The organism is Pseudomonas sp. MMS21 TM103 (assembly GCF_022132145.1).
GTDB lineage: Bacteria > Pseudomonadota > Gammaproteobacteria > Pseudomonadales > Pseudomonadaceae > Aquipseudomonas.
Map to the genome: position 1 here is coordinate 1485483 of NZ_JAJISP010000001.1, position 56805 is coordinate 1542287.

Here is a 56805-nt window from a genome sequence, read left to right on the forward strand (position 1 = left end):
CGATCATGAAGCGCAACAGCTGCGGCAAGTCGCTGGACATCGCCCGCCTGGCCCGCGACATGCTCGGCGGCAATGGCATTAGTGACGAGTTCGGCGTGGCCCGCCACCTGGTCAACCTGGAAGTGGTGAACACCTATGAAGGGACCCACGACGTCCACGCGCTGATCCTTGGCCGGGCACAGACCGGGATTCAGGCCTTCTTCTGAAGCCAGTAGCGACGACGGACGGGGAGCCTGGCTACCCGTCCGTTGTCGTTTCTGCCCGCTGGACAATTTGAACTCTGACTCCGTTTGAGGAAGGCCATGACGCCGGAAACGCTCATCCACACCGTGACCAACGGCGCGGCCAGTCCGGCGCCAGGGCGCACGGTGGTGGACGGGCAGCCGTCGTTTGCGCCCTGCCATATTTTCCCCAGTGCCGATGGCGCCTTCTTCCTGGCGGTCAGCAACGATTACCAGTTTTCCGAACTGAGCGCGTTGGCCGGCCAGCCGCAATGGGCAATGGATCCGCGTTTCGCCAGCCAGAAAGCGCGGCGTCAGCACCATGCCGAATTGGTCGCCCTGCTGCGTCAGCAGACCGTGGCCCACCTGACCGAAGAGTGGTTGGCCGCCTTGAGCTGGGTCGGCCTGCCCTGCGTCGCGCTCGCGCCCAGCCAGACCGGCGGCTGACGGCAACCGCCCGGACACCCATTACGCGCATCCCGTGGATTGCGCTTTGCGTCTAGTTCCCGAGGTTTTACTCCCATGCATCCCGAACTTTCCACCGCCAGCGAGGCCCTGGCCTGGCTGCAGGCCAACGACATTCGCCGGGTCGAACTGGTGTTCGCCGACCTGACCAGCGTGGCGCGCGGCAAGACCCTCAGTCGCGCCAGCTTCGCCGAGACCCTGGGGGCGAAGATGCCCTCGTTGCTGCTCGGCCTGACCGTCACCGGCGGCGAGCCGAAGGCGGTGTTCAACAGCATCTTCCCGCCGACCTTCCCGGACATGGCCATGCGCCCGGACTGGCGCACCCTGGTGCGCGACCCGCTGGCCGCGGTGCCGACCGCGACGGTGATCTGCGATATCGAGGCGAGCTTTATTGCCGCCGACGGTCATTGCCGGTACGAAGTGGCCGAGTTGTCGCCGCGCCAGTTGCTCAAGCGTGTGCTGGATCGTCTCAAGGCGGCCGGTTACACCGCCAGGGTCGCACCGGAGCTGGAGTTTTTCCTGGTCCATCCGCAGCGCAATGCCGAAGGCGGCCTGCAGGTGGCGCATGGCATGTCGGCGCAGGTGCCGCATATTGAAAGCTCCCACGACCTGGCCTCGGCGGAAACCGCCAGCAGCTTCGCGCCCTTCTTCGATGAGCTGTGGGCGGCCTGTGAGGCCCAAGGCATCCCGATTACCGGATACGGTCATGAGTCGGCGCTGGGCCAGTACGAGGTCAACTTCGCCCCCGGTGAGCCGCTGGCCCAGGCCGATGCGGTGTTCCGTTTCAAGCGCCTGGCCCGGGAGATTGCCCGCCGTCATGGTTGCCTGGCGACCTTTATGGCCAAGCCCTATCTGACCGAACCGGGCACCGGCCTGCATTGGCACATCAGCCTGGCCGACGAATCCGGCGCCAACCCCTTTACCGCCGCCGACAATTCGCCGCATCCACGTATCAAGCACTTCATCGGTGGCTGGCAGGCTTCAGCCCGTGCCGCCATGGCGATCCTCGCGCCCTACGCCCATTCCTATGTGCGCCTGCATCGCCCGGATGCCTCGCCGGCCAGCATCGAGTGGGGGTATGACAACCGCACCGCGGCTTTCCGCGTACCGCATTCCGACCCGGCCAACCGCCGGGTCGAACACCGCCTGCCGGGTGGCGACGCCAATCCCTACCTGAGCCTGGCGCTGATGCTCGGCGCCGGCCTGGCGGGGATGCAGCAAGAAATCGAACCAGGGCCGGAAGTCAGCGATCGCCCGGCGGTGTCCGAGCACGGCGCGTTGCCGGCGGATCTGAGCGAGGCGCTGGCGGAATTGCAGCGTTGCCCGATCATGACCGAGGTCTTCGGCGCGCCGTTCATCGAGTTGTACACCCTGATCAAGCAGCATGAATTGAACGAGCAGGCCGCCGACGCGGACTTCGCCATCAACCACCTGCTGGCCAGAAGTTAATTTGCCGGCAATCTGGCCGGTCGCTGCACTGCCACGACATCGGAGGCGCTATGAGCACTACCCACAAGAACCCGCAAACCCTGAAATGGCAGGCCATGAGCCGCGACCATCACCTGGCCCCGTTCAGCGATTTTCAGCAGCTGATCGACACCGGCCCACGCATCATCGTCAAGGGTGATGGCGTTTACGTGTGGGACAGCGAAGGCAACAAGATCCTCGACGGCATGGCCGGCCTATGGTGCGCCGCCGTCGGCTACGGCCGTCATGAGCTGGCCGATGCCGCCAGCGCGCAGATGAAGGAACTGCCGTTCTACAACACCTTCTTCATGACCGCGCACCCGCCGGTGCTGGAGCTGGCCAAGGTGATCGCCGAGATCGCGCCGCAAGGCATGAACCACCTGTTCTTCACGGGTTCTGGCTCGGAAGGCAACGACACCATGCTGCGCATGGTTCGCCACTACTGGGCGGTCAAGGGCATGCCTGCGAAGAAGGTCATCATCAGCCGCATCAACGGTTACCACGGCTCCACCGTGGCCGGTGCCGCCCTGGGCGGCATGGCCGGCATGCACGCCCAGGGCGGCACCATCCCGGGTATCGAGCACATTGCCCAGCCGTACTGGTTCGGCGAAGGCGGCGACATGAGCCCGGACGAGTTCGGCATCTGGGCTGCCGAGCAGCTGGAAGCGAAGATCCTCGAAGTCGGCGAAAACAACGTCGCCGCCTTTATCGCCGAGCCGATCCAGGGCGCCGGCGGGGTGATAGTACCGCCGGACAGCTACTGGCCGAAGATCCGCGAGATTCTCGCCAAGTACGACATTCTGTTTGTGGCCGACGAAGTGATCTGCGGCTTCGGCCGCACCGGCGAATGGTTCGGCAGCGACTTCTACGGCCTGCAACCGGACCTGATGACCATCGCCAAGGGCCTGACCAGCGGTTACATCCCGATGGGTGGCCTGATCGTCAGCGACAAGGTGTTCGACGTGCTCAAGCAGGGCGGTGATTTCAACCACGGGTTCACCTATTCCGGTCACCCGGTGGCCGCCGCCGTGGCGCTGGAAAATATCCGCATCCTGCGCGACGAGAAGATCCTCGAGACGGTCCGCGAAGAGACCGCGCCGTACCTGCAACAGCGCCTGCGCGAACTGCTCGACCATCCGCTGGTCGGTGAAGTTCGTGGTGTCGGCATGCTCGGCGCCATCGAGCTGGTCAAGGACAAGGCCAGCCGCGCCCGTTATGAAGGCCAGGGCGCCGGCATGATTTGCCGTGGCCATTGCTTCAACAACGGCCTGATCATGCGCGCCGTGGGCGACACCATGATCATTTCGCCGCCGCTGGTGATCAGCAAAGCCGAGATCGACGAGCTGGTGAGCAAGGCGCGTCTGTGCCTGGACCTGACCCTGCAGGACCTGCAGGGCTGATCCCATGGCTTCGCGCAGCGGCGCCCAGTCGCTGCGCGAGCCCCTTGGCTGACAGTTGCCTCAGCCGACTCCAAGCCTGTTTTCCCTCCATTCCTCGCGTCAGGAATCCGTTAATGGCATTGAGCATTTGCATCCTCGAAACCGACCACATCCGTCCCGAGCTGGTCGAGCAGTACCGCGGTTATGGCTGGATGTTCCAACAGCTGTTCGCCCAGCAACCGATCGCCGCCGAGTTTGAGGTCTTCAATGTGATCCAGGGGCAGTACCCGGACGCCGGGCGGCGTTATGACGCCTACCTGATCACCGGCAGCAAGTACGACTCGTTCGGCGACGACCCCTGGCTCCAGGTCCTGCGCGGCTATGTGCTGGCGCGTTATGCCGCCGGCGACAAGCTGCTCGGCATCTGCTTCGGCCACCAGTTGTTGGCCCTGCTGCTCGGCGGCAAGACCGAGCGCGCCGAGCAGGGCTGGGGTCTCGGCGTGCAGCAGTACCAGGTGCTGCAACAGCGGCCCTGGATGCAGCCGCGCGTCGAGGCGCTGTCGCTGCTGATCATCCATCAGGACCAGGTCACCCAGGCGCCGGCCAACGCCACCGTGCTGGCGGCCAATGCCTTCTGCCCGATCGCCGCCTACCAGATCGGCGACCAGGTGCTGTGCTGGCAGGGCCATCCGGAGCTGGTGGCGGACTATTCGCGGGCGATCCTCGACATTCGCAAGGAGCACTGGGGCGAGCAGGTCTGCCAGCAGGCCTTGGACAGCTTGGGACAGGCGCACCAGGGGGCTTTGGTGGCCGAGTGGATGATGCGTTTCGTCGCCCAGGATCAGGTCCCGGTCAGCTGAGGGTAGTCCGGCAGCGGCCCACTGCGGGGGCCGCTGCCGCATGCTGTGGCGTTACTGGCGCAGCCAGCGGCTGGTGTCGTCCAGGGCGCGGGCGAAGCGCTCGATGACCAGGCCGATCTCCTGCGCGCTGCTGATCAGCGGCGGGCAGAAGGCAATCGCATCGCCCATGGCCCGGGTGATCATGCCGTGGTCCTGGGCGCGGCCGGCCAGGTAGCGACCGAGGGTCCCGGGCGCGTTATGGGGCGCCTTGGTCTGGCGATCGCCGACCAGTTCGACCGCGGCGATCAGCCCGCAACCGCGCACTTCTCCCACCAGCGGGTGATCGGCGAAGTCGCGCAGCCCGGCCTGGAGCAGCTCGCCCATGGCGGCGGCGTGCTCCACCAGGCGGTCTTCCTCGATGATCCTGAGGTTTTCCAGGGCCACGGCGGTGGCCACCGGGTGGGCGCTGCCGGTGAAGCCGTGGCCGAGGGTGCCGAGGCTGTTGCTCTGCTCGGCGATGCCCTGGTACAGCGCGTCGTTGAGCAGCAGCGCGGCGATTGGCTGATAGGACGAGGACAACTGCTTGGACAGCACCATCACGTCCGGCTGGATGCCGAAGGTCTGGCTGCCGAACAGCTGCCCGGTGCGGCCGAAACCGCAGATCACCTCGTCGGCGATCACCAGCACGTCGTGGCGCCGGCACACCGCCTGGATCTTCTGCCAATAGCTGCGCGGCGGCACTATCACGCCGCCGGCGCCCATCAGCGGTTCGCCGATGAAGGCGGCCACGGTATCGGCGCCCTCGCTGAGGATGCGCTGCTCCAGTTCGGCGGCCAGGCGATCGGCGAACTGTTCCTCGCTCTCGCCGGGCAGGGCATGGCGGTAGTGGTGCGGGCAGCCGACGTGCAGGAAGCCCGGCAGCGGCACGTCGAAGCCGCGCTGGTTGGCCGCCAGGCCGGTGAGGCTGGCGGCCGCCACGGTGATGCCGTGGTAGGCGTTCTGCCGGCTGATGAACTTCTTCTTCGCCGTTTTGCCGCGGGCGTTGTTGTAGTACCAGACCAGCTTGACCGCGGTGTCGTTGGCTTCCGAGCCGGAGTTGGTGAAGAACACCTTGCTCATCGGCACCGGCGCCATCTCGATCAGCTTCTCGGCCAGCTCGATGGCCGGCCGGTGCGCCTTGTGGCCGAACACGTGATAGAAGGGCAGGGTGCGCAGCTGGTGCTCGGCGGCGGCGATCAGGCGCTGGTTGCTGAAACCGAGGGCGGCGCTCCACAGGCCGGACATGGCCTCCAGGTATTGCTTGCCCTGCTCGTCGTAGACGTAGACGCCCTCGCCGCGTTCGATCAGCAGCGGGCCGAGCTGCTCGTGCAGGCGGGCGTTGGTGTAGGGGTGCAGGTGGTACTGGCGGTCTTTGTCGGCCAGGCTGACGGTGTTCATCGGTGGTTCTCTCAGGCGGCGGGGCGGGCGGGTTTGGCTTTGGCGAAACTCGGCAGGGCGAGCAGCTGGCTGCTGAGCTGGTCGACGATATGGGCGCCGATCGGCAGCGCCGAGGTGGCGGCCGGCGAGGGCGCGTTGCACACGTGCAGGCTGCGCCGGCTGTGGCGGAAGAGGAAATCGTCGATCAGCCGGCCGTCGTCGGATACCGCCTGGGCGCGCACCCCGGCCGGGTAGGGCTCGAGGTCGCCGAGCTGGACGCTCGGGCAGTACTTGCGCACCTGCTGCAGGTAGCCGCGCTTGAACAGCGAGTTCTTCAGCTCGCCCAGGCCCGGGCGCAGGTTGGCCCGCAGCACCTTGCGGATGCCCGGGTTGGCGAGCATCTGCCAGCTGTCGGCGAGCGAGATGTCGCGCCGGCGGTAGCCTTCGCGCTTGAATGCCAGCACCGCGTTGGGGCCGACGGTGACGCTGCCGTCGATCATCCGCGTCAGGTGCACGCCGAGAAACGGCATGCTCGGGTCGGGGATCGGGTAGATCAGGTGGTTGACGATCTGGTTGTGCCGGGCCGGCAGGCGGAAGTATTCGCCGCGGAACGGACAGATGCTGAAGCCGGGGTCGATCCCCAGCATGCGCACCACCCGATCGGCCATCAGGCCGGCGCAGGTGACCAGGAAGCGCCCGGCAAACTCGCCGGCGCTGGTCTGCACCCGCACTTCCTGGGGATTTTCCTGCAATCCCTCGACCTGGGCGCCGTAGCGGATCTCGCCGCCGCTGCGGACGAACTCGCCGGCCATGGCCGCGGCGACCGCAGCGTAGTCGACGATGCCGCTGGACGGCACCAGGATCGCGCCGAGGCCTCGGATGTTCGGCTCGCGCTCGCGCAGCTGCGCGGCGTTCAGCCATTCACGCTCGATGCCGTTGGCCGCAGTGCGCTGCCACAGCGCCTGCATGCGCTGCATTTCCACTTCGTTGGTGGCCACCAGCAGCTTGCCGGGTACCTGGTAGGCGATGCCCTGCTGGTCGCAGAAGGCCTTGGTCGCCTGGTTGCCGGCCAGGCAGAAGCGGGCCTTGAGGCTGCCCGGGGTGTAGTACACGCCGGCATGGATCACCCCGCTGTTATGCCCGGTCTGGTGACGGGCCGGGGCGGATTCCTTTTCCAGCAGCAGCATGCGGCTGTCGGGGTAGGCGCGCTGCAGTTGCATGGCGGTGGACATGCCGAGAATGCCGCCACCGATAATGATGAAGTCGTACACCGGGTTACCTCTGGGTAAGGGAGTCTGTGCCGTCAATGCGGGAGCGGCTGCTGTTATCGCGACTGAGGCCGCCCCGCCGTCATGGGTCACTGGCGCGGCTGGCGCAGCACCTTGGCGTGGGTGAAGTAGCCGCGCTGGCGCATCAGCTCGCGGCGCAGGTCCGGGTGGGCGGTGAAGCGGTCGCGGCCGTGCAGCCAGAAATGGTTGTTGATCAGCAGGAAGCTGCCCACCGGCACCGGAATCGACAGCTTGTGCGGGCTGCCTTCCAGCGACTGGCTGAGGTCGGTCAGCCAGTTGCCTTCCTCGAAGTCCTTCGGCTGCACGAACTGGTCGATGTAGCTGATGATCGGCTGGCCCTCGACGTCGTTGTCGAATACCGGGTGGTACAGGTCGCGGTCGACCCGCTTGCTCGGCGGCGCGCACCAGCGCAACTGGCGGCGGGCCAGCGGGTGGCTGTTGAAGCGCTCCAAGTCCTCCCAGTCGTCCAGGTGCAGCAGCAGCGAATTGCCGCCCTGCATGTGCTGCTCGTCGATCTTCATCATCAGCACGTAGTCGGTGTCCTGCTCGACGAAGGTGCCATCGGTGTGCAGTTCCATTACCCGGTGCGGCTGGCGCAGGTAGCTGTCAGACGCATCGACGTTCTGCACCACGAAGCGCGCGTAGTACTGGCCGCTCATGGCGTCAAAGTTGGAGCGGCCGAACAGATGGGCAACGGCGGTGGCCAGCTTGACCATGTCGTCGGCCTGCTCCACCCGGTCCAGGCCCTCGGCACTGATCAGCAGGCCGCCACTGGCGCGGTCCATCAGGGTGTTGATCAGCAGCGGCTGCAGGCTGCCGGCGCACAGCTCATCGAGAATCCGGGCCAGGCGAAAGCGCAGGAAGGACTTGTATTCCAGCGCCTGTACCGGCCACTCGGCGGTGGCGGCGAGGAAGGCCTGCAGGGTTTCCCGGCTGAAGCTCAGTTGCAGCAGGCGTGGTGACTGGCTGCTGGCGGCCAGGCTGAAGCCGCTGGGGCTGTGCGGGGCTGGAACGACGAGGTGCTTGGGGGTGACGAAGGTGTTCATGAGGGGGCTCCAGGGTGGACGGCGGTGTTGGGGTGCCACTAGTGTCGACGTAATTGAAAAATATCGACATTATTTGAAAGTGTCAAAAGTAATTCTCGGTAGTGCCGCGCGGCATCGCCCGGGTGTTTCGGTATGATTGGCGCGGACCTGTGCAAGGACGGTGTAATGGAAGCTCCCAGCTCCCGAGAGAATCTGGCGATTCGTGGCTACGAATCGCTCAAGCGCGACATCATTCGCGGCGTCTTCGCGCCTGGCGAAAAGCTCCTGATGAGCGCGCTGAAGACGCGCTACGGGCTGGGCGTCGGGCCGCTGCGCGAGGCCCTGTCGCAGCTGGTGGCCGAGCGCCTGGTGGTGGCCATCAGTCAGCGCGGCTTCCGCGTCGCACCGATGTCGCTGAGCGAGCTGGCCGATATCTACGATGCCCGCGCGCACCTGGAAGCGATGATCGTCGGCCTGGCGATTGCCCGTGGCGACGATGCCTGGGAGGCGCAGGTCATCGCCCGCGCCCATACCCTGGCCAAGGTCGCCCAGGTCAAGGATGCCGAGGAGATGCTCAGCGTCTGGGACACCCGGCATCAGGCCTTCCACGCCGCGATCGCCGCCGGTTGCGGCTCGCAGCACCTGCTCCAGGTGCGCGCGGCGCTGTTCGACCAGGCCGAGCGCTATCGGCATCTGTGGTTGCAGCAGACGGTGTTTTCGGCGGCGGCGCTGGAGGCCAAGCGCCAGGAGCACGCCCAGTTGCTGGAGGCGATCCTGCAGCGCGACGGCGTGCGTGCCAGCGCGATGATGCGTGACCATCTGCTCGGCCCGGTCAGCATCATCGGCGAGCTGTTACAGGCCCGCCAGGCCAGCGTCGAGTAGGCGCATTACGCACAGCAAGTGGGGGAAACCCCCGCACATTGGCTAGTTGCCTCGCTATGGAGTGAGGGTTTGGCACAGTTGCGTGCGAAATCCTCGTTTGCCGGGGCAGCGCCAGGCTCCTAGGATGAACGCACGCGTGTTGCTGCACGCGGCCATTTCCTGGAGTTGAAGCTATGCCTGGCGCCCTGTCCCATATCCGCGTGCTCGACCTCTCCCGCGTACTCGCCGGGCCCTGGGCCGGGCAGATCCTCGCCGACCTCGGCGCCGAAGTGATCAAGATCGAACGCCCAGGCACGGGCGATGACACCCGCCACTGGGGCCCGCCGTTCCTGCGCGACGCCGCGGGCGAGAACACCAGCGAGGCCGCCTATTACCTGTCGGCCAATCGCAACAAGCAGTCGGTCACCGTCGATTTCACCCAGCCCGAAGGCCAGCGCCTGGTGCGCGAGATGGTGGCCAAGGCCGACATCCTGATCGAGAACTTCAAGGTCGGCGGCCTGGCCGCCTACGGCCTCGATTACGCCGCGCTGCAGGCGCTGAACCCGAAACTGATCTACTGCTCGATCACCGGCTTCGGCCAGGACGGCCCCTACGCCAAGCGCGCCGGTTACGACTTCATGATCCAGGGCCTGGGCGGTTTGATGAGCCTGACCGGGCGGGCCGACGACGAGGAGGGCGCCGGGCCGGTCAAGGTCGGCGTGGCCCTGACCGACATCCTTACCGGCCTGTATTCGACCGCGGCAATTCTGGCCGCCCTGGCCAGCCGCGACCAGACCGGCAATGGCCAGCACATCGACATGGCCCTGCTTGACGTGCAGGTCGCCTGCCTGGCCAACCAGGCGATGAATTACCTGACCACCGGCGTGGCGCCGCGTCGGCTGGGCAATGCCCACCCGAACATCGTGCCCTACCAGGACTTTCCCACGGCCGACGGCGACATCATCCTCACGGTCGGCAACGATGGACAGTTCCGCAAGTTTTGCGAGGTCGCCGGCCTTGCGGCTTTGGCCGCCGACCCGCGTTTTTCCACCAATCAGGCCCGCGTCGCCCATCGTGCCGAACTGATTCCACTGATCCGCCAGGCCACCGTGTTCAAGACCACCGCCGAATGGCTGGCGGCCCTGGAACAGGCCGGCGTGCCCTGCGGACCGATCAATGACCTGCAGCAGGTCTTCGCCGACCCGCAGGTGCAGGCCCGTGGCCTGCGCGTCGAATTGCCCCACCCGCTGGCCGGCAGTGTGCCGCAGGTGGCCAGCCCGATTCGCCTGTCGGCGACCCCGGTGCAATACCGCAATGCACCACCGCTGCTCGGCGAACACACCGAGCAGGTGCTACAGCAATGGCTGGGTTTGAGCCTGGAGCAGATAGACCAACTGCGGCAGGCTGGCGTGCTCTAGCCGCGGTGTCATGTTCGAGCCTTGGCGTGTGCGCGGCGCCCCCGCGACGTTCGCTCGGCGTCAGGCCGCGCAGTAGCAGGCCGTGGCGCCGCCGGCTGGCGCCGGCTTGTCGGCGAGCAGGCGCATCACGTAGCCGATTTTCAACAGCGCCGGACCGAGGATCGTCAGGCTGTGTGCGCCTACCAACGTACCCAGGCTGAGGTGTTCGGCCCAACCGTAGGCACCGAGCACGCCCAGCAGCAGGGCGGCGCCACCGCTCGACAGCAGCTGGTTGGACAGGCGACGCAGGCGTTGCGGGCAATCGAACAGACTCATGACAAGTGCTCCTGTTGCTGAAACCACCCGGCGCGACCGCGCCGGACGGGTCAAGCTCTCTCAGGCCTCCAGCGCACTGGCCGGGCCGAAGAACTCGTAGTGGCTCTGCTGCTCCGGCACGCCGAGTTCGCGCAGGTGCTTTTTCACCTGAGCCATGAAGGGCTTGGGGCCGAGGAAGTAGGCGTCCAGGTCGCGTTCCTCCGGCAGCCACTCGGCCAGTTGCGCGCGGGTCAGGAAGCCCTCGGCATGGCCCTGGTCTTCGCTGCGCGGTTCGCTGTAGCAGACGAAATGCTGCACCTGCGGGTGGGCCTGGGTCTGGGCGTCGACCCAGTCGCGGAAGGCATGCACGCCGGCATGCCGGGCGCAGTGGATGAAATGGATCGGCCGGCCATGCCCGCGTGCCGCTTCGAGCATGCTCAGCGCCGGGGTGATGCCGACGCCGGCGCTGATCAGCACCAGCGGCTTGTTCGACTCACGCAGGACGAAGTCGCCGGCGGGCGGGAACAGCTCCAGGCGGTCGCCGACCTGGACCCGGTCGTGCAGGTAGTTGGAGGCCTTGCCGCCGGGCTCACGCTTGACGCTGATGCGGTATTCGCGGCCATTGCCACAGGCCGACAGCGAGTAGTTACGGCGCACTTCCTCGCCATCCAGTTGCAGGCGCAGGCCGATGTACTGACCCGGCTGGAAGTCGAGCAGCGCGCCGCCGTCTTCCGGCACCAGATGCAGGGAGACGATTTCCTCGCTTTCGACGATCTTTTGCGCCACGCGGAAGTCGCGGGCGCCGCGCCAGCCGCCCTTGGCTTCGGCGTTGGCGGCATAGGCGCCCTCTTCGGCATCGATCAGGATCTGCGCCAATTGGCCATAAGCGGCGCCCCAGGCGTCGATCACCTCGTCGGTGGCGATCTGCTCGCCGAGCACCTCGCGAATCGCCCGCAACAGGCAGCTGCCGACAATCGGGTAATGCTCGGGCAGGATCTGCAACGACACATGCTTGCTGACGATCTGCCCGACCAGCGGGCCGAGGGCCTCCAGGCGATCAATATTGCGGGCGTACATCAGCACGCCGTTGGCCAGTGCGCGTTGCTGTTCGCCGCTGGCCTGATGCGCCTGGTTGAACAGGGGGCGTACCTGCGGATATTCACCGAGCATCAATTGGTAGAAGTGGCGAGTCAGGGCTTCGCCGCCGGTTTCCAGCAGCGGCACTGTGGCCTTGATCAGGGTACGTTGTTGGGCAGTGAGCATTGCGTGGTTCCTGGGTGGGCTATGCCGCCTGAGGTACGCCGGGCATTCATCGAGAAGCCTTCGGTCTGCGCGCTCAGGCGTGCTAAGTTCATGGTGCTTAGGCTATTACACAACCCGTGCCACTTTTATAGTTCAATAAATTCAATGACTTGCATGCGTTGCTGTCTTTATGACTGCAGACAGATTAGAGTCCAAATGACACTCGGTAGTCTTTATGACAGCAAATCCACTGCTCACGGCATTGATCCCCCTGGTCGCCGACCTCTCCCGCGAGTTGCCCGAGGCCGAGCGCTATCGCCGGCTGTTGCTGGCCCTGCGCCAGTTGCTGCCGTGCGATGCGGTGGCCTTGCTCAGGCTCGAGGGCGAGGTGCTGGTGCCGCTAGCGGTCGACGGCCTGAGCACCGACACCCTGGGCCGGCGCTTCAAGCTTGGTGAGCATCCGCGCCTGCAGGCGTTGCTGGCGCAGCGCGGCCCGACCCGCTTCGCGACGGACTGTGGCCTGCCGGATCCGTATGACGGTCTGGTCGAGGGCCATCGCGGCCACCTCGAAGTGCATGACTGCCTGGGCTGTCCGCTGTACCTGCAGGATCAGCTGTGGGGCCTGCTGACCCTCGATTCGCTGGACCCGGCCAGCTTCGGCAGGCTCGATCTGGACACCCTGGCGGCGTTCGCCAGCCTGGCCGCCGCCACCGTGATGGCCAACGAACGCATCGCCCAGTTGCTGCGCCGGGTCGAGGACGAGCATCAGTTGGCCGAGGTCTACAAGCAGGCGGCCGACCAGCATCAGCCACGCGAGTTGATCGGCCAGAGCCCGCTGCATAAACGCCTGCAGGAGGAAATCGCCCTGGTCGGCGACAGCGAGCTGACGGTGCTGATCAGCGGGGAAACCGGGGTCGGCAAGGAACTGGTGGCCGAGGCCATCCATGCCGCGTCGGCGCGGGCCAAGCGTCCGCTGATCAGCCTCAACTGCGCGGCCCTGCCCGAGACCCTGGTCGAGAGCGAGTTGTTCGGCCACGTGCGGGGCGCCTTCTCCGGTGCGGTCAACGAGCGCAGCGGCAAGTTCGAGCTGGCCGACGGCGGCACCCTGTTTCTCGACGAGGTCGGCGAGCTGCCCGTGGTGGTGCAGGCCAAGCTGCTGCGGGTGCTGCAGAGCGGCCAGCTGCAGCGTGTCGGCTCGGATCGCGAGCACCGGGTCAATGTGCGGGTGCTGGCGGCGAGCAACCGCGACCTCGCCGAAGAGGTGCGTGCCGGGCGCTTTCGCGCCGACCTCTACCACCGCCTGAGCGTGTACCCGCTGAAAGTCCCGGCGCTGCGCGAGCGCGGCCGCGACGTCCTGCTGCTGGCCGGCTATTTCCTCGAGGAGAATCGCCCGCGCCTGGGGCTGCGCAGCCTGCGCCTGACGGCCGATGCACAGAAGGCCCTGCTGGCCCACGACTGGCCGGGCAACGTGCGCGAACTCGAGCACCTGATCGGCCGCGCCGCGCTCAAGGCCCTGTCGGCCTGCACCGAGCGCCCGCGCATCCTCAGCATCGACAGCCAGGCATTGGACCTGCCACAGCAGCACAGCCATGCCGCACCGACGCCGCTGGCGCTGCCCGAGACCGGCGGCGGCGTGCCGCTGCGCGAGGCCCTGGATGCCTACCAGAAGCAGCTGATCGGCGCGGCCTTGCAGCGTCACCAGCACAAGTGGGCCGACTGCGCCCGCGAACTGGGGGTGGATCGCGCCAACCTGATCCGTCTGGCCCGGCGCCTGGGCCTGAAGTAATCCGCTCGCGAACCAGGCGCCGGCCTGGGCGTCCGGCACATCCGCAACAGGCCTTGATTTAGGTCAATACCGTTTGCCTGCACGGCCTCTAGCTTGGAACAAGACCCCGCAGCCGGGGATGCCTGAAGCCGTTAGCGCATGGCGAATGCCCTCAGCTGCGCCCGCAATCTGTATGCGCAAGAGCTGCGCAGGCCGCGACGGCTGGTGCGCAGTCCGGATTTGCCCCATGCGGCGGGCAGGTTCGAAGCAAGGCCCGCGAGAGGCCGCCTGATCAAACCGTCCGCATGGCGAGAGGGACATCATGAGCAGCAAGCAGAGCCTGCGTCTGCCAATCGATCTGGCCAAGCGCCTGAATGCTTACCTGCGTGCGGCCAGTGCGCAGGCTGCCCGAGGCCGACTCGACCCGGCGCCCAGCGATCGGCAGCGCCGCCGTGAGGCGTTCGAGCGCCTGCTGGCGTTGATTGAGCCGAACGCCGAGACCTGGCCGCTCGAAGACTCGCCCCCTGAGCGCGACGAAGATTCCCGCAGGGCACCGACTCCGGCGCAAGAGCCACAGCGCGACAACTGCCGCTGCAGGTGACGGTGGCTTTGCTTTACTGAGAGAGGCGTCGCCCTTGTCCGGCCGGGTTGCGGGGAGGTACTGGCGGCACTAACCCCCGCGCTCAGGTGGCAGACAGATGCTGAAAGTCCAGGGCTTGTGCAAGAGCTATGCGACGCCCCAGGGGGCGCTGGCGGTGTTGCGCGGCATCGACCTGGAGCTGGCGGCGGGCGAGAGCCTGGCCCTGATGGGCGAGTCCGGCAGCGGCAAGAGCACCCTGCTGCACCTGTTGGCCGGGCTGGATCGGGCCGACGCCGGGCGTATCGAGGTCGACGGCCGCGTGCTGGACGACCTCCGTGAGGGGCAACTGGCGGCCTGGCGGCGCAGCGGTATCGGCCTGGTGTTCCAGCAATTCAACCTGATCGCCTGCCTGCGCGTCGCCGACAACCTAGCCTTCCAGGCGCGCCTGGCCGGCCGCCATGACCCGCACTGGCAGGCCGAACTGGTCGAGCGTCTCGGTCTGGCGGCCCTGCTTGGACGCTACCCCGAACAGCTCTCGGTCGGCCAGCAGCAGCGGGTCGCGCTGGGCCGGGCGCTGGCGGTCAGGCCGCCGCTGCTGCTGGCCGACGAGCCCACCGGCAGCCTGGATGAACGCAGCGCCGACGAGGTGCTGACGCTGCTGCTGGAGCTGCTCGCCGGCAGCCCGACCAGCCTGCTGATGGTCACCCACAGCGCCAGCCTGGCGGCGCGCCTGCAAGGTTGCCGGTGCCTGAAGGGCGGGCGCCTGCTGGAGACGGCCTGAGATGCGCCGCCTGTATTGGACCCTGAGTGCGCTGCTCAGCCACTGGCGGCGCCATCCGCTGCAGTTGTTCAGCGTGCTGGCCGGCCTGTGGCTGGCCACCAGTCTGTGGGCCGGGGTGCAGGCGCTGAACAGCCAGGCCCGCGACAGCTATGCCCGCGCCAGTCAGCTGCTCGGCGGCGCCGAGCGCTACAGCCTGGTCGCCCGCGATGGCGGCTGGATTGCCCAGCAGCATTTCGTCGAATTGCGCCGCGCCGGCTGGCCGGTTTCGCCTCTGCTGCAAGGGCGCCTGCGCCTGCAGGGGCCGCCCGAACAGCGCCTGCAACTGATCGGTATCGAGCCTTTGACCCTGCCGGCCGGTAGCGCGCTGGCCGGGCAATCGCCCGAGCGCCTGGACCTGGCGGCTTTTCTCGGGCGGCCCGGGCGCAGCTGGATTGCCGCCGACACCCTGGCCGAGCTTGGCCTGCCCGCCGATGCGCAGCCGCTCAGCGCATCCGGCCAGCGCCTGCCGCCGCTGGCGGTGTGGCCGCAGTTGGCGCCCGGCGTGCTGCTGGTGGACATCGGCGTGGCCCAGCGCCTGCTCGACGCCCGCGGCCAGCTCTCGCGGTTGTTGCTGCCGGCCGCGTTCGCCCGCGCCGCGCCGCCGCTGCCGCCAGCGCTGGCCGCGCAGCTGGTGGTGCAGCGCGGTGACGAGGGGGCCGATCTGGGCCAGCTCACCGACAGCTTCCACCTCAACCTCAGCGCCCTCGGCCTGCTGGCCTTCGTCGTCGGCCTGTTCATCGTCCACGCCGCCATCGGTCTGGCCTTGGAGCAGCGCCGGGTGGTGCTGCGCAACCTGCGCACCTGCGGGGTAAGTCTGCGTGGCCTGCTGGTCGCCCTGGTCGTGGAACTCGGCGTGCTGGCGCTGCTCGGCGCGGTTGCCGGCTTGCTCAGTGGCTATGCCGTGGCGGCCTGGCTGTTGCCGGATGTCGCCGCCAGCCTGCGCAGCCTGTATGGCGCCGAGGTGGCCGGGCGGCTCAGCCTGGCACCGCAGTGGTGGCTGGGCGGCCTGCTCGTTTGCCTGCTCGGGGCGTTGCTGGCGGGCGCCGGCAGCCTGCTGCGCGCCGCGCGTCTGCCGCTGCTGGCCCTGGCGCAGCCCGAAGCCTGGCAGCAGGCCCAGGCGCACTGGCTGCGCCGTCAGGGCTGGCTGGCGGCGCTGCTTGGCGGCGTGGCGCTGCTCGCACTGCTGTTCGGCGACAGCCTGACGGCCGGCTTCGTCCTGCTCGCCGCCTTGCTGCTGGGCGCGGCCCTGGCGTTGCCGGTGGGCCTGAGCCGTTTGCTCGAGGCCTGGCTGCGACACTGCCATGGGCCGCTGAGCCAGTGGTTCATCGCCGACAGCCGCCAGCAGCTGCCGAGCCTGGCGCTGGCCTTGATGGCCCTGTTGCTGGCGCTGGCGGCCAGCATCGGCGTCGGCAGCATGACCGCGGGCTTCCGGCAGACCTTCAGTGGCTGGCTCGACCAGCGCCTGGCCGCCGAGCTCTACCTGAGTCCGGTCGACGCCAGCCAGGCCTCGGCCATCGAGGCCTGGTTGCGCGAACAGCCGCAGGTGCGGGCGCTGCTGCCGAGCTGGCGGGTGGAGTTGCCCCTGCAGGGCTGGCCGGTTCAACTGACCGGCATCCGCACGCAGGCGTACTACCGCGAGCACTGGCCGCTGCTCAGCGCCAGCGCCGGGGCCTGGGAGCGCCTGGAGCGGCAGCAGGGCCTGATGCTCAGCGAACAACTGGCGCGGCGCCTGGATCTGCACCTGGGCGAGCGCCTGCGCCTGCCCACCCCGAGTGGCGCCTGGGAGCTGGAGGTGCTCGGCATCTATGCCGACTACGGCAATCCCAGGGGGCATCTGCTGGTCGATGCGACGGGCCTGCTACGCCACTGGCCGGGCCTGGCCCCGCGCAGTTTCAGCCTGCGTCTGCCGGCCGCGGAGGTGCCCGCAATGATCCAGGCGCTGCAGACGCGCTTTGCCCTGGACGACAGCCGCCTGATCGACCAGGCCGCGCTCAAGGCCTGGTCGAGCCGGGTATTCGAGCGCACCTTCGCCGCCACCGCCGCGCTCAACAGCCTGACCCTGGGCGTGGCCGGGCTGGCGCTGCTGATCAGTTTGCTGACCCTCGGCCAGACCCGCCTGAGCCAGCTGGCGCCGCTCTGGGCGCTGGGCGTCGGCCGTACGCGCCTGGCCTGGCTGAGCCTCGCCCAGACCCTGTTGCTGGCCGTGCTCACCCTGCTCCTGGCGCTGCCGCTGGGCCTGTTGCTGGCCTGGTGCCTGGTCGCGGTGATCAACGTGCAGGCCTTCGGTTGGCGCCTGCCGCTGCAGGTATTCCCCGGCCAGCTTGTGCACCTGTTCGGCCTGGCGCTGCTCGCCACCCTGCTGGCCAGCGCCTGGCCGCTCTGGCAACTCGGCCGCAGCACCCCGGCGGCCCTGTTGCGCAGCTTCGCCGGGGAGCGCTAGCGGGCCGGCGGACAGGGGTTTGGCTGATGGCCCCGACAAAGCAATCGCAGCCGAGGAGATGATGATCAACAGATTATTCGCCAGCATCCGCCTGGCCCTGTTCGTCGCCGGGCTGCTACTCGCCGCCTGCGACACCGAAACGCCGCCACCGACCAAGGGCTTCGCCGGGCTGGGCGGCACGGCGCAGGGCTTTGCCCGGGTCGAACCGGGGCGGGTGCTGGCGTTCCCGGCCGACCACGGCGCGCACCCGGACCACCGCATCGAGTGGTGGTACCTCACCGCCAACCTGGAGGACGCTCAGGGCCGCACCTGGGGCGTGCAGTGGACGTTGTTTCGCACCGCCCTGCAGCCCGGTTCGCACGAGACGGACTGGCGTAATCAGAACCTGTGGATGGGCCATGCCGCGCTGACGGGTGTGGATGGCCATCGCCATGCCGAGACCTTCGCCCGCGGCGGCATCGGTCAGGCCGGGGTGGTGGCCGCACCCTTGCACGCCTGGATCGACGACTGGCAGCTGCGTAGCCGCAGCCCGGCCAATGGCGGTCTGGGCGAGCTGCAGTTTCAGGCCCGCGGCGAGGGCTTCAGCTATCGCCTGCGCCTGACCAGCACACGTCCGCCGGTGCTGCAGGGCGCGCAGGGTTTCAGCCAGAAGTCCGACCGGGGTCAGGCCTCCTATTACTACAGCCAGCCGTTCTTTGAGGCCGAAGGCAGCCTGCTGGTGGACGGCCAGCGCCATGCGGTCAAGGGCCAGGCCTGGTTCGACCACGAATGGAGCAGCCAGCCGCTGGCGCCCGAGCAGCAGGGCTGGGACTGGTTCTCCCTGCATCTGCAGACGGGCGAGAAGCTGATGCTGTTCCAGTTGCGCCAGGCCGGCGGCGCGCATTACCGCGCCGGCACCTGGATCGGTGCGGACGGCCAGGCCCAGCCGCTGAGCCAGGCGGACATCGAGATGGTGCCCGTGCGCTTCAGCCGCGTTGCCGGCCGGCGCCTGCCGACCGCCTGGCGCCTGCGCATCGCGGCCAAGGCGTTCGCCATCGACACCACGGCGCTGCAGGAGCAGGCCTGGATGGCCACCCGGTTTCCCTACTGGGAGGGACCGATCCGATTCAGCGGCAGCCACCAGGGCGTTGGCTACCTGGAGATGACCGGCTATTGAGGGGCGCCCGTCTTCAGCTGCGCTGCGGAGTGTGGCGCACCGGTGCGCTGCCCGCCACGTAGTAGGGCGCAGTGCTGCGAGGCAGCGGCGTGCGGCCACGGATTTTGTCGGCGATCTTCTCGGCCATCATGATGGTCGGCGCGTTGAGGTTGCCGGTGGTGATCAACGGCATGATCGAGGCGTCGATCACCCGCAGACCCTGCATGCCATGCACGCGGCCCTGGCCGTCGACCACCGCCATCTCATCGAAGCCCATCTTGCAGGAGCAGGACGGGTGGAAGGCGGTCTCGGCATGATCGCGGACGAAGGCATCCAGTTCGGCGTCGCTCTGCACCGCGGCGCCTGGGCTGAGTTCACGACCGCGGAAGGGGTCGAGTGCCGATTGGTTCATGATCTCGCGGGTGATGCGGATGCCGTCGCGGAACTCCTGCCAGTCCTGTGGGCTGGACATGTAGTTGAACAGGATGCTCGGGTGTTGGCGCGGGTCTTTCGACCTGGCCTGGACGCGCCCGCGGCTCGGTGAGCGCATGGAGCCGACATGGGCCTGGAAGCCGTGTTCCTTGACCGCGTTGCTGCCGTTGTAATTGATCGCCACCGGCAGGAAGTGGTACTGGATGTTCGGCCACTCGAAGTCGGCGCTGGTACGGATGAAGCCACCGGCCTCGAACTGGTTGCTGGCGCCGATGCCCTTGCCGAGAAACATCCACTCGGCGCCGATCTTCGGCTGGTTCCACCACTGCAGCGCCGGGTACAACGAAACCGGCTGCTTGCAGGCGTACTGCAGGTACATCTCCAAGTGGTCCTGAAGGTTCTCACCGACCCCGGGCAGCTCGTGTACCAGCGGGATGTCCAGCTCACGCAGCAGCGCGGCCGGGCCGACGCCCGAGCGCTGGAGGATCTGTGGCGAGGCAATGGCGCCGCTGCACAGCAGCACTTCGCGGCGCGCCTTGACGGTGGTCGGGGTAGTGCTGTCGCCCTGCAGGTAGTCGACGCCGATGGCGCGCTTGCCGCTGAACAGGATGCGGTCGGTCAGGGCGTGGGTGACGATGGTCAGGTTCGGCCGGCCCTTGGCCTGGTCGAGATAACCGCGCGCGGTACTGGCGCGCCGGCCCTTGGGGGTCACGGTACGGTCCATCGGGCCGAAGCCTTCCTGCTGGTAGCCGTTGAGGTCGTCGGTGCGCGGAAAGCCGGCCTGCACACCGGCCTCGACCATGGCGTGGAACAGCGGATTGTTGCCGGCCTTCGGCGTGCACACGCTGACCGGGCCATCGCCGCCGTGGTAGGCGTTGGCGCCGCTGTCGCGGCTCTCGGCCTTGCGGAAGTAGGGCAGGCAGTCCAGGTAGGTCCAGTCTTCCAGGCCCTTGTCCTTGGCCCAGCCGTCGTAGTCGAGGGCGTTGCCGCGGATGTAGCACATGCCGTTGATCAGCGAGGAGCCGCCCAGGCCCTTGCCGCGTCCGCATTCCATGCGGCGGTTGTTCATGAAGGGTTCCGGCTCGGTCTCGTAGGCCCAGTTGTAGCGCCGGCCCTGCAGCGGGAAGGCCAGGGCAGCGGGCATCTGGGTGCGGAAATCCTGGCGGTAGTCCGGGCCGCCGGCTTCCAGCAGCAGCACGCTGACGTCGGCATCCTCGGTCAGGCGGGTGGCCAGCACGTTACCGGCCGAGCCGGCGCCGATGATGATGTAGTCGAATTCTTGGGACATGGGCGTTACCTGTAATGACGGGTCTGCGCTGCCCTTGGAAGGGCCAGGCGCTAGACCGGGCTGGGTCATGCAGCCGATCACCGCGCGGGGTGATCGCAATGGCGAACGGGTGGGTAACGCGGTGTTGCCTCGCCTGCGGCCAGGCAGTTTGCGCCGTTAACCCACCGATCACGCGCCGGTCAGAACACCGAGGCGTAGTCGCCCAGCTCGACCTGGACCGACTTGGTCCGGGTGTAATGCTCCAGGGTGCTCAGGCCATTCTCGCGGCCGACCCCGGACTGCTTGTAACCGCCCACCGGCATTTCCGCCGGCGACTCGCCCCAGGTATTGATCCAGCAAATACCGGCTTCCAGCTGGTGGATCACCCGGTGCGCGCGCGCCAAATCACGGGTCACCACGCCAGCCGCAAGGCCGAAGTCGGTGTCGTTGGCACGGCGGATCACTTCGTCTTCGCTGTCGTAGACCAGGATGCTCATGACCGGGCCGAAGATTTCTTCGCGCACGATGGTCATGCTGTCGGTGCAGTCGGTGAACACGGTGGGCGCGACATAGGCGCCCTTGGCGTATTCGCCGGCAGTGATGCGCTCGCCACCGGTCAACAGGCGCGCGCCTTCGCTGCGGCCCTTGGCGATGTAACCGAGCACGCTCTCCATGTGGGCCAGGCTGACCAGCGGGCCGAAGTTGGTGTTGTCGTCCTGCGGGTTGCCCAGGCGAATGCGCTTGACCCGCTCCAGCACCTTGCTCTCGAAGCGTGCCTGCAGCATGCGCGGCACGAACACCCGGGTGCCGTTGGTGCAGACCTGGCCGGAGCTGTAGAAGTTGGCCATCACCGCGATGTCGGCGGCGCGGTCGAGGTCGGCGTCCTCGAAGATGATCAGCGGCGATTTGCCGCCCAGTTCCATGGTCACTTCCTTCAGCGAGGAGCTGGAGGCGCTGGCCATGACCTTCTTGCCGGTGACGGTGCCGCCGGTGAAGGAAATCTTCTCGATGCCCGGGTGTTCGGTCAGCCACTGACCGACTTCACGGCCGCTGCCGGTGAGCACGTTGAACACACCATCTGGCAGGCCGGCTTCGCTGTAGATCTCGGCCAGCTTGAGGGTGGTCAGCGAGGTGACTTCGCTGGGCTTGAAGATCATCGCGTTGCCCGCGGCCAGGGCCGGGGCGGATTTCCACAGGGCGATCTGGATCGGGTAGTTCCAGGCGCCAATGCCGGCGACCACGCCCAGCGGCTCGCGGCGGGTGTAGACGAAGGCGCTTTCGCGCAGGGGGATCTGCTGGCCTTCGATGGCGGGCACCAGGCCGGCGTAATACTCGAGCACGTCGGCACCGGTAACGATATCGACGTAACGGGTTTCCGACAGCGGCTTGCCGGTGTCGAGGGTTTCCAGCTCGGCCAGCTCGTCGTTACGCGCCCGCAGGATGTCCACGGCCTTGCGCAGGATGCGCGAGCGCTGCATGGCGGTCATCGCCGCCCAGACCTTCTGTCCGGCTGTGGCGCTGGCCACCGCGCGCTCGACGTCCGCCTGGCTGGCGCGCTGGACGTTGGCGAGCACTTCACCGTTGGCTGGATTGATGCTCTCGAAGGTGGCGCCGCTGGTCGAATCGACATAGCGACCACCGATATAGAGCTTCTGTTCGGCGAATAGGGCCATGGTGGAATCCTCTCTTGTCTGTTGTCTTCGCAAGGCTGGCTGGCGGCTTCAGTGCGCCTTGGCCAGAGGGGTCGGCAGGTTCAGTGGCGCGCTCGGCGGCACTGTCCAGGCCGGAAGAGTGAAATCCAGCCTACGTGATTTTTATTGAACGATCAATCAATAATAAATATCGAGAGCGACTCGTGCCGGTCTGGATGCGACAAGGGCGCTGGTGAGGCGGGGCAGAGTTTTGTGCAGGACGTGCGTGCGCCGGCCGAGTGTCCAGCGCCGACAGTGCGGGGGAATTAGCGAGTTTTTGATCGCGGCCGGATTGCCTGCGCCCGGGTGGGCTCAGGCGGCGTGGTGCTCGAGTTGCTTTTTGGCCAATTGCTGGTCGAGATAGTCATAGGCGATCTGGATCGCCTGTTCGGTGTCGAAGTCGCCACCGGACAGCGCGCCGCGCAGCCAGAGACCGTCGATCAGGGCGGCCAGGCCACGCGAGGCGGCGCGTGCCTGCTGCACGGGGAGGACGCGGCGGAACTGGCAGCACAGGTTGGAATCCAGGCGGTGATCGTTGACCCGCTGCAAGCGGCGCAAGGATGGCTGGTGCATGCTGCTGGCCCAGAAGGCCAGCCAGGTCTTCATGGCCGGGCCGCTGACCTGGCTGGCATCGAAGTTGCTGTCGATGATCGCGCGCAGATGCGCGCGCGGGCTGTCGTCCTTGAGCGCCGCACGGCGAGCGCGCGAGGCTGTGCTCAGGGCCTGCATCAGGTGGCGCATGGTGGCGTCGAGCAGGCCGTTCTTGTCCTTGAAATAGTGGCTGATGATGCCATTGGAAACCCCTGCCAGCCGGGCAATATAGGCAATGCTGGCATCGCCCATACCGACCTGATCGACGGCTTCGAGGGTCGCCGCAATCAATTGCGAGCGGCGGATCGGTTGCATTCCGACCTTGGGCATCGGTGTCTCCGTGGGCTGAAGTTTTGCTTGGGTGGGCCGCAGTCTAGGGCTATTTTTATTGAACGATCAAATAATTATGCCGTTATACCCAAAGCTCGCCGCTGTGGCTGGGCGGATAGCAACCCCTCTGGGCGGATTGGCAGGGCTCCGTGCCGTGACAGCCGCGGGTTCTACTATTAGAATTTGATTAACATCAAATTTGAGCAATTGGCGATTTTATGGAAAGCAAGACTGCGCGTCTCACCGTGCTGATTGATCCGGTCAAGAAGAAGGCGTTCGAGGAACTGTGCGCCGGACAGGATCTGACCCCTTCCCAGGTCGTGCGCCAGCTGATTCGCGATTACCTCGAGACCCACGGCGTCACCTACGCCACCCAGAGCAAGCGCGGGCCCAGCGCCAAGGCATGATCCGTCGAGCGGCTCAGCCATCGGCCGCTGCCGGCTCGCTCTGCGCGTAGGCCGCCAGCGCGGCGTTGAAGTCGGCGTGATAATGCTGCGCCCCGATCTGCTGCAGGATGCCCGCCTTATCCAGCTTGGCCAGGACCTTGCGGTTGGCCTCGCAGAGTTTCACCACGATCTTGCGTTTGTGCAGTTGCTGGATGACTTCCTCCAGGGTTTGCAGGCCGGTGATATCCATGAACGGCACGCGGTTCAGGCGAATCACCAGCAATCGTGGATCGGTGTGGGTCTGTGCCAGCGCGCGCTCGAAGGTTTCTGCTGCGGCAAAGAACAGCGGCCCTTCGATGGTGTACACCAGCACGCCGGCTGGCAGGCGGCTATGACCGCCGACGCGCAACTCCGCTTCGAGTTCTTGTTCGACGACCTGCTGAACCTCCACAGAGGCGGCCATCCGGCGCATGAAATGCAGCATCGCCAGGATCACGCCGATATTCACGGCCACCACCAGGTCACTGAATACCGTCAGGCCGAAGGTGATCAGCAGGATCGCCACGTCTGCCCGTGGAGCACGCTGCACCATGCGCTTGAAATGGCGCAGCTCGCTCATGTTGTAGGCGACCACGAAGAGGATCGCCGCCAGTGCGCACAGCGGAATGTCCGAGGCCAGCGGAGCCAGGAACAGGATGATCAGCAACAGGGTGACCGCGTGCATGATGCCGGCGAGGGGGCTGGTGCCGCCGTTACGGATATTGGTTGCCGTGCGCGCAATCGCACCAGTGGCAGCGATGCCGCCAAATAAGGGGGTGAGCAGGTTGGCAACGCCTTGGCCGACCAGCTCCTGGTTGGAGTCATGCTTGGTGGCCGTCATGCCGTCGGCTACCACCGCCGAGAGCAGCGACTCGATCGCCCCCAGCATGGCAATCGCAAAGGCCGGGCCGATCAGCTCGATAATCCGCGGCAAGCTGACTTCAGGCAGGCCGAAATCGGGCAGGCCCTGGGGGATGCCGCCAAAGGCGCTGCCGATCGTGGCCACGCCATCGAAGTGAAAGACCGCCTGGATAAGGGTGACCACCAGCATCGCCACCAGCGGGCCTGGCACGCGCTTGAGCCCCGGAAACCCTGGCGACAGCAGCACCAGGCTGAGGCTGAGGAGGGCCAGCAGGGTGGTGGCCGGGTGCAGTTGCGGTAGCACGCGGAGCAATTGCCAGACCTTCTCATGGAAGTGCTCGCCGCCAACGGCGGGCAAGCCGAAGAAGTCTTGCCATTGGCCGACCCAGATGATCACCCCGATCCCGGCCGTAAAGCCGACGATCACCGGGGCCGGAATGAATTTGATCACTGAACCAAGCCGGGTAATGCCCAGCAACAGCAGCATGACCCCGGCCATCATGGTGGCGATCTGCATGCCGTCGATGCCGTGCTCGGCGGTAATGCTCGCCAGAATCACGATGAATGCGCCGGTCGGTCCGGCGATTTGTACACGACTGCCGCCAAACAGGGAGACCAGCACACCGCCAATGATCGCCGTATAGATGCCTTGCTCCGGCTTGACCCCCGAGGCAATGGCAAAGGCCATTGCCAGTGGCAGCGCAACTATCCCGACGATCACTCCGGAGACCAGATTGTTCAGCCAGTGCTTGCGCCCCAGCAAACCGGCCTTCCAGGCTTCGCGTACTGCAATCATGGTGAGCGCCTCTACGAGATCATGTGCATGATATTATCATGTGGTGATAATTGCGCGGCTCCTTGATCAAGCGTCCCGCGACTCATGCCAAGGCTTGTCTGGCTGAAGCATAGCGGCGCAGGCGACTGACACTGAGCGCACAGGTGTGCGCGCGCACCCACCAGCGGGAGAGCGAGATGAACCGTAACGACGTTAAAAGCAAACATGCCGAGGGCGTCACCTTCGACACCCATGTGATCGCTAATCCGACCAGCCTCAAAGAGTGGATCGTGTTCTTCAAGAAAGACGCGGGCAGAAGCTACTTCCTGGTCGATGAGCGCGAGGAGGTCGAGTCATTTGTCCATCTGGATGACCTGATCGACGAGTTGCGCGAGCTGGGCATCAAGAACGCAGAGATCCATTTCTAACTGCCGAGTCGGGTCTGCTCCCAGGGGCGTAGGGCGCACGGCCGCGACGCTTGGCCAAGGCCATGGATATGCCGGTCGGTGTGACCCGCATGGCCCTGTACGAGGGTGAAAGCCTGCTGTGGGTATCCGCCGTAACGGCACGCATGACGGCGCGACAGGGGCGCGGGTTCATTGATCAAGCGAGACCCTAGGCTCGGAAAATAAATACGCACCCATTTGGGCTATGGGGCCGCAATCGATGTGCAAACACCAAGGCGCAGCTTGCGCCTGCCCCCGTGCGTGCCGATCAGGCGTCACTCACGCCCATTTCTTGCCAAGCTCTTCCAGCCCGGCCTTTTGCAGGTCTTCGGGGCTCATCAGGATGCGGAACTTGCAGTCGGCCTGGAGGTTGAGGAAGAAGGGCTCCGCCAGGGCGGGTACATCCGACGACTCTTGCACGTCAACGATAAAGATGCCGCCGCGCTTGCCGTTTTGTTCGGTGAAGTAGGCCGCTTGAGGCTTGATGGCTTCGAGGATGCGGGCGATGACTTCGCCCACTTTGCCGGTTCTCACGAGGGTATTGAAGGGCTCAAGTGGGAACTCGACGGTGAGGAGCATTTTCATGACAGGACTCCAGCTTGTTGCGGTACGTGGAGAGGGTTCCGCTGACGGCACATGAAGCGGAATGCTCTGTCGCGTTGCCTTGCTCGTCGTCCTGCAACCCTTGCTGCTCCTCGAAAACGCGACAGGTGCTGGCTAGCTGATCTGACTGGGAACTAGCACGGTTAACCCTAGTTGTCGCCCATTTGCCTGTCCAGCGCCCGGCAGACCTGCGGTAAATTCCGGTAATGAAAAAGCGGGCCGAAGCCCGCTTTTTCGTTGTTGCTGTAACAGTGCTTACTTCAACCAGCCCGCCACGCGCTCGGGGTTGGCGGCGATCCAGTCCTTGGCGGCCTGCTCCGGCTTGGCGCCTTCGCTGACAGCCAGCATCACAGAGCCAATTTCTTCTGCGCTCCAGGAGAACTTCTTGAGGAACGCGGCAGCTTCTGGAGCCTTGGCTTCCAGTGCGGGATTGGCCACGGTGTCGACGTGCTCAGCTGCACCAAAGACATTCTGCGGATCTTCGAGGAAACGCAGTTTCCACTTGGCGAACATCCAATGTGGAATCCAGCCGGGAACCACGATGGCTTCCTTCTTCTTCTCGGCGCGGGCCAGGGCGATGGCCATGGCCGGGCCGGAGCTCGGCATCAGCTTGAAGTCCAGGTTGTATTTCTCGATGGCTTCTTCGGTGCGGCTCATGATGCCGGCACCGGCGTCGATGCCGGTGATCTTGCCGTCGTAGGCTTCTTTGTTCTTGTTCAGGTCTTCGATGCTCTTGGCTTCGACGTAGTCGGGCACTACCAGGCCGATTTTCGCGCCTTCGTAGTTGGTGCCGAGTACCACCACCTTGTCTTTCATCTTGGCGTAGTAATCGCCGTGGGTGACCGGCAGCCAGGCAGTGAGTGTCGCATCCAGGTCGCCACGGGCCACGCCTTGCCACATGATCGCCGGCTCGACGGCTTTCAGTTCAACTGTGTAGCCGAGTTTGCTTCTGAGAATTTCACCGGCGACCTGGGTGCTCGCGACGCTATCGTCCCAACCGTTGACGTAGCCGATCTTCAGGGTAGGTTTTTCTGCCGCCATGGCGGTGGACATGCCCAGTGCGAGGGCAGCAACGCCGAGGCTTTTCAGGCAGAAGGTGGAAAGTTTGCGCATAAATTTGGTGCTCCATCAGTGAGAGTGGCAGTTCAACAGTGTTACTGGCTCGTGCTGATTGCGGGTGTTGCGCTGGCCGGTTAACCCATGCCAGGGATACATGCCTCTGCCCGCCTGACGCTGGCGCCAGGCGGGCCAGAGCTTTACAGTCCGACGTATTTCTTCACCGCGGCGACGCCATCCTGGCCGTCATAGGTGGTGACGCCCGCCAGCCACTTGTCCAGGGCTTCCGGGTTAGCCTTGATCCAATTTTTGGCCACTTCCGCCGGGTCTTCTTTCTCCAGCACTTTTTCCATCAACTGGCTTTCGATCTTGACGCTGAATTGCAGGTTGTTCAGCAGCTTGCCAACGTTAGGGCAGCGCGCTTCGTAATCCGGTGGTACCACGGTGTAGACCTTGGCCGCACCGTAATCGGGGCCGAACACGTCATCGCCGCCGGACAGATAGGTGATATCGAACTGGGTATTCATCGGGTGAGGTGCCCAGCCGAGGAACACGACCGGCTTGTTCTTCCTCACAGCGCGCTGCACCTGCACCAGCATGCCTGCTTCGCTGGACTCGACCATGCGGAAACCGCCCATGCCGAATTGGTCTTCCTTGATCATTTTTTCGATCAGCAGGTTGCCGTCGTTACCGGGCTCGATGCCGTATATCTTGCCGTCGAGTTCTTTCTTGAACTTGGCGATGTCCTGGAAGCTTTTCAGGCCAGCCTCAGCCAGGTAGGTCGGCACGGCGAGGGTGTACTTGGCCCCTTCCAGGTTGGCGGTTGGCAGCACTTTGACGCCGTTGTCCTTGGTGAACGGTTCGATCACCGCGTCCATCGAGGGCGCCCAGTAGCCGAGGAATACATCAATCTGGCCCTTTTGCACGCCGGTGAAGGCAATCGGGACCGAGGCCATGATCTTGCGGGTCTCGTAGCCAAGGCCCTCGCTCAGGGTCATGGCTACGCCGGTGGTGGCGGCGATGTCCGCCCAGCCGATCTCGGCGAAGCGCACCTGTTTGCAGCTTTCCGGCTCCTGGGCCCAGGCGCTTTGCAGCAGCGCGCAGGACAGCAGGCTAACCCCAGCAATGGTTTTCAACTTGTTCATTTATGGCTCCCTCTGTGAATGGAATAAGGTGAAGGTCTTACTGGCGCTGCAATTTCGCACTCACCCAGCTGATCAGGGTGCTGCGTTTCTCGCTTTGCTTGGTGCCAAAACTTTCGGTAATGCGGTCGAGGATGATCGCCAGCAGTACCACGGCCATGCCGCTTTCGAAGCCTAGACCGATATCCAGACGCTGGATGCTCGCCAGCACGTCGTTACCCAAGCCGCCGGCGCCGACCATCGAGGCAATGATCACCATCGACAGGGCCATCATGATGGTCTGGTTGACCCCGGCCATGATCGACGGCATGGCGCTGGGCAGTTGGACCTTGAGTAGCAGCTGGGTCTTGCTGCAGCCGAAGGATTGGCCGGCCTCGACGATTTCCTTGTTGACCTGGCGAATGCCCAGGCTGGTCAGGCGCACCGCTGGTGGCATGGCGAAAATCACCGTGGCGATGATCCCCGGCACCCGGCCGAGGCCGAACAGCATGGCCGCCGGAATCAGGTAGACGAACGCCGGCATGGTCTGCATGAAGTCGAGAATGGGCCGGATGGTGGTCGCCACTCGCTCGCTCTTGGCCGCCCAGATGCCCAGGGGGATACCCAGCAAGAGGCTGATCAGCGTCGCGGAGAAGGTCAGGCCGAGGGTCACCACGGTCTGCTCCCAGAAGCCGGTGAGGACAATCAGGATGAAGGAGACGGCGGTAAAGGCGGCAAACCGGGCGCCGATCCGCCAGAGGCCGAGGCCGACGAAGATGGCGATCAACAGCCACGCCGGCGGCAGCATGAGGATGGCCTCGATGCCTTCGGAGAACGAGCTGACCACGCCGCCGATGCTGTCGAAACCGTCGCTGTAGTTGTCCAGCAGGTGCTGTACGCCGTCGTTGACCCAGCTGCCCAGGTCGAGTTTTTTCTCACTCATGTCATTCTCCCTGCATGCGGGTCAACAGGCGACCCTTGCTAATGGCGCCAGAGTATTGGCCGTTGCCACCGACAACCGGGATTGGCCCTTCGTTGTCCACCAGGCGCGAGATGACCTTATCCAGGGGCATGTCTTCCGGCACCGGAGTGATCTGCTTGACCACGCTTTGGTCGAGCTTGCAGGACTGACCACCTTCGACCAGCAGGGCGATTTTCTCCAGGCTGATCGAACCGTAGAAACGGTTGTTCTCATCGACAATGAAGGCGTAATGCTTGTCCAGTTCCTGGAGCTTTTGCGAGACGACCTGGGCATCCGGGGCCACGCCGTTGTGCACGAAGATCGGCACGCTATTCGCCATGAGCTGGCCGGCGGTGAGGTAGCGGTTGGTGTCGACGGTGTCGAAGAAGTTGCGCACATAATCATTGGCCGGGTTGTCGACCAGCTCTTGCGGGGTGCCGACCTGGACCAGCTTGCCGCCTTCCATGATGGCGATACGGTTGCCGATACGCATGGCCTCCTCGATATCGTGGGAGACGAAGATGATGGTGCGGCGGTGGACCTTTTGCAGCTCGAGCAGCAAGTCCTGCATTTCGCGACGCTTGAGCGGGTCGAGGGCGGAAAACGCCTCGTCCATGATCATCATCGAGGGGTCGACGGCCAAGGCACGGGCCAAGCCGACGCGTTGTTGCATGCCGCCGGAGAGTTCATGGGGGTGCATCTGGGCAAACGTCTCCAGGCCCACCTCCTTGAGTACCTGCATGGCGCGTTTTTCCCGCTCCTTGCGACCTATTCCTGCCACTTCCAGGCCGAAGGCCGCATTGTCCAGCACGGTGCGCGAAGGCATCAGCGCGAAGGACTGGAACACCATGCTCATGTCGCGGCGACGCAGGCTGATGAGTTCCGCTTTGGTCATCTTGGCAACGTTCTGACCGTCGATGAACACATTGCCATCGGAAGGCTCGATCAGGCGGTTGATCAAACGAATCAGGGTAGACTTGCCGGAGCCGGAAAGGCCCATGAGGACGAAGATTTCGCCTTCTTCGACACTGAACGACACATCGCTAACACCAATCACCGCGCCGGTTTCAGCGAGGACTTTATCCTTGCTCCAGCCTTGCTTGCTCTGGGCGATGGCTTCTTGCGGTTTGTTGCCAAAAACCTTGTACAGGTTCTCGACCACTATTTTTCCAGCTTTCATGGGAGGGTTCCCCTTCAGTAGACATCCAGATCAGTTACACGGAACCTGACGCACGCCAAACGACGTTCTTCAGGTGATGTCGACTGTTCTTGCCTGTGTGAGTGTGGGCGGTTCCAAGGTTTGGACAGCGTTCTGCTTCGCGGCGAGCTGTTGCGCATTCAGGCGCACACCACGTGGCGCACCATGAGCCCGAAAGGGCATGGGCGTTGCTTGGCCATGCTGATGAATGTGCATTGCTGTGCCGTGTCGCAAACTGCTTTCCAAACCCTCTGGCAGAGTAACGAAGGCCAATCCGTGGGGATTTCACATCTCGTCCTGAAATGCGCGTACATCCGAAATTTTCTTGTTGGGCTGGCACCCGATGGAGGCGGCCAGCGCTATGTAATCTTCGGTCCAGAGCTTGGGAACTCTGGTCTGTCGACCCGGCTAAGAGTCGACAGTGACGAAATCGGCTGGCTCAACGATATAGTCTTCAAGTTACCGCGATTGTCGGTTTGCGACCCTGACGTGTTACGCGGCGACATGATGATCACTATAAAAACCATACCACACCTAAAGAACTATAGACCGAAGCCACAGCCCGCGCCGGGCCTGCATTCCAGCCTTGAAGGGGGGGCTAGCTACCATGTGCCGGGGGCTGTGGCGGAATCGTAATTATTTGAAAATTATGGCGCTTTGCCGCTACTCGAGGGCATTTTTGCCGCACTGCCGTCGCGTCGAGTGACCCCCTGCAGCCATTGACTGACCACCTGTGGATTGGCCTCCAGCCAGGCTTTGGCTTCGCGCCTGGGCGTGGTGTTCTGGTTGAGGATCGCCTCCATCAGGTCGTTTTCCATCTGCAGACTGAAGCGCATGTTCTTGAATAGCCGGCCGAGGTTCGGGCATTGCGTCGCAAAGCCCTTGCGCACCGTGGTATAGACGGTGGCGCCGCCCAGATTGGGGCCAAAGTAGTCATCGCCGCCGGCCAGGTAGCGCATGTTCAGCTGGTTGTTCATCGGGTGCGGTTCCCAGCCGAGGAACACCGCCCATTTATTCAGGTGGTCGGCGCGTTTGACGTGCAGGATCATCTGCGATTCGCTGGACTCCACCAGTTCGAACCCGCCGAGGTCAAAGCGGTTCTCGTCGATCATCTGCTGGATCAGCTGGTTGCCGCCGTTGCCCGGCTCGATGCCGTAGATCTTGCCATCCAGCTCCTTGCTGAACCTGGCGATATCGCTGAAACCCTTGAGGCCGGCGTCAAAGGCGGCCTGATTGACCGCCAGGGTGTACTTGGCGCCCTCCAGGTTGATCGTCAGCAACTCCACCGAGCCATCATCCAGGTAGGGGCGGATGTCCTTGTCCGAGCTGGGGAGCCAGGTGTCGAGGAATACATCAATCTCGTTGTCATGCAGGGCCTTGAAGGTCTCCGGCACGGACAGACGTTTGACCTGGGAGCGGTAGCCCAGCTCGCTGAGCAGCAGGCGGGTCACGGCGTTGGTGGTAATCAGGTCGGTCCAGCCGACATCGGCCAGGCGCACCCGGCTGCAGGCGGCGGGCTCCTGCGCCTGGGCCAGCAGGGGAGTGCAGAGGGCGAGCGCCAGCAGGCAATTCAACGGCAGTTTCATGGGCGAATCCAATTTCCGGGAGACTGACCCGCCCAGCCAATCCAGGGCGGGATTTGTGACCATGGGCGAGGCTGAGCGGATGGCTGCTGGCCGGGCATGGGCGGCCGGATCATTGCGCCAGAGTTTGCTCGCTGCCTATGCGCGGGGTCGCAACTGGAACACCGCTGTCGCATTTCATGCTGGCGTCGTGGAAAAGTGCGTGCGCGGTCACAACTCGCGTCAGGAGAGGGGGAAGGTGCTGGTTTCCGCGCAAGGCCGACCATTTGCCTGCTGCAGAACTGCGTTGGCGGATTTGGACATAAGTGAGTCGGTGTGGGACCTCCGCACATTGAGGAAATCTCGATCATGAGGCGATAAAAATGCACCCCGTGCAGGAGATTGTCGTGGCAATTAGCGTGTTCGATTTGTTCAAGATTGGTATCGGCCCCTCCAGTTCACATACCGTCGGCCCCATGCGCGCCGCGGCGCTGTTCACTGGCGCGCTGCGCGAGCGCCACCAGCTTGAGCGTGTGCAACGCGTGGAAGTGCGTTTGTATGGCTCGTTGTCTGCCACCGGCATCGGTCACGGCAGCGACACCGCGGTGATCATGGGCCTGATGGGTGACTGGCCGGATCAGATCGACCCGGCGCACATCGCGCCGCGCATTGAAGCCCTGCACCGCACTGGCACCTTGCAGCTGGATGGGCGCTTGCCGATTGCCTTCGACTGGCAGCGCGACATGTTGCTGCTCGAAGAAAACTTGCCCTATCACCCGAATGCCATGACCCTGACGGCCTACGCGGCCGACGGCAGCGAGCTGAGTAGCGGCACCTATTATTCGGTCGGTGGCGGTTTCGTGGTCGATGCCGAGCAGGCGGCCACCGGTCAGATGGACCAGGATGACACCCAGTTGCCTTATGACTTCTCCAGCGGCGACGAGTTGATGCGCCTGTGCAAGGAGCATGGGCTGCGGGTGTCCGAATTGATGATGGCCAACGAGAAGGCCTGGCGCAGCGAGGCGGAGATCCGCAGCGGCCTGATGCGCCTGTGGCAAGCCATGCGCGACTGTGTCGAGCAGGGTCTCAAGCACGAGGGCATCCTGCCCGGCGGGCTCAACGTCAAGCGCCGCGCCGCCAAGCTGCACCGCAGCCTGCAGGAAATGAGCAAGCCCAACGTGATCGGCTCGACCCTCAGCGGCATGGAATGGGTCAACCTGTTCGCCCTGGCGGTCAACGAGGAGAACGCCGCCGGCGGGCGCATGGTCACCGCGCCGACTAACGGCGCAGCGGGCATCATCCCGGCGGTGCTGCACTACTACGTGCGCTTCAGTCCGGCGGTGACCGAGGCCAACGTGGTCGACTACCTGCTGGCCGCAGCGGCGGTCGGCATTCTGTGCAAGAAGAACGCCTCGATCTCCGGCGCCGAAGTCGGTTGCCAGGGCGAGGTCGGCTCGGCCTGTGCCATGGCTGCGGCCGGTTTGGCGGAGATTCTCGGAGCCACGCCGGAGCAGCTGGAAAACGCCGCCGAGATCGGTCTGGAGCACAACCTCGGACTGACCTGCGATCCGGTTGGCGGGCTGGTTCAGGTGCCGTGCATCGAGCGCAATGCGATCGCCGCGGTGAAGGCGATCAATGCCGCACAGATGGCCTTGCGCGGCGACGGCCAGCACTTCATCTCGCTCGACCGGGTGATCCGCACCATGCGCGACACCGGCGCCGATATGCACGACAAGTACAAGGAAACCTCACGCGGTGGTCTGGCCGTCAGTGCGATCGAGTGTTGAGCGGCGGCGCCTCGGCAGGCCTGTCTAAAGCGTGCTCGATGCGGGTCATGAGCGCATCATTTGCGCCCCTGGCCGGGGGCGTCTGCCTGCTTTTGGTGCGCGCCCGCCTGGCCGAGTGATCGGGCCAGCGTGACCGGCAGGTCATGTGCTTCGTGGCGGCTTGGTTACTGCAGCTATTCCCGCACGTAACGGGGTGACATCGAGGGCTTCGGCAAGTGCTACCGAAATGCTCAATAGGCCCATCCCGCGGGATCTCGCGGTCGCAAACAGAATGCTCCTGTCGCTCCTGCCAAAGCCCGGTGGCACGGGCCTTGGATAAAACCCGATTTTATATTGAACGGCCAAACAATTTAGGCACGACCTTTGCGTGCTTAATCGAGCCGATCTGGGGCTGCCGTTTACCAGAATGACAAAGATAGAGCCTCGCCATGCCTGAAGGCTCAACACCGTGCTTTGCTTTGCGTGAGGGTTTGATTTATGTCGCAGTTCACTCCAGGGGCGCAGCCCCAGAACAGTGTTCCCCAGTCCATCGGTTTTCTCCTGCTGGACAACTTCACCCTGATTTCTCTGGCTTCGGCAGTCGAGCCCCTGCGCATGGCCAATCAGCTCTCCGGCAAGGAACTGTACCGCTGGCATACCCTGACCCAGAGTGGCCTGCCGGTGCGCGCCAGCGATGGCCTGCAGATCACCCCGGACGCCGGCCTCAGTGCTGCGCCGGCGCTGGATGCGGTGATCGTCTGCGGCGGCGTGGATATCCAGCACAGCGTTACCCGCGAGCACCTGCACTGGCTGCAGGTGCAGGCGCGCCATGGCAAGCAACTGGGTGCCGTGTGCACCGGTAGCTGGGCCTTGGCCAAGGCCGGCCTGCTCGATGGCCACGACTGCAGCGTGCATTGGGAATTCCTCGCGGCCATGCAGGAAGCTTTCCCGCGGGCGGCCGTGACCACCCGGTTGTTCTCCATCGACCGCAACCGCAATACCTCGTCCGGCGGCACCGCGCCGATGGATATGATGCTGCACCTGATCGGCCGCGAGCATGGCCGCGAGCTGGCGGCCGGCATCTCCGAGATGTTCATCTACGAGCGCATCCGCAATGAGCAGGATCACCAGCGCGTGCCGCTCAAGCACATGCTCGGCACCAACCAGCCAAAGCTGCAGGAAATAGTCGCGCTGATGGAGGCCAACCTGGAAGAGCCGATCGATCTCGACCAGTTGGCGCTCTATGTCGACGTCTCCCGTCGCCAGCTCGAGCGCCTGTTCCAGAAATACCTGCACTGCTCGCCGTCGCGCTACTACCTCAAGCTGCGCCTGATCCGCGCGCGCCAGCTGCTCAAGCAGACCTCGATGTCGATCATCGAAGTGGCGTCGGTCTGCGGCTTCGTCTCCACCCCGCACTTCTCCAAGTGCTACCGCGAATACTTCGGTATCCCGCCGCGCGACGAGCGCTCCGGACAGCGCTCGGGCAACGTGGTGGCCCTGGTGCCGCTGCCGGAAGACCTGATGCGGCCTTCCTCGTCCAGCGCCATGGAGGCACTGACCCGTGCCCAGGGCGAGTCGACCTTCGCCAGCGTACGGTTGTTGTAGCGGGAGGTGATGCGCAGGGTGGGTGGTCAGCGCTTGCTGTGCCCATCCAGGCGTATCTATTGACGCTTTGCCGGAAAGCAAAAAGGGGCGCTCGATGCGCCCCTTTTTCATGCCTGCAGCTTGACCTCAGCGCGGAACCAGCGCCGGCAGCAGGGTGCGCGAGATCGCCTCGCGCACGGCCGGCAGCAGGGTCGCGCTGCCGCCCAGCAGGTCCTCGATCAGCCGGCGCAAGACCAGCGCCCGCTCCGGGCTCAGGCCGCTGACGGCCTGTTCGCAGGCTTGCTCGGCGCTGGCGCCTGGCGGGATGGGAAAGCCCAGGGCGACCAGGCGCTCACGGAAATCCTCTTGGTCGATCAGGTCGGCATGCATCATGGTTCAATCCTCGGTGGCGCTGGGTCGGTTGGGCATGGGTCGAGCTGCGTTCATCCTGCGCGGCGCGACCCCATCCTGGCTATTCCAGATAACGGCGGCAATGCTTTACCGCAGCACGCCTTCCTCGACCAGTAACTTGAAAATGGCCTCGGCGCCAGCTTGCGGCGAGACATCCTTGAGCACCTGGCCGCCACCGCCGGCGGCCTTGGCGGTAGCCGCTTTCATCCGTTCGGCACCGGTCTTGGCCTTGATCACCTTGAGCCGTTTCGGTCGCGGCCGGGCCGGTTGAAAGTGGGCTGCGACGAGCAGGCTATCCTCGACCATGGCCTGCTCGCAAGCCTGCAGCTGGCCACGCCGAGCCGGGCCGAAGGCGCTCTGGCGAGCGGCCGGCGCTGCGTTGTCGACGCAGGCAATAAACGGCAGACGCACCTTCAACCGACGGCGTTGGCCGCGGGGCAGGGCTTGCAGCACCTGGGCCATGCCGTTCTCGATTTTCTCCACTTCGGCCAGGCCGACCACCAGCGGCCAGCCCAGTTGTTCGGCCAGGAGAAACGGCAGCATGCCCGAGCCTTCGCCGGTTTCCGCCTGACTGCCGGTGAGCACCAGTTGGGCGCCGGCATCCTGCAGATAGCTGCTCAGCAACGGCAGCGCATCGCCGTGGCTGGGCTGCTCGAGCACGGTCAGCTCGCTCAGGCCCATGCCCAGGTAGGCTCGCAGGGCTTCGTCCGCCGGGTTGCCGGCGTGAACCAGCTGTAGTTTGTCGCCGGCCAGGCGCAGGCCCAGTTCTACCGCGCGGGCGTCCTGCTCGGCGCGGCGCGCGCGGCCGGAGGTCGGGTGAGCGCCGATGGAAACCAGGGTGATGATGTTCAGGTTGTCAGGCAGCATCGCGTGCGCCTCCTTGGCGATAGGCGGTAACCCGCTCGATCAGCGCGGCGAGGATCGCCGCCGAATCGCCGATTACCGAGAGGTCGGCCCGTTTGATCATGTCGCAGCCCGGGTCCAGGTTGATCGCGATCACCTTGTCGCAGGCACCGATGCCTTGCAGGTGCTGGATAGCGCCGGAGATGCCCACGGCCATGTAGACCCGCGCGGTGACCCAGGTGCCAGTGGCACCGACCTGGCGGTTGCGCGGCATGAAGCCATCGTCCACCGCGACACGTGAGGCGCCTTCGGTAGCGCCGAGGGCGGCAGCGGCCTGGTGGAACTGCGTCCAGTCCTTGACCCCATTACCGCCGGAGAGGATGAACTCGGCTTCGGCCATGGGGATCAAGGCCGGGTCAACGGCCACGGCGCCGAGGTCTTCGATGCGTGGCAGGTTGCGCGCGATCTGGTCGAGCAGTTCGACTCGCCGCACTTCATGACGAGTGTCGCTGACCGGCTCGGCGCATTCGACGGCGGCCAGGATCAGCCGCGGTGCGCTGCGCACTACATCTTCGCGGCCTGCTCCGGCGCGGCCAATGCACTGGCCCTCGGCGACCTGCCAGACCCGCGTGGCTGGCCGCTCACCGAGTTTGGCGGCCAGCCGGCGGCCGAGTTCGCCGCCACCGGTGCGGCTGTCCGGCAGCAGCCAGTGGCGCGGTGCCAACTGGCTTTCCACTGCACTGAGGGCCAGCACCCGTTGCTCCGGGGCGTAGCCATCGTACAGCTCGCCTTCGAGGTGCAGCAGGCGGTCGACGCCGGCGCTGTCGAAGGCGGTTTCCTTGTGCTCGCCAAACACCACCGCGACCACGGCGCCATCGCTGCCGGCCAGCTTGTTGGCCAGGCCGAGCAGGTCCTTGTCGTGGCTGCTCAGGCGGCCGCCGATCATGTCCGGCACCACGGCGATATAAAACGCCGGATTCTCGACCACATGCAGCGGCAGTTGCACTACGGCACTGGCGGTTGTGCGCTTGCCGCTGCCGCCCTGCTGGGCGCCGCTGCGGTCGATGCGCTTGAGTCCGTTGGGGCCGATGAAACCGACCACATGGGGATTCTTGCGGACGATGCCGTTAGGCCCCATCCAGCTGGTCTGAGCCGTCTGCATGGCCGCGTGCAGCGGATGCAGGCGGTTGCGGGCGATCCATTCGGCCCGCGGGTCGCGGCGGATGATGTCGCTCATCAGTGCACCTCCAGGGCTTCAGGCTTGGTCGGTACGGGCTTTTTTGCCGGTGCGGGCGCCTCGAGCAATACGTCTGCCACCAGTTCGGCGATGTCCTTGATCTGTGGCCGTGGTTCGACCACGCCTTCGAGCATCGCAGTGCACTGTGGGCAGCCCACGGCCACCAGCTCGGCGCCGGTCTCCTGGATGTCGACCATGCGCATGTCGGGAATCCGCTGCTTGCCGGGGATGTCGGTGATCGGCGCGCCGCCGCCACCGCCGCAGCAGCGCGAGCGGAAGCCGGAACGCTCCATCTCCTTGACCTCGATGCCAATGGCCTTGAGCACCGCGCGCGGGGCTTCATATTCGCCGTTGTAACGGCCCAGGTAGCAGGGGTCGTGATAGGTGACGCTGCCGCCCTTGTGCTGGCCGAGATTGAGTTTCTGGGCGCTGATCAGCTGGTCCATATAGGTGCTGTGGTGCAGCACCTGATAGTGGCCGCCCAGTTCGCCGTATTCATTTTTCAGGACGTGGAAGCTGTGCGGGTCGCAGCTGACAATCTTGTTGAAGCGGTACTGGCTCATGCTGGCGATGTTGCGTTTGGCCAGGGTCTGGAAGGTCGCCTCGTCACCCAGGCGCCGCGCCACGTCGCCGCTGTCACGTTCTTCCAGGCCGAGCACGGCGAAGTCGACGTTGGCCGCCTTCAGGACTTTGACAAAGGCGCGCAGGGTGCGCTGGTTGCGCATGTCGAAGGCGCCGTCGCCCACCCAGAACAACACGTCTACCGACTTCTTCTCGCTCATCAATGGCAGGTTGAGATCCGCGGCCCAGTTCAAGCGGCCGCCGGGGGCGAAGCCGCCCGGGTTGTCGGTGGCGATCAGGTTATCCAGGACCTCGGCGCCCTTGTTCGGCGTGGCGCCTTTTTCCAGGGTCAGGTGACGGCGCATGTCGACGATGGCGTCGACGTGCTCGATCATCATCGGGCATTCCTCGACGCAGGCGCGGCAGGTGGTGCACGACCACAGGGTTTCTGCATCGACCAGCGCCTTGCCGTTGAGGTTGACGATCGGCAGGTGCGGGCCGCCGCTGTGCTCGCCAATGGCTTGGCCAGGGTAGGGCGAACCGGCGAACTTGGCGTCAGTACCACCCGCCAGGCCGACCACCATGTCCTGAATCAGCTTCTTCGGGTTCAGCGGCTGGCCGGCGGCGAAGGCCGGGCAGACCGCCTCACACTTGCCGCACTGCACGCAGGCATCAAAGCCGAGCAACTGGTTCCAGGTGAAGTCGGTGGGCTTTTCCACGCCCAGCGGCGCGTTGCGGTCATCCAGGTCCAGGGCCTTGAGGCCCGTCGAGCGGCCGCCGCCGAAGCGTTCGCTGCGGCGGTGCCAGGCCAGGTGCAGGGCGCCGGCGAAGGCGTGCTTCATCGGCCCGCCCCAGGTCATGCCGAAGAACAGCTCGGATACGCCCCAGGCCACGCCGACGGCGAGGACCACGGCGAGCATCCAGCCACCGAAGCCTTCCGGCAGGATGCCGGCCACCGGCAGGGTGGCGATAAAGAAGCTCACGGCGAACATCAGCAGGCTTTTCGGCAGGCGCATCCACGGGCCTTTCGACAGCCGTGCGGGCGGGTCGAGGCGGCGTTTGGCGACGAACAGCGCGCCGACGAACATCAGCACGCAGGCGCCCAGCAGGGCGTAGCCGAGGATCCGGCTGTGCAGGCCGAAGCCGTGTACCAGGATCGCCAGCGCGGCAGCCAGGACGAAGCCACCAGCGGTGGCCACGTGGGTCTTGGACATGTATTTGTCGCGCTCGACCACATGGTGCAGATCCACCAGGTAGCGGCGTGGCATGGCCAGCAGGCCGCCGAGCCAATCGACCTTGGTCGGGCGCCCGCGGCGCCACATGAGGAAGCGCTTGCCGGCACCAATCACGGCTAGGCCGAGTGCGGCGAACAGCAGAATGGGGAGTAGGGTGTTCAACATCATCTGGTCTCCTTGGAGGGACCGTATAACCACGTAGGGTGGGTTAGCCGTAGGCGTAACCCACCATCGATGCGTCAGGCGCTACCTTGACCGGTCTGGTGAACCCGGGGTGGCACCGCTGCGCGGTTAAGTCACCCCAGGTCCAGCTGCGTTAGAAGTCCTTGCACAGCCGCAGCGCGTCGTAGATCGCCGCGTGGGTGTTGCGCTGGGCCACGCAGTCGCCGATGCGGAACAGCAGGTAGCCATCGCCAGTCTCGGACAGACAAGGCTGCGGCTTGATCGCGAACAGCGCTTCGACGTCGATCTGACCCTTGTTACGCGAACCTTCCTTGAGAGCGTAGTAGAGGGTCTCGTCGGGCCGTACGCCGTTCTCCACCACCACCTGGTCGACCACGCGTTCTTCCTGGGCGCCGGTGTATTCGTTCTCCAGCAACGCCACCAGTTTGTCGCCCTCGCGATAGACCTTTTCCAGCATCATGTCGCTGGTCATGATCACGCCCTTCGGGTACATGCTGCGGTAGGCCGTCGGGAACGAGGTGCCGCCCATGCCGACACCCGGCTTGATGTCGTCGGTGACGATCTCGACCTGACTGCCCTTGTCGGCGATGAAGTCTGCGACCGACATGCCGGTGAACTCACAGATGGTGTCGTACACCAGTACGTTCTTGCCCGGTGCGACCTTGCCGTCGAGCACGTCCCAGCTGCTCACCACCAGGCCTTCGGCCGCGCCCCAGTGCTCGTTCTGTTCGAGGAACGGATGACCGCCGTTAGCCAGCACGATGATGTCCGGGCGCAAGTCCTGGATGGCGGCCACGTCCGCGCCGGTGCTCAGGCGCAGGTCGATTTTCAGTCGCGCCAGTTCCAACTGGAACCAGCGGGTGATGCCGGCGATCTGGTCACGTTGTGGCGCCTTGGAGGCCGTGGTGATCTGCCCGCCAAGCTGATCCTTCTTCTCGAACAGGGTGACATCGTGGCCACGTTCGGCTGCGACGCGCGCCGCTTCCATCCCGGCAGGACCACCGCCGACCACCACCACCTTGCGCTTGACGCCGCTGGTCTTCTCGATGATGTGCGGCAGCCCCATGTATTCGCGCGAGGTCGCGGCGTTCTGGATGCACAGCACGTCCAGGCCCTGGTACTGGCGGTCGATGCAGTAGTTGGCGCCGACGCACTGCTTGATCTGGTCGACCTGGCCCATCTTGACCTTGGCGATCAGGTGCGGGTCGGCGATGAACGCGCGGGTCATGCCGACCATGTCGACGTAGCCGCCCTCGAGAATACGGGTGGCCTGGTTCGGGTCCTTGATGTTCTGCGCGTGCAGCACCGGGACCTTGACCACTTCCTTGATGCCGGCCGCCAGATGGAGGAACGGCTCCGGCGGGTAGCTCATGTTGGGGATGACGTTGGCCAGGGTGTTGTGGGTATCGGCGCCAGAACCGACCACACCGATGAAGTCGAGCAAGCCGGTGTCGTCGTAGTACTTGGCGATCTGCTTCATGTCCTCGTGGGACAAGCCGTCCGGATGGAACTCGTCGCCGGAGATACGCAGGCCCACGCAGAAGTCGTCACCGACTTCCTTGCGCACGGCCTTGAGCACTTCCAGGCCGAATTTCATCCGGCCCTCGAAGGTGCCGCCCCATTCATCGGTACGCTTGTTGACCCGTGGCGACCAGAACTGGTCGATCATGTGCTGGTGCACGGCCGACAGCTCGACGCCGTCCAGGCCGCCGGCTTTGGCCCGGGCCGCCGCCTTGGCGAAGTCACCGATGATGCGCCACATCTCTTCCGGCTCGATGGTCTTGCAAGTGGCGCGGTGTACCGGTTCGCGGATGCCGGACGGCGACATCAGGGTCGGCCAGTCGAAACCATCCCAGCGCGAGCGACGACCCATGTGGGTAATCTGGATCATGATCTTGGCGCCATGCTTGTGCATGGCGTCGGCCAGGTTCTGGAAGTGCGGGATGATCCGGTCGGTGGACAGGTTCACCGAGCTCCACCAGCCATGGGGACTGTCGATGGAGACCACCGAGGAGCCGCCGCAGATGGCCAGGCCGACGCCGCCCTTGGCCTTCTCTTCGTAGTACTTGACGTAACGCTCGGTGGTCATGCCGCCGTCGGTGGCCATGACCTCAGCGTGCGCGGTGGACACGATACGGTTACGGATGGTCAGTTTACCGATCTGGATCGGCTGGAACATTGCTTCAAAGGCCATGGCGATACGCTCCGCTTACAACGGCTTGACGATGAACAGGCCGTGGTCGTGGCCTTCTTGCGAAGCACCGTAGACCTGTTCGGCCACTGTGCGGATGGGGCTACCCTGGGCGGCCAGAATCTGATCCATGGCGCCGGCGAACCAGCCGGTGAACATGTAGTCCACCGCGCGTCCGCACTTGCCGTAGACGTAGACGAAGGCGGAGTGATCCAGGCGCACCTCGCAGGTGCCCTTGTCGAGGTCGATCGACAGGGTCTTGAACAGGCCCCAGCCGCGTTGCGACAGGCGCTTCATGTAATGCTCGAACACCTCGACGCCGACCAGGCCGTGGCACTCGGCTTCTTTCTCGCACCAGTGCCAGGCGGACTTGTAGCCGGCCTTGTAGAGGATCTCGGCATAGGCGTCGGCGCCCAGCACTTCCTCGATGCCGATGTGGTTGTTGACGAAGAAATGCCGCGGTACGTAGAGCATCGGCAGGGCGTCGGTGGTCCAGACGCCGGTTTCGTTGTCGACTGCGATGGGCATTTCGGGGGCGTGGGTGGCCATGTGGGCAAACTCCAGAATTCGGTGGTTTTTGGCGGGGCGCCTTGCGCTCTGCTCAATTAAAAAAGTGTGGTGAATGCCTGTGGAGCCGCTAGCGCCGTGCGCAGCAGGCTCCGCAGGTATTCATCATTCGCCCCAGACGTCCTTGAGCACGCGTACCCAGTTCTCGCCCATTATCTTGCGCACCACGCGCTCGGAATGGCCGCGCTTGAGCAAGGTTTCGGTGAGGTTGGGGAACTCGCCGACGGTGCGGATGCCCAGCGGGTTGACGATCTTGCCGAAACTGGTCAGGCGGCGGGCGTAGCCCTTGTCGTGGGTCAGGTATTCGAAGAAGTCCTGGCCATGGCCCTGGGTGAAGTCGGTGCCGATGCCGATGGCGTCTTCGCCAACAATGTTCATGGTGTACTCGATGGCTTCGGCGTAGTCGTCGATGGTCGAGTCGATGCCTTTGGCCAGGAAGGGGGCGAACATGGTCACGCCGACGAAGCCGCCGTGGTCGGCGATGAACTTCAGTTCTTCGTCGGACTTGTTGCGTGGGTGTTCTTTCAGGCCGGACGGCAGGCAATGCGAGTAGCACACGGCTTTCTTCGATTCGAGGATGACTTCCTCGGATGTCTTGCTGCCGACGTGGGACAGGTCGCACATGATGCCGACCCGGTTCATCTCGGCGACGATCTCGCGGCCGAAGCCGGACAGGCCGCCGTCACGCTCGTAGCAGCCGGTGCCGACCAGATTCTGGGTGTTGTAGCACATCTGCACGATGCCCACGCCGAGCTGCTTGAACACCTCGACGTAGCCGATCTGGTCTTCGAACGCATGGGCATTCTGGAAGCCGAAGAGGATGCCGGTCTTGCCCTGGGCCTTGGCCGCGTGGATGTCGGCGGTGGTGCGCACCGGGATCACCAGGTCGCTGTTGTCACGGATCAGCTTCTGGCTGGCGACAATATTGTTGACCGTGGCCTGGAAACCTTCCCAGACCGAGACCGTGCAATTGGCCGCGGTCAGGCCGCCCTTGCTCATGTCTTCAAACAATTCGCGGTTCCACTTGGCGATGATCAGGCCATCGATAACGATGCTGTCGGCGTGCACTTCTGCTGGGCTCATTCGGCTGTCCCCTTTGTCTGCTGTCGCCAAACCCGGTGTTGGCGCTTTGTGGGGAGCATATCCCTGGGGCGCGGGGTGACCCGGTGCAAAAACGACTGGGGTATTGCCGAAAGCGTCAATAGCAGGTCGCGAACGGATAAGCCGTCGGCCAGGCTGCTTTTATCGCGCGGGCTTCAGCCCCCCTACGACAGTGAGGCAGCCGGATGCTCGTGACGATCCTGGCTGGGGCAGGTGGCGAAGCGGGCGCGGTAGCAGCGGGAGAAATACGAGGAGGATTCGAAGCCGCTGGCCAGGCCGACTTCCAGAACGCTCAGGTCGGTCTGGCGCAGCAGTTGGCGGGCCTTGTCCAGGCGCAGGCTCAGGTAGAAATTGGACGGGGTCTCGTTCAGGTGCTGGCGGAACAGGCGTTCCAGCTGGCGCGGGGTGACCTTGATCAGGTCGGCGAGTTGCTGGGAGCTGAGCGGCTGTTCGCTGTGGCGCTGCATTTCGCCGATGACCTGCACCAGCTTCTTGTTGTGCACGTCGTAGCGGCTGGCGATCTGCATGCGCTGATGATCCTGGCGCGAGCGGATGCGCCCGAGCACGAACTGCTCGGAGACCGCCAGCGCCAGCTCTTCACCGTGGTCACGGCCGATCAGGGTCAGCATCAGGTCGAGGCTGGCGGTGCCGCCGGCGCTGGTGATGCGCCGTCCGTCGATTTCGAACAGTTCCTGGGTCACCGCCAGGCGCGGGTAACGCTCCTGAAAGGCCTCGATGGCTTCCCAGTGCAGGGTCAGGCGCTGGCCGGCGAACAAGCCGGCCTCGGCCAGGACGAAGCTGCCGGTGTCGATGCCGCCGAGCGTCGCGCCTTCGCGCTCGGCGCGGTGCAGCCACTGCGCAAGGCGGTGGTCGAAGTGGGCCAGCGGCTCGAAACCGGCGACCACGAACAGGCTGTCGCCAGCCGCCGGCAGCTCCAGGGCGGTGTCGACGTTGAGCGACATGCCGTTGCTGCTTTGCACCGCGTTGCCGTCCAGGCTGAGCAGACGCCAGCGATAGAGCTCGCCGCGAAAGCGATTGGCCACGCGCAAGGGCTCGATGGCCGACATCAGGCCCATCATGGAAAAGCCGGGCAGCAGGAGAAAGCACAAGGTCTGGGGCATGGCTGGGTTTCGCAAAGACAGGTGGTTACTAAACGGCAGGCACCTGCACAGTGCAAGCAAGAAGGTCGTTGCAGTTCAACAGTTGGTCGCTTTGGTGCGTTTTTTACCCCCTAGTGCTGGGTAATGTGACCCCATCGGGCGCACTCAGGCCTGAGTACGGGACGGGGCGTCAGAGCTCCGGGAAAACTACAAGTAAAACCCTAACGCCATACGAGGGCGCATTGATGAAAAGTTTCAAGGTAATCGCCGGTTGCTGTTTGCTCGGCCTGTTCAGTTCGTCGCTATTGGCCGCCGAACAGGCCAGTTGCCAGAAGGCACGCATCGGCATGGTTGGCTGGACCGACGTGGTCGCCACTACCGCCGTGGCCAGTACCCTGCTTGAAGGCCTGGGCTATGCGACCACCCAGACCCAAGCCTCACAGCAGATTGTCTTTTCCGGCATCCAGCGTGACCAGCTCGACTTCTTCCTGGGTTATTGGAAGCCGCTGATGGATGACAACATCGAGCCGTTCCTCGCCAAGAAGACGGTCAGGGTGCTCGGTGAACCGGGTCTCTCCGATGGCATCTCCAGCCTGGCGGTGCCCAGCTATACCGCCGAGGCGGGCCTGAAGACCTACGCCGATATCGCTAAATTCAGGGATCAACTGGACGGCAAGATCTATGGCATCGATCCGGGTACCGGAGCCAACACCACGATCAAGAAGATGATCGACAGCAACCAGTTCGGCCTCGGTGGCTTCGAGCTGATCGAGTCGAGCGAGTCGGCCATGCTCGCCGCGGTCAGCCGTGCGGCGCGGAGCAAGAAGCCGGTGGTGTTCTTCGGCTGGAAACCGCACCCGATGAACATCAAGATGGACGTTACCTACCTGACGGGCAGTGAGGGCGTATTCGGTGCCGATGAAGGCCTGGCCACCGTCTGGACCGTCACCGCCCCGGACTATGCCCAGCGCTGCCCCAACGTCGATCGCCTGCTCAACAACCTGCGCTTCACCGCCGCCCAGGAGAGCCAGTTGATGGCGCCGATCATGGACCGTGAAGAGGCCAAGGACGTCGCGCGCAAGTGGCTGAAGGAAAACCCGGAAGAACTGAGCAAGTTCCTGGCCGGGGTGACCACCTTCGATGGCAAGGATGGCGCCGCCGCCGTGCAGGCCGCACTCAAGTAAGACAGGCTCGCCCCACCCATTCCCTGATCAATCGCCGTGTCGCGCGCCCTCTTGGGCGCCCGGTACCCATTCGCCTCGAATAAGGATGGAAACTCCATGAACTACGAAGTCATTGTCACCTGTGCAGTCACCGGCGCCGGCGACACCGTTGGCCGCCATCCGGCCATTCCGGTCACCCCCAAGCAAATCGCCGACGCCGCCATCGAAGCCGCCAAGGCCGGTGCAACCGTCGCCCACTGCCATGTACGCGACCCCAAGACCGGCAAGGGCAGTCGTGACCTGGCGCTGTACCGCGAGGTGGTCGAGCGCATCCGCGAAAGCGACACCGATGTGATCATCAACCTTACCGCCGGCATGGGCGGTGATCTGGAGATCGGTCCGGGCGAGCAGCCCATGGAGTTTGGCGCCGGCTCCGACCTGGTCGGCCCGCTGACCCGCCTGGCGCATATCGAGGAGCTGCGCCCGGAGATCTGCACGCTGGACTGCGGCACCCTGAATTTCGGTGACGGTGACTACATCTACGTCGCCACCCCGGCGCAACTGCGTGCCGGTGCCAAGCGCATCACCGAGCTTGGGGTCAAGGCCGAGCTGGAAATCTTCGACACCGGTCACCTGTGGTTCGCCAAGCAAATGATGAAGGAAGGCCTGCTGGACGATCCGATCTTCCAGATCTGCCTGGGCATCCCATGGGGCGCTCCAGCCGACACCACCACCATGAAGGCCATGGCCGACAACCTACCGGCGGGCGCCACCTGGGCCGGCTTCGGCATCGGTCGCCTGCAGATGCCGATGGCCGCCCAAGCCATGCTGCTCGGTGGTCACGTGCGGGTCGGCCTGGAAGACAACATCTGGCTGGACAAAGGCGTACCGGCCACCAACGGCAGCCTGGTCGAACGCGTCGTCGAAATCATCCAGCGCCTCGGCGGCAGGGTTCTGACCCCAGCCGAAGGCCGCGCCAAGATGAAGCTCAAACCACGCGGCTGAGCCGCTCCATACAGCTCTGTATCCCGGATGCGATCTGGGACAGATCGAATGACCAGCCCGGATAGCAGCCGGGCTACCGAAGCAGGAGCCATCATGGCCTTTGTCACCGAACTGAAAACCTTCGCCGCCCTCGGCACCGGCGTGATTGGCGCCGGCTGGATCGCCCGCGCCCTGGCCCATGGCCTCGACGTCGTGGCCTGGGACCCAGCGCCCGGCGCCGAAGCGGCACTGCGCATACGCATCGCCAACGCCTGGCCGGCGCTCAAGCAGCAGGGCCTCGCGCCCGGCGCGTCGCCCGAGCGCCTGCGCTTCGTCGACAGCATCGAAGAGTGTGTGAAGAACGCCGATTTCATCCAGGAAAGCGCTCCCGAGCGTCTGGAGCTGAAGCTCGACCTGCATGCCAAGATCAGCGCCGCAGCGCGTCCCAACGTGCTGATCGGTTCGAGCACCTCGGGCCTGCTGCCCAGCGAATTCTACGCCGACGCCGTGCACCCCGAGCGCTGTGTGGTCGGTCACCCGTTCAACCCGGTGTACCTGCTGCCGCTGGTGGAAGTGGTCGGCGGCCAGCAGACTGCCCCCGAAGCGGTGCAGGCCGCCATTCAGGTGTATACCGCGCTGGGCATGCGCCCGCTGCACGTGCGCAAGGAAGTGCCGGGTTTTATTGCCGACCGTCTGCTCGAGGCGCTGTGGCGCGAGTCGCTGCACCTGGTCAATGATGGAGTGGCCACTACTGGTGAGATTGACGATGCGATCCGCTTCGGGGCCGGCCTGCGCTGGTCGTTCATGGGCAGTTTCCTGACCTACACCCTGGCAGGCGGCGATGCCGGCATGCGTCACTTCATGGCCCAGTTCGGCCCGGCGCTGAAACTGCCCTGGACCTACCTGGAAGCGCCGGAGCTGACAGACGGCCTGATCGACAGCGTGGTGGAAGGCACTACTGAGCAACAAGGTGAGCGCAGTATCGCCGAGCTGGAGCGTTATCGTGATGACTGCCTGCTGGCGGTGATGGAGGCGATCAAGGCCACCAAGGCCAAGCACGGTTTCGACTTCGCCGAATAAACACAGAATCCGTAGGAGCGGGGGGAACGCCTAGTTGCATGCCCGCGAAAAATCCAATGCTCGGGCATGGCCCGCTCCTACAACAGCCCGTTTGTGCAGCAGTACGCCGCTCGCTGGCGGACTGTTCGCTACGCTCCTGAGTCCGCCCTACGGGTTTCGTACAACGCCGAGGATCACCCCCACCATGCTCACCACCTACCGCACCGCCATCCTGCCCGAGTGGGTCGACTACAACGGCCATCTGCGCGACGCCTTCTACCTGCTGATCTTCAGCTATGCCACCGATGCGCTGATGGATCACCTCGGTCTCGACGAAGCCGGTCGGGCGCGCTGTGGCCACACCCTGTACACCCTGGAGTGCCATCTCAACTACCTGGCCGAGGTCAAGCTGGGTGCAGAGGTGGAGGTGCGCACCCAGCTGCTGGCGCACGACTCCAAGCGCCTGCACATCCACCACGGCCTGTATCTGCCGGGAGCCGATAGCGCCTTGGCCGAGAGCGAGCAGATGCTGATGAACATCGACAGCGCCAGCGGCCGCTCAGCGCCGTTCGACGAGCAGGTGCTGGCGCGGGTGCTGGCGCTTGGCGAGGCTCACCGTGACCTGCCGTCCCCCGCGTGCGTAGGCCGGGTGATTGGCTTGCCGCCGGCCAGGGCATAGATCCGCGGTCGAGCCTGGAACCAATAGCGTGAACAACAACAATATCTGAAGCATCCCGCCAGGAGATCGCTATGAACGCTGTAGACCCTTCCCTCGAAGCTGCGCCAATCGCCGATTGGCGCAGTTACCCGATCAGCGCCGACCTTGCCGGCCTTAGTGCCACCAGCGACAGCCTGGAGATCACGTGGAGCGACGGTCGGCTCAGCCCGTTCCACCACCAGTGGCTGCGTGACAACTGCGCCTGCAGCCAGTGCGTCTACAGTGTGACCCGCGAGCAGCTGCTGGAAGTCGTCGACGTGCCACAAGAGCTGCATCCCCAGCGCACCCGTATCGACGAGCAAGGCCATCTGCTGATCGACTGGCAGGATGGTCACCGCAGCCGCTTCCATCCCGGCTGGCTACGCGCCCATGCCTACGACGAGGCCTCGCGGGCGGAGCGTCGCGCGCAGCGTTCGCAACCCCGGCTGTGGGGGGCCGAGTTGGCCGAGCAGCTGCCGCAGTTCGACTACCTGGCGCTGCTCGAGGACGACGGCGCTCTGCTGCAGTGGCTGTTGGCGGTGCGCGATCTCGGCCTCAGCCAAGTCGTTGGCGTACCGACCACCCCCGGGGCGCTGCAACAGATCGCCCGGCGCATCTCCTTTATCCGCGAGAGCAACTTCGGCGTACTGTTCGACGTGCAGTCCAAGGCCGATGCCGACAGCAATGCCTACACCGCCTTCAACCTGCCGCTGCACACCGACCTGCCGACCCGCGAGCTACAGCCCGGTCTGCAGTTCCTGCATTGCCTGGTCAACGATGCCCAGGGCGGCGAGAGCATCTTCGTCGATGGCTTCGCCATCGCCGAGGCGCTGCACCAGGAGGCGCCCGAGCTGTTCCATATCCTGTGCACAACGCCGGTGGAGTTCCGCAACAAGAGCCGCACCAGCGACTACCGCTGCCTGGCGCCGATCATCGCCCTGGATGCCCAGGGCCTGGTCAGCGAGGTGCGCATGGCCAACTTCCTGCGCGGGCCCTTCGACGCCCCGGCCGAGCGCATGCCGGAGCTGTATCGCGCCTACCGGCGCTTTATCGCCATGACTCGCGAGCCGCGCTTCCGCGTGCAGCGCCGCCTGCAGGCCGGGCAGCTATGGTGTTTCGACAATCGGCGGACCCTGCATGCACGCAGCGAGTTCGACCCGGCCAGCGGCGCCCGGCACTTCCAGGGCTGCTATGTGGATCGCGACGAGCTGCTCTCGCGCATTCATGTGCTGCAACGCTAGGCGGCGTGGCCGGGCCGGAGAGTCCATGGTCGGGCGCTAACTTCTGTCTCACCCAGTGGTCGCCGTCGTTGCCGCGACAAGGCCTTCGGCGATGTGCACGACTCGCTGACGGCGTAGCGCCCAGCCAGCTCTACCGGCATGGCAGGGCGGTCTGTGCAGTTGCGCGGTACTAGGAGGGCCTGCGCCCGGCAAGGGAGGCTCGGGGCGAGGAAAAGACGAATCGCACAAAGCACGAAGGGGAGCCGGAGCTCCCCTTCAAAGTGTCGTTGCGTGCTTTGTTTTTTTTGTTGAACGATCTGTTGTTGTTTTTATCGTTCCAAATCGTTGTTTTGATCCCATCGGGGATCAAGGCAAACGTATTTTTTTGGACCCTGGTACTGCCATCGTCACTAAGTGATCCAACCTACCAATCAGCTACCTTGAGGTAGTTTTATTGTTATTGGCCTGGTCACGGGGTTGACCCCGAATAACAATCCTCTCCAAAAAAATCTGTTTGCGGCTCGCCTGTACTGTTGTTTTTGTTGTGTCAGTGTCGAGACGTATCGTTGTTCTTGGATTCTTGTTTTTGTGCGCTAATAGAATGCATTGCTCGTGCCAGTTTTAAAATATCTATATATATCAAACACATAAAAATATACGCCGTAGGACTGTGGCTGTTCTGTTGCTGGTTGTGTTGCCGTACTACCCGTTTTCGTTACCTCGGCCGGGCAGCGGTAACATCTGGGCGGCAGGTAGCGGTCGGTGGTGGGGTCATTGGGCGGGACGCGGTGAGGTGGTGAGCAGGTGGCTGGCCTGGCTCGGCGCGGTTGTCCGGCGGATGGCCGGCACAACGGCATAAAAAAGGGAGCCAAAAGGCTCCCGCAAGACTGGCGCCGCCCACACGCGGGAGCGGCCCAGGTTAGGCATTTGACTTAAGCGGCGCTGAACAGCTTGTGCGGGTCGATGACGAATTTCTTCGGCACGCCGGCGTCGAACTCGTGGTAGCCGTTGGGCGCCTGGTCCAGGCTGATGACCTGCACCCCGACCACGTCGGCGATATTGATCCGGTCCCACATGATCGCCTGCATCAGCTGGCGGTTGTACTTCATCACCGGGGTCTGACCGGTGTGGAAGCTGTGCGACTTGGCCCAGCCAAGGCCGAAGCGAATGCTCAGTGCACCCTTCTTCGCCGCGGCATCGACCGCGCCTGGATCTTCGGTGACGTACAGGCCGGGGATACCGATCTTGCCGGCAACGCGAACCACGCCCATCAACGAGTTGAGCACGGTGGCCGGAGCCTCGTGCTGCACCCCTTCGTGGCCATGACCGCGGGCTTCGAAGCCCACCGCATCGATGGCGCAATCGACTTCAGGCTCGCCGAGCAGGGCGGCGATCTGTTCGTGCAGCGGGGTGTCCAGGGTCAGGTCGGCGATCTCGAAGCCCTGGGCCTTGGCATGCACCAGGCGCACCGGGTTGACGTCGCCGACGATGACCACGGCGGCGCCGAGCAGGCGGGCGGAGGCGGCAGCGGCCAGGCCGACCGGACCGGCACCGGCGATATACACCGTGCTACCCGGGCCGACGCCGGCGGTGACCGCGCCGTGGTAGCCGGTCGGCAGGATGTCGGACAGGCAGGTCAGGTCGCGGATCTTCTCCATCGCCTTGTCGCGATCCGGCAGCTTGAGCAGGTTGAAATCGGCGTAAGGCACCATGGCGTATTCGGCCTGGCCACCAGTCCAGTCGCCCATGTCGACGTAACCGTAGGCGCCGCCGGGACGTGCCGGGTTGACCGACAGGCAGACGCCGGTGTGTTGTTCCTTGCAGCTACGGCAGCGGCCGCAAGCCACGTTGAACGGCACCGAGACCAGATCGCCGATCTGCAGGTTCTCGACGTCACGACCTTTCTCGATTACTTCGCCGGTGATCTCGTGGCCCAATACCAGGCCGGTTTGTGCGGTGGTACGGCCGCGCACCATGTGCTGGTCGGAACCGCAGATGTTGGTGGAGACAACTTTCAGGATGACCGCGTGCTCGATCTTCTTGCCGCGCGGATCCTGCATTTTTGGATAGTCGATCTTTTGTACTTCGACCTTGCCTGCGCCGAGGTAGACGACGCCACGATTACCGGACATTGGATGTTCTCCTTTGTTGTTGTGGATACAAAGGCGCGGCCAACGGCCACGCGGCCTTGCACTGGAGCTTTTCGAGGTGTTGCTGGCGCGATAGGGCAGTGCGGGACTGCCCTCAGCGGGTTAAGCGTGCAGCACCACGGTGCGGTTGGCGTTGAGGAACACCCGCCGCTCGAGGTGGTAACCGATGGCCTTGGCCAGGGTCTGGCATTCGATGTCGCGGCCCTTGGCAACCAGGTCTTCGGGGTAGTGGGCGTGGTCCACCGACTCCACGCCCTGGGCGACGATCGGCCCCTCGTCGAGGTCGTTGTTGATGTAGTGGGCGGTGGCGCCGACCAGCTTGACGCCCTTCTGGTACGCCTGGTGGTAGGGCTTGGCGCCCTTGAAACCGGGTAGCAGCGAGTGGTGGATGTTGATCGCCCAGCCATCCAGCTTGCGGCACAGTTCCGGCGAGAGCACCTGCATGTAGCGGGCGAGTACCACCAGCTCGGCGCCGGTGTCCTCGATCACCTGCATCACCTTGCGCTCCTGCGCCGGCTTGTCGTTCGGGTCGAGGGGAAAGTGGTGATAGGGAATCCCGTGCCAGCGTGCCAGCGGCTCCAGATCGGGATGGTTGGACACCACCGCCACCACGTCCATGGCCAGGTGGCCGATGCGCTGGCGATAGAGCAGGTCGTTCAGGCAGTGATCGGCCTTGCTCACCATCAGCACCACCTTGGCTCGATAGCCCGGCGGGGTCAGCTCGGTGTGCATGCCAAAGGGGGCGAGACGCTCGACCAGGCCAGCGCGGAAGGCCTGCTCGTCGAAGCCCTCCGGCTGGCGAAATTCGACGCGAATGAAGAAGCGCGAAGACAGGCGGTCATCGAACGAATGGTGCTCGGTGACGTAACAGCTCTGCTCGAACAGAAAGCGCGTCACCGCATCCACGGTACCGAGCACGCTCGGGCAGTGGGCGGTGAGGATCCAGGTATCGGGGGTGCGGCTCATTTCGATCTCCTGTGCAGCGCTAGGGCCGGGGTAATGTCAGGCCTTGATTGCCAGGCCGAATTCGGCGCTGGCGTCTTGCAGCCACAGCCAGATGTAGTCGGAGAAACTACGGCGCACCAATAGCTCCCAGGTCTCTTCGCCGGTGCGGCGAATCACCAGCTGGGTCTTGGCGAAGGTAGTGCCGACCGCCTTGCCGACCGGGAAGTTGCGCGGATGCACGTCATAGCTCGACGACTTCATCAGCAGCTCGCGGACTTTCGGCCCGGTCAGCTCGAGAATCGTCTGCCCACCGCTGACGTTGACCACCTGGATGTGCTGGCCGGCCAGCGCTTCGCGCAAGCTCTGTTCGGCGGCGAACTCTTCGCCGCTCGGCACGATCAGCAGCCACTCGTCCGGGCCCAGCCATTGCAGTGAGGTTTCGCCCTTGACCACCAGGCCCAGTGCGCCGGGCAGTTCCAGGCCGGTGGCCTTGTGTACGGCGCCGGCAAAGGCCGCGTCATGGCCATCGCCGCGCAGGGTCAGGTGACCCAGCAGCTTTCTCTCGCGCAGGACGACGCCCGCGGTGCTCTTGCCCTTGCCCACCAGCTCATGCAAACCGGCGTGAAACAGCGGGGACTCGGCGCGCGCCGCATCGGGGCGCTGTTTGTAAACGTTTACTGTGCTCATGTTGTTCCGCCTGTCGTAGGTACGTCAGCGCTAATTCGTTGCTCGCCAGGCTCCAGCCTGCTGGGGCCTGGCGAGCGGTCGTGGTCTCAGACGTTCTGCTGCTCGCCTTTCGGGTCGAAGAACACCGAACTGACGATCTCGGCCTCGATCACCGTGCCATCTGCCAGCGGCGCGAAAACCTTCTCGCCCATGCGCTTCAAGCCGCCTTTGACCAGGGCCAGGGCAAAGCTGTAACCCATGCTGGTACTGAAGTAGCTGGAGGTCACGTGGCCGACCATGCTCATCGGAATCGCCTGTTTGGCGTCGAACACCAGCTGCGCGCCTTCCGGCAGCACCGCGCGGCTGTTGACCGGCTTGAGGCCGACCAGTTGCTTGCGGTTCTCCTTGAGGCAGTCTTCACGGTTCATCCCGCGCCAGCCGATCCAGGAGAACGGCTTGGTGCGACCCACACACCAGCCCATGTTGAGGTCGTCCGGGGTCACCGAACCATCGGTCTCCTGACCGACGATGATGAAGCCCTTCTCGGCCCGCAGCACGTGCATGGTTTCGGTGCCATACGGGGTCAGGTTGTACTTCTTGCCTGCCTCGACGATCTTTTCCAGCACGCCCATGGCGTAGTCGGCCTGCACGTTGACTTCGTACGACAGCTCACCGGTAAAGGAGATGCGGAATACCCGCGCCGGCACGCCGCCGACCTCGCCTTCCTTCCAGGTCATGAACGGGAAGGCGTCCTTGTCCAGGTCGATGTCGGTGACCTCGGCCAGCAGCTTGCGGCTGTTGGGTCCGGACAGGGTCATGGTCGCCCAGTGGTCGGTGACCGAGGTGAAGTACACCTTGAGATCCGGCCACTCGGTCTGGTGGTAGATTTCCAGCCACTGCATGACACGCGCGGCGCCGCCGGTGGTGGTGGTCATGATGAAGTGGTTATCGGCCATACAGGCCGTCACGCCGTCGTCGAAGACCATGCCGTCTTCCTTGCACATCAGGCCGTAACGGGCCTTGCCCACGTCCAGCTTGGTCCAGGCGTTGGTGTACACGCGATTGAGGAACTCGCGGGCATCCGGACCCTGGATGTCGATCTTGCCCAGGGTCGAGGCATCGAGCAGGCCGACGCTGTCGCGTACCGCCTTGCACTCGCGGCCGACGGCGGCGTGCATGTCCTCACCGGCCTTGGGGAAGTACCAGGGGCGCTTCCACTGACCGACGTCCTCGAATTCGGCGCCATTTTTCAGGTGCCAGCTGTGCAGGGCGGTGTAGCGCACCGGGTCGAACAACGCACCGCAGTTGCGGCCGGCCACGGCGCCGAAGGTCACCGGGGTGTAGTTCGGACGGAACATGGTGGTGCCCATCTGCGGGATGCTGATGCCCAGCGAACGCGCGGCGATGGCCAGACCGTTGATGTTGCCCAGCTTGCCCTGATCGGTACCGAAGCCCAGCGCGGTGTAGCGCTTGACGTGCTCGACCGACTCGAAGCCCTCGCGGGTGGCCAGTTCGATACCGGCCGCGGTGACGTCGTTCTGCTGGTCGACGAATTGCTTCGGCGCCCGGGCGGTCGGCTTTTCGTGCGGCACCTGGAACAGTGCAATGCCCGGCTCTTCGTGATGGCCGAAGACTTTCGGCAGTTCGCCCGCGACCGGCTTGAAGCCCGCCTCGGTGGCGGCCTTGACGCCGGCTTCGAAGCCGTCGGCCAGCACATCGCCGAGGGCGAACACGCCGTTCATGGCACCGGCGCAGACGCGTGCCTGGAAACCCTCACCCGGCACGAAACCGAGGATGTCTTCGCGCCAGGTCGGCTTGCCGCCCAGGTGCGAGGCCAGGTGCACCACCGGGCTGTAACCGCCGGAGCTGGCGACCAGGTCGCAGTCCAGCCATTCGCCGGGACTGGTGACTTTATGTGCCTGCGTGTCGATGGCCGCGACGCGCGCCGCGCTGACGCGCTTGCTGCCACGCACTTCGATGACCGCACTGCCGGTCAGGACGCGCAGGCCCTTGGCCCGTGCCTCCTCGACCCAGGCACCCCTGGGGTTGGCGCGCGCATCGGCGATGGCGACCACCTTGATCCCGGCTTCCAGACAGTCCAGCGCTACGCGGTAGGCGTAATCGTTGGTGGTCGACAGCACCAGCTGCTTGCCGGGGGCCACGCCGTAACGGCGCACGTAGGTGGACACCGCGCCGGCCAGCATGTTGCCGGGCACGTCGTTGTTGCCATAGACCAGCGGACGTTCGTGGGCGCCGGCGGCCAGGACCACGCGCTTGGCGCGCACGCGGTGCAGGCGCTGACGCACCTCGCCCATCGGCGCGGCATCACCGAGGTGGTCGGTGCGACGCTCGTGGATGGTGAGGAAGTTGTGGTCGTGATACCCGTGCACGGTCGAGCGCGGCAGCAGGGTCACTTCCGGCATCTTCTGCAGTTCGGCGATGGCCTTGGCCACCCAGTCGGCGGCCGGCTTGCCGTCGAGAGTTTCGCGGCTGTCGAGCAGATGACCACCGAATTCTTCCTGCTCGTCGGCCAGGATCACCCGTGCACCGCTACGGCCGGCGGCCAATGCGGCGGCCAGACCGGCGGCACCGCCACCGACGACCAGCACGTCGCAGTGCTGGTTCAGGTAGTCGTAGCTGTCCGGGTCGTTTTCCTTCGGCGAGCGGCCGAGGCCGGCGGCCTTACGGATGTACTTCTCGTAGGTCAGCCAGAGGTTCTGCGGGTACATGAAGGTCTTGTAATAGAAGCCCGGCGGCATCATGCCGCCGCCGACCTTGCCGAGAATGCCCATCAGGTCAGTGTTGACGCTCGGCCAGCCATTCACGCTGTTGGCCACCAGGCCGCTGTACAGGGCCTGCTGGGTGGCGCGCACGTTGGGGATCTGAGTGGCTTCGCTGGCGCCTATCTGCAGCACCGCGTTCGGCTCTTCGGCGCCGGCGGCGACGATGCCGCGCGGACGCGAGTACTTGAAGCTGCGGCCGACGATATCGACGCCGTTGGCCAGCAACGCGGCGGCCAGGGTGTCGCCATGGAAGCCCTGATAGCTCTCACCGTTGAAGGTGAAGGTCAAGGGTTGGTTGCGGTTGATCCGGCCACCCTTGCTCAGGCGATTGATCTGACTCATGCCTTTTCTCCTGCCGCGCGGCTGGGCTGCTTCGCACTGGTC

The 56805-nt window shown here is 64.9% G+C and carries 49 protein-coding genes (2 of these 49 running past the window's edge); 21 read left to right on the forward strand and 28 right to left on the reverse strand.

The window, feature by feature from the left end; genetic code table 11:
- The 5 genes from LJY18_RS06815 to LJY18_RS06835 all read left to right on the forward strand — a co-directional run.
- Positions 1 to 206 carry the 3' end of an acyl-CoA dehydrogenase gene (locus tag LJY18_RS06815; protein WP_238041021.1) on the forward strand. The gene continues 973 nt to the left of window position 1, outside the view, so the window shows 206 of its 1179 coding nt (coding positions 974–1179); its start codon lies beyond the left edge, outside the window; it ends in the stop codon at positions 204 to 206.
- 96 nt (positions 207 to 302) lie between these two features.
- The gene (locus LJY18_RS06820; RefSeq protein WP_238041022.1) at positions 303 to 668 is read left to right on the forward strand and encodes a CoA transferase; all 366 of its coding nucleotides are present in this window, start codon (positions 303 to 305) and stop codon (positions 666 to 668) included.
- Between the two features lie 75 nt (positions 669 to 743).
- Complete coding sequence (locus tag LJY18_RS06825; RefSeq protein WP_238041023.1) at positions 744 to 2135, forward strand: glutamine synthetase family protein; 1392 nt, start codon at positions 744 to 746, stop codon at positions 2133 to 2135.
- A 50-nt stretch (positions 2136 to 2185) separates the two neighbouring features.
- Positions 2186 to 3553, forward strand: coding sequence for an aspartate aminotransferase family protein (locus tag LJY18_RS06830; RefSeq protein WP_238041024.1), 1368 nt, complete (start codon positions 2186 to 2188; stop codon positions 3551 to 3553).
- 113 nt (positions 3554 to 3666) lie between these two features.
- Positions 3667 to 4392: an amidotransferase gene (locus LJY18_RS06835; protein WP_238041025.1), complete on the forward strand. Its 726-nt coding sequence runs from the start codon at positions 3667 to 3669 to the stop codon at positions 4390 to 4392.
- Positions 4393 to 4443: 51 nt separating this feature from the next.
- On the opposite strand, the gene LJY18_RS06840 is transcribed toward LJY18_RS06835, so the two are convergent.
- The 3 genes from LJY18_RS06840 to glaH all read right to left on the reverse strand — a co-directional run bounded on the left by LJY18_RS06840 (position 4444) and on the right by glaH (position 8122).
- Entirely contained in the window at positions 4444 to 5808 is a 1365-nt protein-coding gene (locus LJY18_RS06840; RefSeq protein ID WP_238041026.1) for an aspartate aminotransferase family protein, read from the reverse strand.
- Positions 5809 to 5819: 11 nt separating this feature from the next.
- The gene (gene lhgO, locus LJY18_RS06845) at positions 5820 to 7058 is read right to left on the reverse strand and encodes an L-2-hydroxyglutarate oxidase (RefSeq protein ID WP_238041027.1); all 1239 of its coding nucleotides are present in this window, start codon (positions 7056 to 7058) and stop codon (positions 5820 to 5822) included.
- An 86-nt stretch (positions 7059 to 7144) separates the two neighbouring features.
- Positions 7145 to 8122 carry a glutarate dioxygenase GlaH gene (gene glaH / locus LJY18_RS06850; protein WP_238041028.1) on the reverse strand — a complete coding sequence of 326 codons (978 nt, stop codon included), beginning with the start codon at positions 8120 to 8122 and terminating at the stop codon, positions 7145 to 7147.
- 165 nt (positions 8123 to 8287) lie between these two features.
- Here glaH and csiR point away from each other — a divergent pair, with 165 nt between their 5' ends.
- Together csiR and LJY18_RS06860 are read left to right on the forward strand one after the other, a co-directional pair.
- Positions 8288 to 8983, forward strand: a complete 696-nt coding sequence (gene csiR, locus LJY18_RS06855; protein WP_238041029.1) for a DNA-binding transcriptional regulator CsiR — start codon at positions 8288 to 8290, stop codon at positions 8981 to 8983.
- Positions 8984 to 9156: 173 nt separating this feature from the next.
- Complete coding sequence (locus LJY18_RS06860) at positions 9157 to 10380, forward strand: CaiB/BaiF CoA transferase family protein (protein ID WP_238041030.1); 1224 nt, start codon at positions 9157 to 9159, stop codon at positions 10378 to 10380.
- 60 nt (positions 10381 to 10440) lie between these two features.
- Here the strand turns inward: LJY18_RS06860 and LJY18_RS06865 are convergent, their stop codons facing one another.
- Positions 10441 to 10695, reverse strand: coding sequence for a transmembrane sensor/regulator PpyR (locus tag LJY18_RS06865; RefSeq protein WP_238041031.1), 255 nt, complete (start codon positions 10693 to 10695; stop codon positions 10441 to 10443).
- Positions 10696 to 10755: 60 nt separating this feature from the next.
- Positions 10756 to 11937 carry an NO-inducible flavohemoprotein gene (gene hmpA, locus LJY18_RS06870; RefSeq protein WP_238041032.1) on the reverse strand — a complete coding sequence of 394 codons (1182 nt, stop codon included), beginning with the start codon at positions 11935 to 11937 and terminating at the stop codon, positions 10756 to 10758.
- 214 nt (positions 11938 to 12151) lie between these two features.
- Here hmpA and norR point away from each other — a divergent pair, with 214 nt between their 5' ends.
- The 5 genes from norR (at position 12152) to LJY18_RS06895 (ending at position 18677) form a co-directional block, all read left to right on the forward strand.
- Positions 12152 to 13702 carry a nitric oxide reductase transcriptional regulator NorR gene (norR, locus tag LJY18_RS06875; RefSeq protein ID WP_238041033.1) on the forward strand — a complete coding sequence of 517 codons (1551 nt, stop codon included), beginning with the start codon at positions 12152 to 12154 and terminating at the stop codon, positions 13700 to 13702.
- A 301-nt stretch (positions 13703 to 14003) separates the two neighbouring features.
- A complete protein-coding gene (locus tag LJY18_RS06880) occupies positions 14004 to 14282 on the forward strand; it encodes a hypothetical protein (RefSeq protein WP_238041034.1) in 279 nt (92 codons plus the stop codon).
- Positions 14283 to 14379: 97 nt separating this feature from the next.
- Entirely contained in the window at positions 14380 to 15042 is a 663-nt protein-coding gene (locus LJY18_RS06885; RefSeq protein ID WP_238041035.1) for an ABC transporter ATP-binding protein, read from the forward strand.
- Between the two features lies 1 nt (position 15043).
- The gene (locus LJY18_RS06890) at positions 15044 to 17521 is read left to right on the forward strand and encodes an FtsX-like permease family protein (protein WP_238041036.1); all 2478 of its coding nucleotides are present in this window, start codon (positions 15044 to 15046) and stop codon (positions 17519 to 17521) included.
- Positions 17522 to 17582: 61 nt separating this feature from the next.
- Complete coding sequence (locus LJY18_RS06895) at positions 17583 to 18677, forward strand: lipocalin-like domain-containing protein (RefSeq protein ID WP_238041037.1); 1095 nt, start codon at positions 17583 to 17585, stop codon at positions 18675 to 18677.
- Between the two features lie 13 nt (positions 18678 to 18690).
- On the opposite strand, the gene betA is transcribed toward LJY18_RS06895, so the two are convergent.
- The 3 genes from betA to betI form a co-directional block, all read right to left on the reverse strand.
- Positions 18691 to 20376, reverse strand: a complete 1686-nt coding sequence (gene betA, locus LJY18_RS06900; RefSeq protein ID WP_238041038.1) for a choline dehydrogenase — start codon at positions 20374 to 20376, stop codon at positions 18691 to 18693.
- A 179-nt stretch (positions 20377 to 20555) separates the two neighbouring features.
- Positions 20556 to 22028, reverse strand: a complete 1473-nt coding sequence (gene betB / locus LJY18_RS06905) for a betaine-aldehyde dehydrogenase (RefSeq protein ID WP_238041039.1) — start codon at positions 22026 to 22028, stop codon at positions 20556 to 20558.
- Positions 22029 to 22358: 330 nt separating this feature from the next.
- Positions 22359 to 22967: a transcriptional regulator BetI gene (gene betI / locus LJY18_RS06910; RefSeq protein WP_238041040.1), complete on the reverse strand. Its 609-nt coding sequence runs from the start codon at positions 22965 to 22967 to the stop codon at positions 22359 to 22361.
- A gap of 218 nt (positions 22968 to 23185) precedes the next feature.
- Here betI and LJY18_RS06915 point away from each other — a divergent pair, with 218 nt between their 5' ends.
- Positions 23186 to 23374, forward strand: coding sequence for a ribbon-helix-helix domain-containing protein (locus LJY18_RS06915; protein WP_238041041.1), 189 nt, complete (start codon positions 23186 to 23188; stop codon positions 23372 to 23374).
- 13 nt (positions 23375 to 23387) lie between these two features.
- On the opposite strand, the gene LJY18_RS06920 is transcribed toward LJY18_RS06915, so the two are convergent.
- Complete coding sequence (locus LJY18_RS06920; RefSeq protein WP_238041042.1) at positions 23388 to 25049, reverse strand: SulP family inorganic anion transporter; 1662 nt, start codon at positions 25047 to 25049, stop codon at positions 23388 to 23390.
- Between the two features lie 176 nt (positions 25050 to 25225).
- Between LJY18_RS06920 and LJY18_RS06925 the strand changes: the two genes are divergently transcribed.
- Entirely contained in the window at positions 25226 to 25456 is a 231-nt protein-coding gene (locus LJY18_RS06925) for a hypothetical protein (RefSeq protein WP_238041043.1), read from the forward strand.
- A 297-nt stretch (positions 25457 to 25753) separates the two neighbouring features.
- Here the strand turns inward: LJY18_RS06925 and LJY18_RS06930 are convergent, their stop codons facing one another.
- The 6 genes from LJY18_RS06930 to choX (LJY18_RS06955) form a co-directional block, all read right to left on the reverse strand.
- Positions 25754 to 26059 carry a panthothenate synthetase gene (locus LJY18_RS06930; protein WP_238041044.1) on the reverse strand — a complete coding sequence of 102 codons (306 nt, stop codon included), beginning with the start codon at positions 26057 to 26059 and terminating at the stop codon, positions 25754 to 25756.
- 273 nt (positions 26060 to 26332) lie between these two features.
- On the reverse strand, positions 26333 to 27190 hold the full coding sequence (locus LJY18_RS06935; protein WP_238041045.1) for a glycine betaine ABC transporter substrate-binding protein: 858 nt from the start codon (positions 27188 to 27190) through the stop codon (positions 26333 to 26335).
- Positions 27191 to 27333: 143 nt separating this feature from the next.
- Positions 27334 to 28278, reverse strand: a complete 945-nt coding sequence (locus LJY18_RS06940; RefSeq protein ID WP_238041046.1) for a choline ABC transporter substrate-binding protein — start codon at positions 28276 to 28278, stop codon at positions 27334 to 27336.
- Between the two features lie 37 nt (positions 28279 to 28315).
- Positions 28316 to 29197 (reverse strand): ABC transporter permease, encoded by an 882-nt coding sequence (locus LJY18_RS06945; protein ID WP_238041047.1) that lies wholly within the window; start codon positions 29195 to 29197, stop codon positions 28316 to 28318.
- A gap of 1 nt (position 29198) precedes the next feature.
- Positions 29199 to 30395, reverse strand: coding sequence for a quaternary amine ABC transporter ATP-binding protein (locus tag LJY18_RS06950; protein ID WP_238041048.1), 1197 nt, complete (start codon positions 30393 to 30395; stop codon positions 29199 to 29201).
- A gap of 665 nt (positions 30396 to 31060) precedes the next feature.
- Entirely contained in the window at positions 31061 to 31999 is a 939-nt protein-coding gene (gene choX / locus LJY18_RS06955) for a choline ABC transporter substrate-binding protein (RefSeq protein ID WP_238041049.1), read from the reverse strand.
- Positions 32000 to 32382: 383 nt separating this feature from the next.
- Here choX (LJY18_RS06955) and LJY18_RS06960 point away from each other — a divergent pair, with 383 nt between their 5' ends.
- A complete protein-coding gene (locus LJY18_RS06960; protein ID WP_238041126.1) occupies positions 32383 to 33762 on the forward strand; it encodes an L-serine ammonia-lyase in 1380 nt (459 codons plus the stop codon).
- 477 nt (positions 33763 to 34239) lie between these two features.
- On the forward strand, positions 34240 to 35346 hold the full coding sequence (locus LJY18_RS06965) for a GlxA family transcriptional regulator (protein WP_238041050.1): 1107 nt from the start codon (positions 34240 to 34242) through the stop codon (positions 35344 to 35346).
- Between the two features lie 126 nt (positions 35347 to 35472).
- On the opposite strand, the gene LJY18_RS06970 is transcribed toward LJY18_RS06965, so the two are convergent.
- From LJY18_RS06970 to LJY18_RS07005, 8 genes are all read right to left on the reverse strand, one after another.
- Positions 35473 to 35718 (reverse strand): hypothetical protein, encoded by a 246-nt coding sequence (locus LJY18_RS06970; RefSeq protein WP_172153159.1) that lies wholly within the window; start codon positions 35716 to 35718, stop codon positions 35473 to 35475.
- Positions 35719 to 35823: 105 nt separating this feature from the next.
- Positions 35824 to 36603, reverse strand: coding sequence for an electron transfer flavoprotein subunit beta (gene etfB, locus LJY18_RS06975; RefSeq protein ID WP_238041051.1), 780 nt, complete (start codon positions 36601 to 36603; stop codon positions 35824 to 35826).
- The gene (gene etfA / locus LJY18_RS06980) at positions 36593 to 37816 is read right to left on the reverse strand and encodes an electron transfer flavoprotein subunit alpha (RefSeq protein WP_238041052.1); all 1224 of its coding nucleotides are present in this window, start codon (positions 37814 to 37816) and stop codon (positions 36593 to 36595) included. Before etfA ends, etfB begins: the two co-directional genes overlap by 11 nt.
- Positions 37816 to 39777: a dimethylglycine demethylation protein DgcB gene (dgcB, locus tag LJY18_RS06985; RefSeq protein ID WP_238041127.1), complete on the reverse strand. Its 1962-nt coding sequence runs from the start codon at positions 39775 to 39777 to the stop codon at positions 37816 to 37818. The genes etfA and dgcB overlap by 1 nt, the downstream gene beginning before the upstream one ends.
- Before the next feature lie 151 nt (positions 39778 to 39928).
- Positions 39929 to 41989, reverse strand: a complete 2061-nt coding sequence (gene dgcA, locus LJY18_RS06990) for a dimethylglycine demethylation protein DgcA (protein WP_238041053.1) — start codon at positions 41987 to 41989, stop codon at positions 39929 to 39931.
- A gap of 15 nt (positions 41990 to 42004) precedes the next feature.
- Positions 42005 to 42535, reverse strand: a complete 531-nt coding sequence (locus tag LJY18_RS06995) for a 4-vinyl reductase (RefSeq protein WP_238041054.1) — start codon at positions 42533 to 42535, stop codon at positions 42005 to 42007.
- Between the two features lie 123 nt (positions 42536 to 42658).
- Positions 42659 to 43636 carry a dipeptidase gene (locus LJY18_RS07000; RefSeq protein ID WP_238041055.1) on the reverse strand — a complete coding sequence of 326 codons (978 nt, stop codon included), beginning with the start codon at positions 43634 to 43636 and terminating at the stop codon, positions 42659 to 42661.
- Between the two features lie 182 nt (positions 43637 to 43818).
- Entirely contained in the window at positions 43819 to 44775 is a 957-nt protein-coding gene (locus LJY18_RS07005) for a GlxA family transcriptional regulator (RefSeq protein ID WP_238041056.1), read from the reverse strand.
- A gap of 224 nt (positions 44776 to 44999) precedes the next feature.
- Between LJY18_RS07005 and choX (LJY18_RS07010) the strand changes: the two genes are divergently transcribed.
- From choX (LJY18_RS07010) to LJY18_RS07030, 5 genes are all read left to right on the forward strand, one after another.
- On the forward strand, positions 45000 to 45938 hold the full coding sequence (gene choX, locus LJY18_RS07010; RefSeq protein ID WP_238041057.1) for a choline ABC transporter substrate-binding protein: 939 nt from the start codon (positions 45000 to 45002) through the stop codon (positions 45936 to 45938).
- A 96-nt stretch (positions 45939 to 46034) separates the two neighbouring features.
- On the forward strand, positions 46035 to 46922 hold the full coding sequence (locus tag LJY18_RS07015) for a 3-keto-5-aminohexanoate cleavage protein (protein WP_238041058.1): 888 nt from the start codon (positions 46035 to 46037) through the stop codon (positions 46920 to 46922).
- 93 nt (positions 46923 to 47015) lie between these two features.
- Entirely contained in the window at positions 47016 to 47981 is a 966-nt protein-coding gene (locus LJY18_RS07020) for an L-carnitine dehydrogenase (protein ID WP_238041059.1), read from the forward strand.
- A gap of 184 nt (positions 47982 to 48165) precedes the next feature.
- Positions 48166 to 48639 carry a thioesterase family protein gene (locus LJY18_RS07025; RefSeq protein WP_238041060.1) on the forward strand — a complete coding sequence of 158 codons (474 nt, stop codon included), beginning with the start codon at positions 48166 to 48168 and terminating at the stop codon, positions 48637 to 48639.
- A gap of 71 nt (positions 48640 to 48710) precedes the next feature.
- The gene (locus tag LJY18_RS07030; RefSeq protein WP_238041061.1) at positions 48711 to 49898 is read left to right on the forward strand and encodes a gamma-butyrobetaine dioxygenase; all 1188 of its coding nucleotides are present in this window, start codon (positions 48711 to 48713) and stop codon (positions 49896 to 49898) included.
- Between the two features lie 911 nt (positions 49899 to 50809).
- Here the strand turns inward: LJY18_RS07030 and fdhA are convergent.
- From fdhA to LJY18_RS07055, 5 genes are all read right to left on the reverse strand, one after another.
- Entirely contained in the window at positions 50810 to 52009 is a 1200-nt protein-coding gene (gene fdhA, locus LJY18_RS07035; protein ID WP_238041062.1) for a formaldehyde dehydrogenase, glutathione-independent, read from the reverse strand.
- A gap of 120 nt (positions 52010 to 52129) precedes the next feature.
- Positions 52130 to 52993: a formyltetrahydrofolate deformylase gene (gene purU / locus LJY18_RS07040; RefSeq protein WP_238041063.1), complete on the reverse strand. Its 864-nt coding sequence runs from the start codon at positions 52991 to 52993 to the stop codon at positions 52130 to 52132.
- 36 nt (positions 52994 to 53029) lie between these two features.
- Positions 53030 to 53659 carry a sarcosine oxidase subunit gamma gene (locus LJY18_RS07045; protein ID WP_238041064.1) on the reverse strand — a complete coding sequence of 210 codons (630 nt, stop codon included), beginning with the start codon at positions 53657 to 53659 and terminating at the stop codon, positions 53030 to 53032.
- An 86-nt stretch (positions 53660 to 53745) separates the two neighbouring features.
- A complete protein-coding gene (locus tag LJY18_RS07050; RefSeq protein ID WP_238041065.1) occupies positions 53746 to 56763 on the reverse strand; it encodes a sarcosine oxidase subunit alpha in 3018 nt (1005 codons plus the stop codon).
- Positions 56760 to 56805 carry the 3' end of a sarcosine oxidase subunit delta gene (locus LJY18_RS07055; protein WP_238041066.1) on the reverse strand. The gene runs 284 nt beyond the window's last position, so only the last 46 of its 330 coding nucleotides appear in the window; its start codon lies beyond the right edge, outside the window; its stop codon occupies positions 56760 to 56762. The genes LJY18_RS07050 and LJY18_RS07055 overlap by 4 nt, the downstream gene beginning before the upstream one ends.

Coding starts and splice junctions, on each gene's coding strand:
- LJY18_RS06820 (WP_238041022.1), top strand. CDS start 303: ATGACGCCGGAAACGCTCATCCACACCGTGACCAACGGCGCGGCCAGT.
- LJY18_RS06825 (WP_238041023.1), top strand. CDS start 744: ATGCATCCCGAACTTTCCACCGCCAGCGAGGCCCTGGCCTGGCTGCAG.
- LJY18_RS06830 (WP_238041024.1), top strand. CDS start 2,186: ATGAGCACTACCCACAAGAACCCGCAAACCCTGAAATGGCAGGCCATG.
- LJY18_RS06835 (WP_238041025.1), top strand. CDS start 3,667: ATGGCATTGAGCATTTGCATCCTCGAAACCGACCACATCCGTCCCGAG.
- LJY18_RS06840 (WP_238041026.1), bottom strand. CDS start 5,808: ATGAACACCGTCAGCCTGGCCGACAAAGACCGCCAGTACCACCTGCAC.
- glaH (WP_238041028.1), bottom strand. CDS start 8,122: ATGAACACCTTCGTCACCCCCAAGCACCTCGTCGTTCCAGCCCCGCAC.
- csiR (WP_238041029.1), top strand. CDS start 8,288: ATGGAAGCTCCCAGCTCCCGAGAGAATCTGGCGATTCGTGGCTACGAA.
- LJY18_RS06860 (WP_238041030.1), top strand. CDS start 9,157: ATGCCTGGCGCCCTGTCCCATATCCGCGTGCTCGACCTCTCCCGCGTA.
- LJY18_RS06865 (WP_238041031.1), bottom strand. CDS start 10,695: ATGAGTCTGTTCGATTGCCCGCAACGCCTGCGTCGCCTGTCCAACCAG.
- hmpA (WP_238041032.1), bottom strand. CDS start 11,937: ATGCTCACTGCCCAACAACGTACCCTGATCAAGGCCACAGTGCCGCTG.
- norR (WP_238041033.1), top strand. CDS start 12,152: ATGACAGCAAATCCACTGCTCACGGCATTGATCCCCCTGGTCGCCGAC.
- LJY18_RS06880 (WP_238041034.1), top strand. CDS start 14,004: ATGAGCAGCAAGCAGAGCCTGCGTCTGCCAATCGATCTGGCCAAGCGC.
- LJY18_RS06885 (WP_238041035.1), top strand. CDS start 14,380: ATGCTGAAAGTCCAGGGCTTGTGCAAGAGCTATGCGACGCCCCAGGGG.
- LJY18_RS06890 (WP_238041036.1), top strand. CDS start 15,044: ATGCGCCGCCTGTATTGGACCCTGAGTGCGCTGCTCAGCCACTGGCGG.
- LJY18_RS06895 (WP_238041037.1), top strand. CDS start 17,583: ATGATCAACAGATTATTCGCCAGCATCCGCCTGGCCCTGTTCGTCGCC.
- betA (WP_238041038.1), bottom strand. CDS start 20,376: ATGTCCCAAGAATTCGACTACATCATCATCGGCGCCGGCTCGGCCGGT.
- betB (WP_238041039.1), bottom strand. CDS start 22,028: ATGGCCCTATTCGCCGAACAGAAGCTCTATATCGGTGGTCGCTATGTC.
- betI (WP_238041040.1), bottom strand. CDS start 22,967: ATGCCCAAGGTCGGAATGCAACCGATCCGCCGCTCGCAATTGATTGCG.
- LJY18_RS06915 (WP_238041041.1), top strand. CDS start 23,186: ATGGAAAGCAAGACTGCGCGTCTCACCGTGCTGATTGATCCGGTCAAG.
- LJY18_RS06920 (WP_238041042.1), bottom strand. CDS start 25,049: ATGATTGCAGTACGCGAAGCCTGGAAGGCCGGTTTGCTGGGGCGCAAG.
- LJY18_RS06925 (WP_238041043.1), top strand. CDS start 25,226: ATGAACCGTAACGACGTTAAAAGCAAACATGCCGAGGGCGTCACCTTC.
- LJY18_RS06930 (WP_238041044.1), bottom strand. CDS start 26,059: ATGAAAATGCTCCTCACCGTCGAGTTCCCACTTGAGCCCTTCAATACC.
- LJY18_RS06935 (WP_238041045.1), bottom strand. CDS start 27,190: ATGCGCAAACTTTCCACCTTCTGCCTGAAAAGCCTCGGCGTTGCTGCC.
- LJY18_RS06940 (WP_238041046.1), bottom strand. CDS start 28,278: ATGAACAAGTTGAAAACCATTGCTGGGGTTAGCCTGCTGTCCTGCGCG.
- LJY18_RS06945 (WP_238041047.1), bottom strand. CDS start 29,197: ATGAGTGAGAAAAAACTCGACCTGGGCAGCTGGGTCAACGACGGCGTA.
- LJY18_RS06950 (WP_238041048.1), bottom strand. CDS start 30,395: ATGAAAGCTGGAAAAATAGTGGTCGAGAACCTGTACAAGGTTTTTGGC.
- choX (WP_238041049.1), bottom strand. CDS start 31,999: ATGAAACTGCCGTTGAATTGCCTGCTGGCGCTCGCCCTCTGCACTCCC.
- LJY18_RS06965 (WP_238041050.1), top strand. CDS start 34,240: ATGTCGCAGTTCACTCCAGGGGCGCAGCCCCAGAACAGTGTTCCCCAG.
- LJY18_RS06970 (WP_172153159.1), bottom strand. CDS start 35,718: ATGATGCATGCCGACCTGATCGACCAAGAGGATTTCCGTGAGCGCCTG.
- etfB (WP_238041051.1), bottom strand. CDS start 36,603: ATGCTGCCTGACAACCTGAACATCATCACCCTGGTTTCCATCGGCGCT.
- etfA (WP_238041052.1), bottom strand. CDS start 37,816: ATGAGCGACATCATCCGCCGCGACCCGCGGGCCGAATGGATCGCCCGC.
- dgcB (WP_238041127.1), bottom strand. CDS start 39,777: ATGTTGAACACCCTACTCCCCATTCTGCTGTTCGCCGCACTCGGCCTA.
- dgcA (WP_238041053.1), bottom strand. CDS start 41,989: ATGGCCTTTGAAGCAATGTTCCAGCCGATCCAGATCGGTAAACTGACC.
- LJY18_RS06995 (WP_238041054.1), bottom strand. CDS start 42,535: ATGGCCACCCACGCCCCCGAAATGCCCATCGCAGTCGACAACGAAACC.
- LJY18_RS07000 (WP_238041055.1), bottom strand. CDS start 43,636: ATGAGCCCAGCAGAAGTGCACGCCGACAGCATCGTTATCGATGGCCTG.
- LJY18_RS07005 (WP_238041056.1), bottom strand. CDS start 44,775: ATGCCCCAGACCTTGTGCTTTCTCCTGCTGCCCGGCTTTTCCATGATG.
- choX (WP_238041057.1), top strand. CDS start 45,000: ATGAAAAGTTTCAAGGTAATCGCCGGTTGCTGTTTGCTCGGCCTGTTC.
- LJY18_RS07015 (WP_238041058.1), top strand. CDS start 46,035: ATGAACTACGAAGTCATTGTCACCTGTGCAGTCACCGGCGCCGGCGAC.
- LJY18_RS07020 (WP_238041059.1), top strand. CDS start 47,016: ATGGCCTTTGTCACCGAACTGAAAACCTTCGCCGCCCTCGGCACCGGC.
- LJY18_RS07025 (WP_238041060.1), top strand. CDS start 48,166: ATGCTCACCACCTACCGCACCGCCATCCTGCCCGAGTGGGTCGACTAC.
- LJY18_RS07030 (WP_238041061.1), top strand. CDS start 48,711: ATGAACGCTGTAGACCCTTCCCTCGAAGCTGCGCCAATCGCCGATTGG.
- fdhA (WP_238041062.1), bottom strand. CDS start 52,009: ATGTCCGGTAATCGTGGCGTCGTCTACCTCGGCGCAGGCAAGGTCGAA.
- purU (WP_238041063.1), bottom strand. CDS start 52,993: ATGAGCCGCACCCCCGATACCTGGATCCTCACCGCCCACTGCCCGAGC.
- LJY18_RS07045 (WP_238041064.1), bottom strand. CDS start 53,659: ATGAGCACAGTAAACGTTTACAAACAGCGCCCCGATGCGGCGCGCGCC.
- LJY18_RS07050 (WP_238041065.1), bottom strand. CDS start 56,763: ATGAGTCAGATCAATCGCCTGAGCAAGGGTGGCCGGATCAACCGCAAC.